This window comes from Vogesella indigofera (assembly GCF_028548395.1).
In the GTDB taxonomy this organism is placed as follows: Bacteria; Pseudomonadota; Gammaproteobacteria; order Burkholderiales; family Chromobacteriaceae; genus Vogesella; species Vogesella indigofera_A.
This window is the reverse complement of sequence record NZ_JAQQLA010000009.1, coordinates 165751-221607: the sequence shown is the minus strand read 5'-3', so window position 1 is coordinate 221607 and position 55857 is coordinate 165751. Positions and strand designations below refer to the sequence as shown.

The following is a 55857-nucleotide window of genomic DNA, read 5'->3' as shown; positions in this document are numbered from 1 at the left end:
ATCGACGCCTACCGCACCGACGTGCTGGCGCCGCAGGAGCGCGGCCTCGGCTCCTCGCTGGGAGTGTTCGGCTACCGGCTGGCGATGATCCTGTCCGGCGGCATCGCCATGGTGTGGGCCGATCCGGTCAGCGGCAGCGGCCTGAACTGGAACGGCATCTACTTGCTGATGGCGGGGCTGATGCTGGTGGCGGCACTGGTGTCGCTACTGCTGGTGCCGGCGGTGCCGGCCGGCAATATCGCGCCGCACAGCAATGCGCGCAACGACCTGAAAGGCTTTGTCGCGGTGCTGCTGGCGGTGGTGATCGGCTACCAGTTCACCACCCGCGTCGGCGCGCCGCTGGCCGACGCCGTGCTGTCGCCGCTGTTCGGCAGCGCGGCGCCGGCTGCGGCCAACCTTGCGCCGGCGGTCAATCCGGACCAGAAAAAATGGGTCGACCTGCTGACGCTGCTGATCGGCATGGGGGTGACCATCCCGCTGGCGTGGTGGGCGGCGCGGCGCGCGCGCTTCGAGACGCTGAACCGCTCGCTGGGCAACTATTTCAGCATGGAGGCGGCCGGCGCCTTTCTGGCGCTGATCATCCTCTATAAGCTGGGCGACGCCTTTGCCGGCGCGCTGACCACCACCTTTCTGCTCAAGGGCGTCGGGTTTGCCCAGGCCGAGATCGGCGTGGTCAACAAGGTGATCGGCATCTGGCTGACCATCGTCGGCGCGCTGGCCGGCGGTGCGCTGATGATGAAGCTGGGGCTGTTCCGCTCGCTGCTGCTGTTCGGCGTGCTGCAGCTCTTGTCCAACCTCGGCTTCTGGCTGGTGGCGGTGTCGGGCAAGGGCGCCTGGGGCGGCTTCTCGCTGCCGCCGTTCGACTGGGGTCTGGTGGCGCTGCACGAGGCCACCGCCGTCGACAACCTGCTGCTGTTCGCGGTCAGCATCGAGAACCTGACCGCCGGCATGGGCACCGCGGCGTTTGTCGCCTTCCTGATGGCGCTGTGCAACCAGAAATTCACCGCCACCCAGTTCGCGCTGCTGTCGGCGTTTTCCGCCATCGGCCGCGTGTGGGTCGGGCCGATGTCCGGGGTGCTGGCCGAAAGTGTCGGCTGGCCGGTGTTCTTCCTGTTCTCGACGGTGATGGCGCTGCCGGGGCTGCTGATGCTGTGCTATCTGCGCGAGCGCATCCAGGCGCTGGACGTACCGCGCGGCGCGCTGCCGGCGGACGATTGAGCCACGCCGCAAACCGATTCAAGGAGTCCGAAACATGAAAGGCAAGACCATGGCACTGGCGCTGCTGCTGGCGGCGGCCACGCTGCAGGCGCAGACGGTGGATCAGCAGCTGCTGGCGGCGCAGATGGCGTACCAGAGCGCCGACAGCCGTCTGGACGGCGCGCGGCGGCAGAAACAGCAGGCGGAGGCGGAGCAAAGGTTGGCCGCACAGCGGCTGGAGCAGGCGCAGCAGCAGCTGGCGCAGGCCAATCTGCAGCTGCAGCACGCCGACAGCCAGCTGCTGGCGGCGGAGAGCGGCCTGCAGCAGGCGCAGCAGGTATTGAAGGACGCCTGGCAGCAGAAGGAAGCGGCGCAGCAGTAAGCGTCGCCGCTGATCCAGGGTGGTGCCGCCTTGCCGTTGTCTGCGTCTGCGTGCGCAGGTAGCCGGCGCGGTGTGCTTGGCCGCGCTGGGGCGGCTCAGTGCGCGCTGGCGCCGAGCAGCTGGCGCAGGCGCTGGCTGTCCTGTTCCGCCTTCCGGCGCAGCGCGTCGATTTCGCCGCTGCGCAATTGCAGCTGGGCGCTGGTGCCATCGAGCAGGCGCTGCTGCACCGCGATCTGGCTGGGCAGCCCCTGCAGCGGCTTGCCGGCCTGCTGCAGCCTGTTTGCCTCGGCCTGCAGGCTGGCCAGATGCTGGCGTTCGTGCTGTTGCTGGCGTTGCAGTTGCAGCAGACCCGGCTGTAGCCGCTGCAGCTCGGCGTCGCGTTGCCGTTCGATGTCGCGCACGCTGTCGTAGCGCTCGCGCAGCATCCGCTCCTGGCGCTGCTGCTCGCGGCGCAGCGCCTGCTGCTGTTTCTGCTGTGCAGCGGCGGCGAGGCGGGCCGCCTGCTGTGCTGCCGACTCGCCCGCTTCCAGCAGCACGCCCTGCGGATTCAGGCGGCTGACGCCGGCGGCCTGTTCCTGCGCCGGCCGGTGATCGCTGTAGTGCACCGCGCCGTGCTGGTCCTGCCACTTGTATAGCCCGCCGGCCGTGGCCGGCACGGTGACGAGACAGCAGAGCAGGATGGCGCGGCGGGCCATGTCAGGCGCTGACGCCGTACTGGGCGCGGTAGGCACGCACCGCTTCCAGATTGTCGGCCAGCTCCGGGCTGCCTTCGAGGAAGCCGAGCAGGTCGTGCAGGTTGGCAATCGCCACCACCGGCAGGTTGAAGTCGCGGGCCACTTCCTGCACCGCCGACAGCTCGCCCGTGCCGCGTTCCATGCGGTCCAGCGCGATGGCGACGCCGGCTGGTTCGGCACCGGCGGCACGGATCAGTTGCACCGATTCACGCACCGAGGTGCCGGCGGAGATCACGTCGTCGATGATCAGTACCTTGCCCTTGAGCGGTGCGCCGACCAGGCTACCGCCCTCGCCGTGGTCCTTGGCTTCCTTGCGGTTGTAGGCGAACGGCACGTTGCGGCCCTGTTCCGCCAGCGCCATCGACGCGGCGGCGGCGAGGATGATGCCCTTGTAGGCCGGCCCGAAAATCATGTCAAACTGCACGCCGCTGCTGCTGATGGATTTTGCATAAAAACGCGACAGCTGCAGTACGCTGTCGCCATCATTGAACAGGCCGGCGTTGAAGAAGTACGGCGAGGTGCGTCCGGCTTTGGTGACGAATGCGCCAAAACGCAATACCTGCTTGCTCAGCGCAAAACGAATAAAATCCTGACGAAAATCGCTCATTCCCATTTACCTCTTTATGATTAACACTTTGACGTGGCTGAAAAATTGCCGGCAAGGATACCACGGGAGACCCCATGCTTCGAATCGTTTCCGCCAACCTTAACGGCATCCGTTCTGCCGACAAGAAGGGTTTTTTTGACTGGCTGGCCGGGCATCACGCCGATTTTGTCTGCGTGCAGGAGCTGAAGGCGCAGGCCGGCGACCTGTCGCCGCGGATGCAGAATCCGGACGGCATGACCGGCTACTTTCATTACGCCGACAAGAAGGGCTACAGCGGCGTCGGCATCTATACACGCCAGCAGCCGGACGCGGTCACCATCGGCCTTGGCGTGGACTGGATCGACGCCGAAGGCCGCTATTTACAGATTGATAGCGGCAACCTGTCGGTGATCTCGCTGTACCTGCCGTCCGGCTCCAGCAGCGACGAGCGCCAGGACGTGAAATTCCGCTTCCTCGACGTGTTCAAGCCGCACCTGGACCAGCTGCGCGCGCAGGGCCGCGACGTGGTGATCTGCGGCGACTGGAACATCGCCCATAACGAGATCGACCTCAAGAACTGGAAGGGCAACGTCAAGAACTCCGGCTTCCTGCCGGAGGAACGCGCGTGGATGACGCAGCTGCTCGGCGACGGCTGGTGCGACGTGTGGCGCCGCCTGTATCCGGACGCGCCGGGCTATAGTTGGTGGAGCAACCGCGGTCAGGCCTACGCCAAGGACGTCGGCTGGCGCATCGATTACCACATCGTGACGCCGTCGCTGATGGCGCAGGCGCGCACGGCCAGCGTCTATAAAGATGAAAAGTTCTCCGACCACGCACCGTTGACGGTGGACTACGACAGGAGTGAGTGATGCTGGACGATGACGACGTGTTCCTGATTACCGTCCCCGGCTGGGGCAACTCCGGCGCCAGTCACTGGCAAAGCTATTGGGAGGTGCTGTATCCGCTGGCGCGGCGGGTGGAGCAGGACGACTGGCTGTACCCGACGCGCGACGCCTGGGTGCAAAGGTTGGCCGCAACGGTGGCGGACTGCGACGGCAAGGTGGTGATCGCCGCGCACAGTCTCGGCTGTCACGCCACGGTGGAGTGGCTGGGGCAGGCCAGCCTGCTGGAGCAGAAAAAGGTGAAGGGCGTGCTGCTGGTGGCGCCGCCGGCGCTGCCGATCACGCCGCAGCGCGCCGCCGCCAGTGGCGAACTGCCGCCGGGGGCGCCGCTGCCCGACTTTGCCGGCTTTGCCGCGCCGCGCGAACTGCGGCTGCCGGTGCCGGCACGCCTGGTGGCCAGCCACGACGACCTGTTCTGCGACTGGACGGAGGCGGAAGCGTTGGCGGCGTGCTGGCAGGTGCCGCTGCTCAGCGCCGGCAACAGCGGCCACATGGGCAGCAACAGCCGCCTTGGCGACTGGAAGGCCGGTCAGCGCCTGATCCAGCAGCTGATCCTAGACTGAGCACGGTCGCGCCTTGCGGCCAAGCTTGCATGGAAAATCCCCGCCGCGGCGGGGATTTTTGTTGTCGTGCTCAGAATCTGTTCAAGGTCTCGCACGCTCACGCGAGACAAGGCGAAAACGGCTGGGGGAGCGACGTTGAGCTAGAGATAAACCAGCATGCCGAAGGCGTTTTCAACGCGGCATCGCCCCATTTTCGATCATGCCGCAGCAGACATTGAACCGCTTCTCAGGCGCCAGTGGCCACCGGTCGCGTCGGATCACTGCACCATTCGCTCCACGAGCCGGCGTACAGCCGCGCGCCGGGGAGGCCGGCGTACTCCAGCGCCAGCTTGTTGTGGCAAGCGGTGACGCCGCTGCCGCAGGACAGGATCACCTGCCCGGCCGGGGTGCCGTCCAGCAGCGCCAGCCATTCGCTGCGCAGCTGCGCGGCCGGCTTGAACAGGCCGTTGCTGCCGAGGTTGTGCATGAAGAAGCGGTTCTTGGCGCCGGGGATGTGGCCGCCGACCGGGTCCAGCATCTCGTTCTCGCCGGCAAAGCGGTCCGGGGCGCGGGCGTCGACCAGCTGGTACTGCGGCGTGCACAGGTTGGCCGCAATCTCGTCAAGCAGCACCACGCTTTCCTGCGGCGTGCCCATGCTGAAACGGGTGGCGTCGCGTTCCGGCGTGCCGGTGTCCAGCTCGCCGCCGGCCTGCTGCCACGCTTGGATGCCGCCATCGAGCACAGCCACCGCCTCGTGGCCCAGCCAGCGCAGCAGCCACCAGGCACGGGCAGCGTACATGCCGCCAGCGTCGTCGTAGGCCACCACCTGGCTGTCGGCGCCGATGCCGAGCGCGCCGAGGCTGACCGCTAGGCGCTGCCCTTCCGGCAGCGGGTGACGGCCGTTGCTGCCGTTCTTGGTGCCGGATAGGTGGTAGTCCAGGTGCAGGTAGTGCGCGCCGGGCAGGTGGCCCTCGTCGTAGGCGGCACGGCCGAAATCGGGGTCATTAAGGCGGAAACGGCAGTCGAGCAGCACGGTGTGGCGGTTGCCCAGCTGTTGCAGTTCGCTGGCGGAAATCAGGGTAGTAAACATCAACGCTCCTCGGTCAGTGGCTGACGGAGCCGCTTCAGAGCCGGTCTGGGCGGCGGGCAAGACCGGCTGGGAAGTGGTTCCTGTTTGAAATCTTAAACGCGGTTCACCTTACCACCCGCCTGCCATGGCGGCAATGCCGCCGCGGCATTCAGCCGGCCTGCAGTGCGTGGCGCAGCTGTGCGGCCAACGTTGGCGTGCCGTGCGCCACGCCGTCGCGCATCGCCGCACCCCACAGCGGATTGGGGAAGTGCTTGTCGTCGGCAAAGCGCGGGATCACGTGCCAGTGCAGGTGCGGCACCATGTTGCCGAAGCTGGCGAGGTTGATCTTGTCCGGATTCAGCACCGTGCGCAATGCCTGCTCGGTGCGCAGCACCCAGTCCAGCACGTGCGCACGGTCGGCGCTGGCAAGGTCAGTCATCTCCTTGACGTGGGCGTGCCAGATCACGCGGCAGAACGCCGGGTAGTCGGCATCGGCGACCAGGATCACGCGCAGCCGGTCGTCGCGGAAGAGGATGTCGCCACCGTCCTGGTGGCACAGTTCGCATTGCATGTGTTGTTCCTTTGGTGTTGCTTGGGCGCCAGTGCGCGGCACGCCGCCACGGGTTAGTTGGGAAGAGTTGCCAGGGGGGAAAAGTCGGCAAAAGACACCGGACTGACTAGATCACCACTGAAAGTTCTTATATTCCCGGGTGCCACCAGCATGACTTCACCCAGTAGCCAGGTTTGCTTTGTGCGGCTCCAGTAAAAGCGCTGCCTGAAGTATTGGTTACCAAGCTTGTGGGCCAGACTGAACCAGCCGGTGCCGATGCTTATTTCCTGAAACGGGTCGGAAAACCAGCCCTTGGGCAGGATGGCATGGTCGTTGCGCGCGGCGAGGGTCAGCTTGTCGTCGTCGCCGCGCAGCAACAGCAGCACCGGGCGTTCCTTGCCCTTGCCGTGCAGCATCAACAGTCCGTCCAACCGGTCGTCATTGTTGAAATCGTTGGCCTGGTAACGCAGCGGCTGGAAGCCGGCGGGGATGAAGGCCGCCACTTCCGGCGGCACGCTTTCTTCTGCCTGGCTGGGCAGGCTGAATGCCAGCAGCAGAGTCAGGGCAGCGAGCAAGGTTGGCCGCAACAGGCTCATACCCACTCCCGTACCGGCAGGAAGTCGCTGTACAGCGCCGCTTCCGCGCTGCCGGCTTCCGGCTGGTAGCCGTATTCCCAGCGCACCAGCGGCGGCATCGACATCAGGATGGATTCGGTGCGGCCGCCGGTCTGCAGCCCGAACAGCGTGCCGCGGTCCCACACCAAGTTGAATTCGACGTAGCGGCCGCGGCGGTAGAGCTGGAACTGGCGCTCGCGCTCGCCCCACGGCGTGTCCTTGCGCCGCGCCACGATCGGCAGGTAGGCGTCGTTGAAGCCGTTGCCCACCGCCTGCATGAAGGCGAAGCTGGTGTCGAAGTCCGGCTGGTTGAGGTCGTCGAAGAACAGGCCGCCGACGCCGCGCGCCTCGTCCCGGTGTTTAAGATAGAAGTACTCGTCGCACCATTTCTTGTACTTCGGATAGCTGTCCTCTCCGAACGGCGCGCACAAGTCGCGTGCCACCGTATGCCAGTGCACCACGTCGTCGACATTGCCGTAATAGGGGGTGAGGTCGAAGCCGCCGCCGAACCACCACACCGGCGCCTCGCCATCTTTCTCGGCGATGAAGAAGCGCACGTTGGCGTGGCTGGTCGGGACGTAGGGATTTTCCGGGTGGATCACCAGCGACACGCCCATCGCTTCGAAGCGGCGGCCGGCCAGCTCCGGGCGGTGCGCGGTGGCGGAGGCCGGCAGCGCCGGGCCGGTGACGTGCGAGAAATTGACGCCGGCCTGCTCGAACACCGCGCCGCAGCTCAGCACGCGGCTGATGCCGCCACCGCCAAGACCGGTGTCGCCACGCTGCCAGCTGTCGGCGACAAAGCGGGCGCCACCGTCGGCGCCTTCCAGCCCGGCGCAGATGCGGTCTTGCAGGTCGAGCAGGAAAGCCTTCACTTGGTTGGCGTGGGGGTGGCTCATCGCAGTATCCTGAATTCATCAACAAGCGCTGATTGTAGCAAAACCACCTGCCGGGGCTGGCAATGATCGATCTTTACCCCTGGGACACGCCCAACGGCAAGCAGGTCGCCATCGCGCGGTCTCCGCGGGTGGCGCGCCACGAGTGGCAGCGTGTTGACCTCGCGCCGCTGCCGCAGAGGCAGCGCTGCTTTGCCGAGGTGCTGCCGGCGCATGGCAGCCAGTTTAGGCATGAATTTAATTCATGAAACGACCGGATAATTCATTTGCCGGCCGTGGTGGCAGTTCTTAAGCTGGGCTGACCATAACAAGTGCCGTGCCGTGTTTCCTGACGGCCAACCCTGCTTGCCCCTTACCGATGAGCGTCCGCCGATCATGAAAAAAATACTTGCCCTGAGCTGTCTGTTTGCCGCCTTTCATCTCCAGGCGCAGCCGCTGCGCATCGCCACCGATGTCAGCTACCCGCCGTTTTCCAAGCAGAACCCGGATGGCAGCATAGTCGGCTTCGATGCCGACATCGCCCGCGCACTGTGCGACAAGATGAAGGCGGAGTGCGAGCTGAGCGCGCACGACTTTGACGGCATCATTCCCGGCCTGCAGGCGAAGAAGTACGAGCTGGCGATTGCCTCGATGAACATCTCGCCGGACCGCGCCAAGGTGGTCAGCTTCAGCGACATGTACTTCAATATTCCGGGGCGGCTGATCGCCAAGGAAGGCACGCCGGTGGCTGGCGACTGGTTCAAGGGCAAGCGCATTGGTGTGTTGCGCGGCGCGATCCAGATGAAGGAGTCGTCGGAGAAGTGGGGCCGCAACGGCGCGCAGATCAAGGGCTACGGCAAGATCACCGACGCCTTCCTCGACCTGAAGGGCGGCCGCCTGGACTACGTCTACGTCGATGCCACCATCGGCGAGGCCGACTTCCTGAAGACGCCGTTCGGCAAGGGTTTTGCCTTCGTCGGCCCGGTGTTCAACGATCCGAAGTACTACATGGGCTCCGGTATCGCCATCCAGAAGGGCAACAAGGAGTTGCTGGCCAAGGTCAACGCCGCGCTGAAGGCGATCCTGGCCGACGGCACCTACCGCAGCATCGAGCGCCGCTACTTCAGCTACGACATCTACCCGCACAAGCACTGAGCCGGTGTTCCGGCCGGCCCCGCCGTGAGCGGGCGGGGCCGGTCGTGCCGTGATTCCCCGTGTGGGCCAAGGTTGGCCGCAGCGCCGGTATTGCTTAACTGGCGTGGCTGGTGGCCAAGCCTGGCCCCGTTGCCTCGTCAGCGATGCTGGCGGCGGTGGCATAAAAAAACCCGCCATGAAGGCGGGCAAATGCACACGAGGACTAATACAGAACAGCAGGAAATCAGAAGCGGTAACCCAGGCCGACTTTCAGCGCGCCGACCGGTGCGGTATCGGTGATGTCTTTGTGACCGATGTTGCCGATGCCTTCATATTCGACACGGGCGGACAGGTTCTTGTCGAAGTTGTAGGCGGCGCCCACGCCCAGTCCCATGCCGAAGCTGCTGTCCTTGCTGCTGGCCAGCGCGGCCGAGCTGCTGTTGAACTTGCTGCGGATGTGGTTGGCGGACACCTTGCCATAGACTTCAAACTGCTGGGTTACCGGGATGATGCCAAGTGCAGCGACACGAAAAGTGTCGTAGTCCAGGCTGCCGGCACCGTTCAGGCCGGTGGCGTCGCCGTGGCGCAGGTAGCTGCCCTCGACCGCGAAGTTGTCGTTGATACGCTGGCCGACACCGATCTCGACCATGCCGGAGGTGGCATCGTCGTCGTTGACCTTGCGGTCGCTAACGCCGGCGCGGTTGGCGGCGCCGTCTTTCAGCGTCCACTGGTTGGCGGAGATGCCGACATTACCGAACACGTAGTTGCCGGTTTCCGCGGCGAAGGCGGTGCTGGCGGCAGCGGCAAACAGGGTAGCGACAAGCAGTTTCTTCATGATGGACTCCGTTTCACGGTGAGTGAGGTTGATTAGTCCATTCTGCGTGCCGCCGCCGCGCAACACTATGGCGCTTGCGTACGCCGACTGTGTGGCGGCTGTGCGTTTATGTGACGCTTTGTGACGGCGCGCCGCCGGCAGGGTGCAGCGGCAGTGTCAGCCCGAAGCGGGCGCCGCCTTGCGGCGACTCTGCAATCCACGCCTTGCCGCCGTGGTGGTGGGCGATCAGGCGCACGAAGGACAGGCCGAGGCCGTAGCCGCCGGTGGCGCGGTCACGCGAGCGGTCTAGGCGCTGGAACGGATCAAAGATGCGCTCGCGCTCCTTTTCCGGGATGCCCGGCCCGTCGTCGTCGACGGTGATTCGCAGCTGGCCGTGTTCGACCGCCACCGTCATGCACACCTGTTGCCGCGCGTACTTGAAGGCGTTCAGCAGCAGGTTGCGGGTGGCGACGTACACCAGGCGACGGTCGAAGGTGGCCTCACCGCGCGCGCAGTCCAGCGTCAGCTGCAGCAAGGTTGGCCGCAACGGCTGCACCAGCTCGATCAGGTCCTCGAACCACTCTTCCAGGTCGATGGTGTCGTACTCCAGCGGCACTTCGCCGCGATCGAGCTTGGAGTAGCTGAGGCTGACGTTGATCAGTTCGTCCAGCTCCTGCATGTCGCGCTCCATGCCGTCACGGTAGCCGCGACGTTCGTCGTCGGATTCCGCCTCGTCCATCATGGTCAGCCCGAAGCGCAGCCGTGCCACCGGCGTGCGCAGCTCGTGGGCGATCGCGTGCGCCAGCGCCTGCCGCGTCTCCATCTGCGTTTCCAGCTTTTCCGCCATGCTGTTGAGCTGGCGCTGCAGCGGCGAGAACAGCGGGCTGCGCGCCGCCGGCGCCCGCGCGCCGAGATCGCCCTCCGCCAGCCGCAGCGAGGTGTCGCGCAGTGCGGCCAGGTCGTGCCAGTGCGGGCGCAGGTTGAGGTAGATCAGCAGCGCCAGCGGCACGCCGAAGAAGGCGAACCACAGCACGAACAGGCCCAGCTCGCTGTGCAGCCAGCCGCCGCCGCTGCCCTGGCTGTCCAGCGGGCCGATCACCAGCAGCTGGCTGGTGCCGGGCAGTGGCGCGTACAGGTTCTGCTGGCTGCTGTCGAGCCAGCTCTGGCCGCTGGCCAGCCGTGCGCGCGCCTCTTCGCCGAGGCTGGCCGGCGGCAGCCTGACCAGCGCCAGCGGATAGGCGAACAGCGGCTGCAGCTCACGCAGGCTGGCGTCGCGCCGCGCCGGCGGCTGGCGCAGCAGCTCGCGCTGGATCAGGCGCACGGTGCCGTCCATCTGCTTCTGCAGCCGTTCGCGCTCGCTGTTGGCGGACAGCACGATCAGCAGCAGTACAAAGCCGAGCAGCAGCACGAACTGCAGCAGCATGGTCTGCGCGAAGTAGCGCGCGAACATGCGCGCCATGCTCAGCGGCGCTCTCACTCCCAGTCGCTCCGCGAGAACAGGTAGCCCTTGCCGCGCACGGTCTTGATGCGGGTCGGTGTTTCCGGGTTGTCGTCCAGCTTCTTGCGCAGGCGCGAGATGCGGGCGTCGATGGAGCGGTCGAGGCCGTCAAAGCCGATGCCGCGCAGCTGGTTCATGATGTCGTCGCGCGACAGGATTTCGCCGGCATGGCTGGCCAACAGCCACAGCAGGTCGAATTCGGCGGTGGTCAGCTCCAGCGACTGCGCGTTGAGTACCGCCTCGCGCGTGCTCTGGCAGATGCTGAAACGGCCGAAGCCGAGCTTGTCCTGATCGCCGTTGTCGTCGCCGCCGTTGTCACTGCGGCGCAGCAGTGCGCGGATGCGCGCCAGCAGGCGGCGCGGCTCCACCGGCTTGGCCAGATAGTCGTCGGCACCCAGCTCCAGGCCGAGTATTTCGTCGATCTCCTCGTCGCGGGCGGTCATCATCAGGATGCGCCCCGGGTAGCGGTGGCGCACCGCGCGGCAGACTTCAAAGCCGTCCTTGCCTGGCAGCATCACGTCGAGGATCACCAGGTCGGGCATGATCTCGATGATGCGTTCGGCGGCGCCGTCGCCGTGGGCATGGTGCTGGATGTCGTAGCCGTTCTTGCGCAGGTAGCTGCTGACGAGGTCGGCCAGGCGCTGATCGTCCTCGATCAGCAACAGACGTTGGTTCATGGCAGATCCTTGTGGGGTGACTGGCCGGTTATACCGCAAATCCGCCAGCAGGCAAAACAGCCCGCGGTGGGCGGGCTGTGCGGTGGTGGCTGCCGGCGCCGGGCTGGCGCGGCGCGCGTGAGAAGCTGTTCACGATCTGCTGCAACGGATCTCACGGAGACGATAAGGCGTTGAAAACGGCTTCGGCATGCGCGTTTATATCTGGATAAACGTCGCTTCCTCGACCGTTTTCGCCTTGTCTCGCGTGAGTGCGCGAGATCGTGAGTAGGTTCTTACAGCCAGAAGTCCTGGCGCACGCGGTGAGCTTCCAGCAGGCGCTGGAACACGCCGGGGTCCTTGGTGTAGGTCATCTCGCCGCTGGCCGGACGGTAGAAGTCGAGCAGGCGCGACACCCAGAAGCGCAGCGCCGCGGCGCGCAGCATCACCGGCCACGCCTTGTGCTCTTCCGCTGTCAGCGGCCGGATGCTCTGGTAGCCGGCGATGATGGCGCGCGCCAGTTCGGCATCGATGTCGCCCTGCGCGTCGCGCGCCCAGTCGTTGAGCGCGATGGCGAGGTCGTACAGCAGCACGTCGTTGCAGGCGTAGTAGAAGTCGATGAAGCCGGCGATTTTGTCGCCATCCATCAGCACGTTGTCCTTGAACAGGTCGGCGTGGATTACCCCCTGCGGCAGGAAATCAAAGCGGTGGCTGTCCTGGAACGCGACTTCGCTGCGCAGGCTGGCAGCGTCCGCGGCCGGCAGCTGCGGATACAGCGAGTTGGCGGTGCGGCTCCACCATTCCGGGCCGCGCGGGTTGCGCATGCGGCGCGGGAAGGTACTGCTGGCCTTGTGCATCTGCGCCAGCATCTCGCCGATGGCGTGGCACTGTGCCGCGTTCGGTTGCTCGATGTCATGGCCGTCGAGACAGCTGACCAGGCACGCCGGCTTGCCGGCCAGCAGCGAGGCAAACTGGTCGTTGTGGTCGGCAATCGGCGCCGGACAGGCAACGCCGTGCCGCGCCAGGTGGCTCTTCAGCTCCAGGAAGTAGGGCAACTCGTCCAGCTGCAGCACTTCGAACAGCGTCAGTACGTAGCGGCCATGGGTGGTGGTGACAAAGTAGTTGGTATTGGTGACACCGGCCACAATGCCTTTCAGCTCGACCAGCTCGCCCAGCGCATAGCGCTGTAGCCACTGTGCCAGCTCTGCGGTCGAGACCGAGGTATAAACCGACATGCCCGCTCCTCAGAAGGTCAGCAGGACCCACTGCGGCACCACCAGGCGCTGCGACGGGTCGATGCGTTTCATCTGGCCGTTACCCTCGTCGTCACGCAGGTAGTACGGTGGCGCGTTTTTCGGCGTCACTTTCAGCAGGTAGAGACGACCGTTGAGGCGGTATTCCTCGATGCTGTTGTCGCCGTCCTGGATGATGCGGACTTCCGGCTCTGCCATGGCATCGGCGGCAATGGTCGGCGGTGGCGGCAGCACCGCGGCGGGGGTATCGGCCAGCGCCGGCAGGGCGATGGCGGCCAGCACGGCCAGAATCAGGCGGGACATGGGGTTTCCTTGGTTGTCGGCGCTGGCTGGCAGCGCCGGTCGGCAAATATTACAGATTGAGCAACTGTTCGCGCTCTTCCGGCAGTGCCTCGAAGCCGCGGGTTTCGTAAAAGGTGAAGATGGTTTCCACGATCTGCTGCGGATCGTCGATCAGCTGCAGCAAGTCGAGGTCTTCGGCGTTGATCAGGCCGTCGCCGATCAGGCGCTGGCGCACCCAGTCGAGCAGGCCGCTCCAGAACTCGCCGCCGCACAGGATGATCGGCATCTTGCGCGTCTTGCCGGTCTGAATCAGCGTCAGCGCCTCGAACATTTCGTCCAGTGTACCAAAGCCGCCGGGCATCACCACATAGGCCAGTGCATGTTTGACGAACATCACCTTGCGGCTGAAGAAGTGGTCGAACTTCAGGCTCAGGTCCTGGTACTCGTTGGGGCGCTGCTCGTGCGGCAGTACGATGTTGAGACCGACCGATGGGCTGTTGCCGTAATAGGCGCCCTTGTTGGCGGCCTCCATGATGCCGGGGCCGCCGCCGGAAATCACCGCAAAGCCGGCGTCGGATAACAGACGGGCAATGTCCTCGGTCAGCTTATAATAGCGATGATCGCGCGGCGTCCGTGCGCTGCCAAAAATACTTACAGCTGGACTGATCTGTTGCAGTTCTTCTGCCGATTCAACAAATTCCGACAGAATTTTCATCACATGCCAGGCTTCGCGTGAGCGGAAACGCTGCATCATCGCGTAGCGGTCGCTGGTTTGCGGTAATTTATCGGACAAGCTCATATCTGCCCCTTTTCTTATGAAAACCTTGTTATTGATTGACGGCTCTTCTTATTTGTACCGAGCCTTCCATGCGATGCCCGACTTGCGCTCACCCACCGGCGATCCGACCGGTGCCATCTACGGCATGGTCAACATGCTGCGCCGGCTGGAGAAGGAGGTGCAGTTCGATTATAGCGCCTGCATTTTCGATGCTAAAGGTAAGACTTTCCGCGACGAGCTGTACCCGGAGTACAAGGCCAACCGTCCGTCGATGCCGAGCGACCTCGCTGCGCAGGTGGTCACCGTGCACGAGGTGGTGCGCGCCAGCGGCTGGCCGCTCTTGATGGTGGACGGGGTGGAGGCCGACGACGTGATCGGCACCCTGGCCCACAGCGCCGAGGCCGCCGGCATGCGGGTGATCGTGTCCACCGGCGACAAGGACATGGCGCAGCTGGTGACGCCGGCGGTGACGCTGGTCAACACCATGACTAACGAGCTGCTGGACGAGGCCGGGGTGAAGGAGAAATTCGGCGTGCCGCCGACCCTGATCATCGACTACCTGACGCTGATCGGCGACAAGGTCGACAACGTGCCCGGCGTCGACAAGTGCGGCCCGAAGACGGCGGTGAAGTGGCTGGAAGAGTACGGCACGCTGGCCGGAGTCATCGCGCAGGCTGACAAGGTCGGCGGCAAGGTCGGCGACAATCTGCGCGCGGCGCTGGACTGGCTGCCCAGGGGGCGCGAACTGATCACCATCAAGTGCGACGTGCCGCTGCAGGCGGAACTGCCGCAGGGCATGGAAAGCCTGCTGCACGGCAGCAAGGACAAGGCGCGGCTGGCGGAGTTGTTTGCCGCCTGCGGCTTCCGCACCTTCCTGCGCGAAGTCAGCGAGCCGGCGGCAGATACCGCCACTGCCAGCCCCGTCGCGGCACGGGCGCAACCGGCGCTGCATCACAGCGGTGACCTGTTCGGCGACGACAGTGCGGTCGTGCCGGACTCCGTTGCCGCCGATGAACCCGCCGCCGCCATCGCGCGTCACTACGACACCATCCTCACTCCGGCCCAGCTGGACGAGTGGCTGGCAAGGTTGACTGCGGCCGAGGTGGTATCGCTGGATACCGAGACCACCAGTCTCGACCAGATGCAGGCGCAGCTGGTCGGCATCAGCTTCTCGGTGGCGGCGGGGCAGGCCGCCTATCTGCCGCTGGCGCACCGCGGACCGGACGCGCCGCAGCAGCTGGACTTCGACGCCACGCTGGCGCGACTCAAGCCGTGGCTGGAAGACGCCGGCAAGAAAAAGCTGGGACAGAACCTGAAGTACGATCGCCACGTGTTTGCCAACCACGGCATCACCCTGCGCGGCGTGGTCGACGACACGCTGCTGGCTTCCTACGTGATCGAAAGCCACGAACGCCACGGCATGGACGAGCTGGCGCGTCGTCACCTGAACGAAACCACGGTCAGCTACGAGGAAATCTGCGGCAAGGGCGCCAAGCAGATCGGCTTTGCCGAGGTGGCGGTGGACGTTGCGGCCAACTACGCGGCCGAAGACGCCGATATCACCCTGCGTCTGGCGCAGCACTTCGCGCCGCTCTTGAGCGGCAAGCTGGCCGAGGTCTACCGCGACATCGAACTGCCGGTGGCGGAGGTGTTGTTCGCGATGGAGCGCAACGGCGTGCTGATCGACCGCGAACAGCTGGCGGCGCAGAGCCACCAGCTGGGCAGCGAGATGCTGCGTCTGGAGCAGGCGGCCTACGCGCAAGCCGGGCAGCCGTTCAACCTCAACTCGCCGAAGCAGCTGCAGGAAATCCTGTTCGGCAAGCTCGGCATCGCCACCAAGGGCGTGCGCAAGACGCCGTCCGGCGGCTTCTCCACCGACGAGGAAGTGTTGGAAAAACTGGCGCTGGATCACCCGCTGCCGAAGCTGATTTTGCAGTACCGTGGCCTCGCCAAGCTGAAGTCGACCTACACCGACAAGCTGCCGACGCTGATTAATCCACAGACCGGCCGCGTGCACACCACTTATGCACAGGCGGTGGCGATCACCGGCCGTCTGGCCAGCTCCGACCCCAACCTGCAGAACATCCCGGTGCGCACCGCCGAGGGCCGCCGCGTGCGCGAGGCGTTCATCGCCGCGCCCGGCCACGTGATCGTCAGCGCCGACTATTCGCAGATCGAGCTGCGCATCATGGCGCACCTGTCCGGCGACGCCGGCATGCTGGCGGCGTTTGCCAGCGGCGAGGACATCCACAAGGCCACCGCCGCCGAGGTGTTCTCCACCCCGCTGGCGGAGGTCAGCACCGAGCAGCGCCGCGCCGCCAAGGCCATCAACTTCGGCCTGATCTACGGCATGGGCGAATTCGGCCTCGCCTCGCAGCTAGATATCAGCCGCGACGCCGCCAAGCTGTATATCGACAGCTACTTCCGCAAGTATCCGGGCGTCGCCGAGTACATGCAGCAGACCCGCGATGCGGCGCGCGAGCAGGGCTATGTCGAGACCGTGTTCGGCCGCCGCCTGTACCTGCCGGAAATCCGCGCCGCCAACCAGGCGCGTCGCGCCGGTGCCGAGCGCGCCGCAATCAACGCGCCGATGCAGGGCACCGCCGCCGACCTGATCAAGCTGGCGATGATCGCGGTGCAGGACTGGCTGCTGGCCGAGCGGCTGCAGTCGAAGCTGATCATGCAGGTGCACGATGAACTGGTGCTGGAAGTGGCCGAAAGCGAACTGGCGTTGGTGCGGGAAAAACTGCCGCAGCTGATGGCCGGTGTCGCCGCGCTGAAGGTGCCGCTGCTGGCGGAAGTCGGCGTCGGCAGCAGCTGGGAGAGTGCGCACTAGGCGCGCACGTCTTCACGGCATGACAAAAGGTTGGCCGCAACGGCGTGCGCTGTTGCGGCCAAGCTTTTTGGCGCGCGGCGCGTGTTCACGATCTCGCGCGCTCTCTCGGGACAAGGCGAAAGGCTGAGCAAGCGGCGTTTCCAGTTATCAACAAGCCTGCCCCGGCGTTTTCAACCCGGTATCACCCTCGTAGCGCTCCGTTGCAGCAGACCGTGAACTGGCGTTTACTGCGACTCGGCGACGCAGACGCGGTTGCGGCCCTTGGCCTTGGCCTGGTACAGCGCCTGGTCGGCGTGGCGGATCAGTTCGCTCAGCTCGCGGCAGGCCGGCGACAGCGAGGCGACACCGATGCTGACCGTGATCGGGATGGTGTGGTCCTGGTGCGCGATCGGCAGTGCGGCGATGGCGTTGCGCAGCCGTTTCGCCACCACCAGCGCCTCGCCGGCCGGGGTGTCGGGCAGGATGGCGGCAAACTCCTCGCCCCCCATGCGGCACACCAGGTCGCTGGCGCGCAGCGTGCTCTTCATGCATTGGGCGAAAGCCTGCAGTACCACGTCGCCGCCCTCGTGGCCGTGGCCGTCGTTGACGCGCTTGAAGTGGTCGATGTCCATCATCAGCAGGCTGAACGGCTTGCCGTGGTAGCGCGCCTCCTTGAAACGCTGCGAGGCGAGATCAAGGAAGTGGCGGCGGTTGGCAAGGCCGGTCAGGCCGTCCTGCGTCGCCAGCCGGTACAGCGCGGTGGAGCGCTGCTCCTGCTGGATGGCGATCGCCATCAGGTGCGAGGTGCGGCGCACGATGTCCAGCGCGTGCGGGTCCGGCGCGCAGGGGCGGTCGTGGTAGATGGCGAAGGTGCCGAGCACCTTGCCGTCCTGCGCCAGGATCGGCTGCGACCAGCAGGCGCCGAGCTGGTTGCTGGCGGCCAGCTCTCGGTAGTCCTGCCACAGCGGATCGCTGGCGATGTCGCTGACGATCACCATCTCGCCGCGCAGTGCGGCGGTGCCGCAGGAGCCGACGCCTTCTCCGATGCGCAGGCCGTCGATCGCCTCTTTGTATTCGCTGGCCAGCGACGGTGCCGCCGCCAGGTACAGCCGCTCGCCGGCCTCGTCCAGCAGCATGATGCTGCACATCGCGCCGCTGAGCTGGTTCTCGATCATCTGGCAGGTCCAGCCCATCACTTCCTGCAGCGGCCGGTCGTTGGCAATCATCTCCAGCAGCCGGTTCTCGTCGGCTTCCCACAGTCGGGTGGCGTGCTGCTCGCTGATGTCGCGGTCGATGCTGAGCAGCGACTGCAGCTGGCCGGCGTCGTCGTACTCCGGCAGCAGCCTGGACTCGAACACGTAGAGCTGCTGCGGCAGGCTCAGCTCGCTGATGAAACGCTGCGGCTTGCCGCTGGCGATCACCTGCTGCGCATTGTGGCGGATGGCATCCTTCAGCTGCACGGGCAGGCGCCGTTCTTCCAGCGTGCGGCCGATGTGCTCCGCCGCCGGCGTCGGCGAGAAGTCGCTCAGCGTGTTGTTGATGAAGCGGCAGCGCAGCTCGAGGTCGTAGCGGGTGATGATGTCCGGCGAGTTGTCGACCAGGGTACGGAAGGCGTGACGGTCCTCGCGCACGCTGATCAGCCAGCCGTCGCGTAGCGGCGTGACCAGCCACTCCAGCAGCAGGCCGTGCGCCGGCAGCGTCAGGCTCTTGTTGTCGGGCTGATCGAGGCGCTGCTGCACCGCTTGCGGCAGCAGCGCGGCGGGCAGCGGGCTGCCGACGGCGGGCAGCGGGCTGCCGTGGCAGGCGATGCTGAAACGCTCGCTGACGAAGACGACCTGTCGCGACAGGTCAAGCAGCAGGTAACCGGCCGGCAGCGCGCTGAGGACGGTTTCGAGAGTGGCTTGGGCGAACACGCGGTGCTCCTGCAAGCCATTGCCGCACGGCGGGCAATGGCAAATCCGGAATAATGTTTGCAGCATAGTACCTGAATGCCATGGCCGGTGATATCCGCTGCAGGGCGTAGTGCCGAGGGCGGGCATCGCCAACCGGCGCCGGCTGGAGTATTCTGCCATGGTCAGCTACAGGAGCATTCCGTGGAGTATTTTCCGATTTTCATGCGCCTTGCCGGCGAGCCGTGCCTGCTGGTCGGCGGCGGCGAGGTCGCGGTGCGCAAGGCGCGCCTGCTGCAATCGGCCGGCGCGCGGCTGACGGTGGTAGCGCCGCAGCTGGTACCCGAGCTGGCCGCGATGGCGGCCGCCGGCGAGGTGTGCCATATCGATGCCTGTTTCCAGCCGGCGCAGGTCGGCGGCCAGCGGCTGGTGGTGGCCGCCACCAACGAGCGCGAGGTCAACCGTCTGGTGTCGCAGACGGCGCAGGCGCTGGGCATTCCGGTCAACGTGGTGGATGACCCCGAGCTGTCCAGCTACATCACGCCGGCGATCGTCGACCGCTCGCCGCTGGTGATCGCGGTATCGACCGGCGGCGGCGTGCCGGTGCTGGCGCGACTGATCCGCGCGCGGCTGGAAAGCCTGATCCCGGCTGGCTTCGGCCGGCTGGCGCAATTCGCCGCGCGCTTCCGCGACCAGGTCAAGGCGCGCTTTGGCAATGTCGAGGAGCGGCGCGCGTTCTGGGAGGCGGTGCTGGAAGGGCCGCTGGCGGAGCAGGTGATGAACGGCGACGAGCGCGCCGCCGAGGCCGACCTGCTGCAAAGGTTGGCCGCAGGCGACAGCACGCCGTCCGGCGCGGTGTACCTGGTCGGTGCCGGCCCCGGCAACCCCGACCTGCTTACCTTCCGCGCCTTGCGGCTGATGCAGCAGGCCGACGTGGTGCTGTACGACAATCTGGTGGCGCCGGAGCTGATGGAGCTGGTGCGCCGCGACGCGGAACGCATCTTCGTCGGTAAGCAGCGCGCCAACCACACCATGCCGCAGGAAGAGATCAACACCCTGCTGGTGCGGCTGGCGCAGCAGGGCAAGCGCGTGCTGCGGCTGAAGGGCGGCGATCCGTTCACCTTCGGCCGTGGCGGCGAGGAAATCGAGCTGCTGGCCGAGCACCGCATCCCGTTCGAGGTGGTGCCCGGCATCACCTCGGCCAGCGGTGCCGCCGCCTACGCCGGTATCCCGCTGACGCACCGCGATCACGCGCAGGCGGTGGTGTTTGTTACAGGTCATAAAAAAGACGGTAGCATTCAGCTAGACTGGCCGGCACTGACGCGCCCGGATCAGACGGTGGTGGTGTACATGGGGCTGGCGATGGCGGCCGAGATCTGTGACGCCTTCATCGCGCACGGCAAGGCGGCGACCACGCCGGCGGCGGTGGTGCAGCGTGCCACCACCGCGCAGCAGCGCACCGTGGTCGGTACGCTGGCCAGCCTGCCGGCCAAGATCGCGCAAAGTGGTATCGCCTCGCCGGCGCTGATCATCGTCGGTGATGTGGTGGCGCTGTCGTCGCGGCTGGGCTGGTTCCGTAGTGTCGAGGAAGTGGCGGTAACTTCCGACACGCAGCAGTGAATCCAGGGCGGTGACGGCGCGGTACCGTCACCACGTAATAACGCGGGCAATACCGGCTCGTCCGGAGCAAGACAATCATGGTAGGTGTACTGATCATTTCGCATGGCGAGCTGGGCTTGTGCCTGGCCGACTGTGCACGGCACGTGCTGGGGCGCGTGCCGGACAATCTGGCCATCCTCGGCGTCGAGAAACAGGACAATCCCGACGCGCGGCTGCTGGACGCGCAGGCATTGATCGACAAGATCGATGACGGTAGCGGCGTGCTGGTGTTAAGCGACATGCTCGGCGGGACGCCTTGCAATATTGCCAGCCGCTTGCGCAAGCGCGGTGTGGTGGAAGTCGTTGCCGGCGTCAACCTGCCGATGCTGGTACGGGCGCTGAGCTACAGCGCGCAGCCGCTGGAGGTGGTGGTCAGCAAGGCGATTACAGGGGGACTGGAAGGCGTGTACTACGTCATTCCCGAGGGAAAAGAATGAAAACACAGCAAATCGAGATCATCAACAAGCTGGGCCTGCACGCGCGCGCCTCCAGCAAGTTCACCCAGACCGCCAGCCGTTTCAAGGCCGAAGTCTGGATCGCGCGCAACGGCCGCCGCGTCAACGGCAAGAGCATCATGGGGGTGATGATGCTGGCGGCAGCGAAAGGCTCGCAAATCGAGCTGGAAACCAATGGCGAGGACGAGGATCTCGCCATGGCGGCCTTGGTCGAACTGATCAACAACCGCTTTGACGAGGCGGAATAACCGCCCGCAACAAGAACAGGTACCGGACAGGGGAGAGGGCGCAACATGAGCATCGTTTTGCACGGGGTACCGATCGGTGGCGGCATCGCCATCGGCCGTGCCCACTTGCTGTCGCAAAGCATGGATGACGTGGTGCATTACAGTATCGATGACCACGAAATCGCGGCAGAACAGCAGCGTTTCGACCAGGCGGTGCGGGCCACGCGCAAGCAGCTGGAAATGCTGTGGGGCAGCATCCCGGAGAACGCCCCGGCCGAGCTGGGGGCGTTCCTGTCACTGCACATCATGCTGCTGTCGGACGTGACCCTGACGCGCGACCCGCGCGAACTGATTGCCAGCCTGCGCTGCAATGCGGAGTGGGCGCTGAAACAGCAGTGCGACACCCTGATCGAGCAGTTCGACGCCATCGAGGAAGACTACCTGCGCGAACGCAAGCACGACGTGCTGCAGGTGGTGGAGCGGGTGTTCAAGAACCTCGGTGGCCACACCACCGAGCTGCAGCTGTCGGAAGGGCTGGACGGCGACGCCATCCTGGTGGCGCATGACCTGTCGCCGGCCGACATGGTCTATTTTAAGGATTCCAATGTCGCCGCCTTCGTCACCGACGTCGGCGGTGCCACCAGTCATACCGCCATTCTCGGCCGCAGCCTCGATCTGCCGTCGGTGATCGCGCTGCACCACGCGCGCGAACTGGTGCGCGAGGACGAGCTGATCATCGTCGACGGCCAGCAGGGCGTGCTGCTGATCAACCCGGAAGCGACGGTGCTGGCCGAGTACCGCCGCCGGCAGCGCGCCTGCGTCGAGGCGCGGCGCAAGCTGTCCAGCATCCGCAACACCGATGCCATCACCGAGGACGGCACCCCGATCGAGCTGCTGGCCAATATCGAGCTGCCGCAGGATGCGGCCAACGTGCTGCAAGCCGGCGCTGTCGGCGTCGGCCTATTCCGCAGCGAATTCCTGTTCCTCGGCCGCGACAACCTGCCGTCGGAGGACGAGCAGTTCGACGCCTACCGCATGGTGGCGGAGCTGACCGGCGGTGCGCCGGTGACGGTGCGCACCATGGACCTCGGTGCCGACAAGAGCCCGCGCTGGCTCAATCACCAGCTGGCGGAAAACCCGGCGCTGGGGCTGACCGGCATCCGCCTGTGCCTGGCCGAGCCGCTGATGTTCCGCGCCCAGCTGCGCGCACTGCTGCGCGCCTCGGCCTTCGGCAAGATCCGCATCCTGTTCCCGATGATCAACAGCCTGGGCGAGCTGAAGCAGTCGCTCACCCAGCTGGAGTACGCCAAGGCCGAGCTGCGCGCCGAAGGCATCGCCTTTGCCGAGGCGGTGGAAGTCGGCGCCATGATCGAGATCCCGTCGGCGGCGCTGGTGGTGGGCAGCTTCATCAAGCATGTCGACTTCCTCTCCATCGGCACCAACGACCTGATCCAGTACACGCTGGCGATCGACCGCAACGACGACACCGTCAGCCACCTGTACGATCCTATCCATCCGGCGGTGCTGAAACTGATCTCCTACACCATCAAGACCGCCAGCAAGGCCGGGGTGCCGGTATCGGTGTGCGGCGAGATGGCCGGCGACGCGCGCCTGACCCGGCTGCTACTGGGCATGGGCCTGCGCCGCTTCTCGATGCACCCGGCCAATCTGCTGGACGTGAAGCAGCAGGTACTGTCCAGCCACCTCGACGAAGTGGGGCCGCACGTCGCGCGCATGCTTCGCAGCGAAGACCCTGATAGAATCGCCGATCTTCTGCAACAACTGAATGCCGGGCCGGACGCCTGATCCGGCTTTTTTCTTTTCTATGCTCAAAGACGCTATCGATCTGTCCGCCGTGCGCCGCGTGCTTGTCATCAAGCTGCGCCACCACGGCGACGTGCTGTTGTCGTCACCGGTGCTGTCGGTGCTGAAGACGCACGCGCCGCATGCCGAGATCGACGCGCTGGTGTATCACGACACCCGCGACATGCTGTCCGGCCATCCGGCGCTGTCGCAGCTGTTCACTATCGACCGGCAGTGGAAGAAACTTGGCCTGCGTGGCCAGCTGGCCGCCGAGTGGCAGCTGCTGGCCGGGCTGAGGGCCAGTCACTACGATCTGGTGATCCAGCTGACCGAACACAAGCGCGGCGCCTGGCTGAGCCGCATGCTGCGGCCGCGCTGGGCGGTGGCGCCGGGCGGCAATTTCGGCAAGTTCTTCGCCAACAGTTTCAGTCATCGTTACCCGGTGATCAGTGGCAATCGCCGCCATACCGTCGAAATCCACCTTGATGCCTTGCGCCGTCTCGGCATCTATCCGGCCGCAGACGAGCGGCGGCTGCAGCTGGTGGCCGGCGAAGCGGCACAGCAGAGCGTGCGCCAGAAGCTGGCGGAGCAGGGTGTCAGCGGCCGTTATCTGGTCATCCATCCGACCTCGCGCTGGCTGTTCAAGACCTGGCCCGCCGCGCGCATGGCGGCGCTGATCGAGCAGTTGCGTGCACAGGGCGAAACGGTGGTGCTGTCGGCGGCACCGGACCCGGCCGAGCTGGCGCTGCTGGCCGACATCACCGGCCGGCTGTCCCGACCGGTCGCCTCGCTGGCCGGACAGCTGAACCTGAAGGAGCTGGCGGCGCTGATCGACGGTGCGCGGGCCTTCATCGGCATGGATTCGGTGCCGATGCACATCGCCGCGGCGATGCAGACGCCGTGCGTGGCGCTGTTCGGCCCCTCCGGCGACATCGAGTGGGGGCCGTGGCAGGTGCCGCACCGCGTACTGACGACCAGCCTGCCGTGCCGCCCGTGCGGCAAGGACGGCTGTGGCGGCGGCAAGCGCAGCGAATGCCTGGAACTGATCACCGAGGCGCAGGCACTGGCCGCTTTCAACAGCCTGATGGCCGAGGTAGGCGCATGACGCGGTTGGTGATCGTGCGGCAGAAATACAATCCGGCCGGCGGCGCCGAGCGCTTTGTCAGCCGCGCGCTGTCGGCGCTGTCGGCGCAGGGCGGGCTGGAAGTGAACCTGATCGCGCGCAAGTGGGAGTCGCTTTCCGGCGTGCGCGCCATTGCGGCCAACCCGTTCTATCTCGGCAGCGTCTGGCGCGACTGGGGTTTTGCCTGCGCCGCGCGCCGGATCTGGCAGCGCGAAGGCTTCGAGCTGGTGCAGTCGCACGAGCGCATCGCCGGCTGCGACATCTACCGCGCCGGTGACGGCGTGCATCGCCACTGGCTGCAACTGCGCCGCCGGGTACTGTCGCGTTGGGGCCGCATCGCGTTGCAACTGAACCCCTACCACCACTACGTACAGTGGATGGAGCGGCGCATGTTCCGACATCCACGCCTGAAAACGGTGATCTGCAACTCGCAGATGGTAAAGCGCGAGATCCAGCACTACTTTGGCTTGCCGGACGCACGTTTTGCCGTGATTTACAATGGCGTCGATACGGCGGCTTTCCATCCGTCGCTGCGCGAACACCGCGCCGCGATGCGTGCGCAGTGGCAGATTCCGTCATCCGCGCCGTTGCTGCTGTACGTCGGCTCCGGTTTCGAGCGCAAGGGCGTGGCGCGGGCATTGCAGGCCATCGTGCCGCACCCCGAGGTGCAGCTGCTGATTGTCGGCAAGGACAAGCACGCCGCGCAGTACCAAAGGTTGGCCGCAACGCTGGGGGTTACCGCACGTGTCCGCTTCTGCGGCGCGCAAAACGACGTCAAGCCGTTTTACGGCATGGCCGACGCCTTCATCCTGCCGACCCTGTACGATCCGTTTCCCAATGTCTGTGTCGAGGCGCTGGCCTGCGGTCTGCCGGTGTTCACCACGCAGCAGTGCGGTGCCGCCGAGCTGATCCGCGACGGCGACAACGGCTGGGTCGCCGACGCGCTGGACGGTGCCACCCTGCGCCTGCAGCTCGGCCAATGGCTGGCCAGCCGTGCCGAGTGGCCAAGGTTGGCCGCGGCGGCGCGGGCCAGTACCGCCGAACTCACGCTGGAGCAGATGGCTGGCCGTCTGCTGGCTTGCTACCAGCGCTTGCTGTGACAGGGCCCGGCTGGCGCCGGGCTGGTTTATAATCGTCTGTTTTATCGTTGGTTTTTCGCATGACAACTCCTTCTGCGGTCAGCAGTTTTGCGCTTTACAAGCGGGTGCTCGGCTACCTGAAGCCTTACTGGAAGGTGTTCATGGTGTCGCTGCTGTCGATGAGCATCGCCGCCGCCACCGAACCGGCGTTTGCCCGGCTGATGAAACCGCTGATCGACGGCGGCTTCGTCAACAAAGACGGCTCGTCGCTGATCTGGGCGCCGCTGGCCATTGTCGGCCTGTTCCTGGTGCGCGGGCTGACCAGCTATATCAACGAATACTCCACCAGCTGGCTGACCGGCCATCTGGTGCAGACGCTGCGCGAGGAGATGTTTGCCAAGCTGGTGCGTCTGCCGGTGAACTACTACGACGACCATCCGTCCGGCCGCCTGCTGTCGCGCATCGCCTTTGACGTCAATCTGGTGACCGAAGCCGGCTTCAACGTGATCACCGTCACCGTCAAGGACGGCATCACCATCATCGGCCTGCTCGGCCTGCTGTTTTATACCGATTGGCAACTGACGCTGATCTGCCTCGCGGTACTGCCGGTGGTGTCGCTGTGTGTGCGGCTGGTCAGCAAGCGTCTGCGCGGCCTGTCGCGGCAGAACCAGCAGAACATCGCGCAGCTGACCCAGGTGCTGGGCGAGACCATCGATTGCCATCGCGTGGTCAAGGTCTACGGCGGCGAAGGCTACGAGGCGCAGCGCTTCCAGTGCACGGCCGAGGCCATCCGCCACAACGGCGTCAAGCAAAGTGCCACCTCGTCGGCCAACACCGGCGTCACCCAGCTGTTCATCGCCTGCGCGCTGGCGGCCATCCTGTATTTCGCCGCGTTGCGTGCCCACAGCGGCAGCTTTACCGCCGGTGACTTCATGTCCTTCCTGACCGCGATGCTGATGCTGTTCGCACCGGTCAAGCGCATCACCAGCATTTCGCAGTCGCTGCAGAAAGGGTTGGCCGCCGCCGAGAGTGTGTTCGGTTTCCTTGACGAGCAGGGCGAGCCGGACAACGGCACCCGCCGCCTGCAGGGTACGCGTGGCGAGCTGGCGTTCGATAACGTGCAGTTCAGCTATCCCGCTGCCGAGCGTCCGGCGCTGCAGGACATCCGTTTTGCCGTCAAGCCGGGTGAAACGGTGGCGCTGGTTGGCTCCAGTGGCAGCGGCAAGACCACGCTGGTCAGCCTGATCCCACGCTTCTACGAGCCATCGGCGGGGCAGATTAAGCTGGATGGTATTCCGCTGACCGACATTGCTCTGGCCAGCCTGCGTCAGCACATCGCGCTGGTCAGCCAGGACGTGGTGCTGTTCAACGACAGCGTGGCGGCCAACATCGCCTATGGCCGCATCGGTGAAGTCAGTCGCGAACAGGTTGTCGACGCCGCCCGCGCCGCCAATGCGCTGGAGTTCATCGAGGCGATGCCGCAGGGCTTTGACACCATCATCGGTGAAAACGGTGTGCGCCTGTCCGGCGGCCAGCGCCAGCGGCTGGCGATTGCCCGTGCGCTGCTGAAAAACGCACCGATCCTGATTCTGGACGAGGCGACCAGCGCGCTGGATACCCAATCCGAGCGCCTGGTGCAGGCCGCGCTGGAGAACCTGATGCAGAACCGCACCACGCTGGTGATTGCCCACCGCCTGTCTACTATCGAGCACGCCGACCGTATCGTGGTCATGCACCAAGGGCGCATTGCCGAGGTTGGCAACCATGTCGAACTGATCGCTCGCGACGGGCTGTATGCCAACCTGCACCGCCTGCAGTTCAAGGAGCCAGCACATGACTAAGCCGGTGCTGACCATCGTGCATACCGAATCGTCGCTGGGCTGGGGCGGGCAGGAGCACCGCACCTTCAAGGAGATGGTCGGCCTGCGTCAGCTGGGCCACCGCATGATCCTGCTGTGCCAGCCCAAGGCCAAGTTCGGCGCGCGCGCGCGCGAAGCCGGTTTCGAGGTGTTCGAGGTGCGCATGCGCAACGGCATCGACCTGCCGGCGGCCTGGAAAATGGCGGCCATCATCCGTCGCGTGCAGGCCGACGTGGTCAATACCCACAGCGGCCGCGACAGCATCCTCGGCGGCCTGGCCGGACTGCTGGCCGGACGCCTGGTGGTGCGTACCCGCCATCTGGCACTGCCGATTACCTCGCGTTTCACCTACACCACGCTGCCGCATCATGTCGTCAGCGTCAGCGAGCACGTGCGCCGCTACCTGATCAGCGAAGGCGTGCCGGAATCACGCGTGTCTACCGTGTACACCGGCATTGACCCGCAGGCGATGCAGCTGGACGGCCCGTCCACGCTGCGGGCCGAGCTGGGCATTGCCGACAGCGCTCGCGTGATCGGTACCGTGGCCATCCTGCGCATGAAAAAGGGCCACCGTTTCATCGTGGAGGCCGCCGACCGCATTCTGGCGGCTCATCCAGACACCCATTTCGTATTTGCCGGCGATGGCGCGCAGATGGACAACCTCAAAGTGCTGATTGCGGCCAAAGGGTTGGCCGCACGCATTCACCTGCTCGGCCTGCGCCGCGATATTGCCAACGTGCTGGCTGGTTGCGACCTGTTTCTGCTGCCGACCGAGCAGGAGGCGCTGGGCACGTCCTACATTGAGGCGATGGCGATGGGCCTGCCGGTGGTGGGTACCAATGTCGACGGCGTGCCGGAAGTGGTACGTGATGGCGACAACGGCCTGCTGATCGCGCCGGGCGATGCCACCAGCCTGGCCGAAGCGGTCAACCGCCTGCTGGGCGACGACGCGCTACGCCGGCGCATGGCCGGGCGCAGCCGCGAGCTGGTGTCATCGGTGTTCCACGTCGACACCATGTGCCGGTCCATGCTGGACCTCTATCGTCGCCTGCTGGCACAACGGGGGCAGGGATGAAACAGGCCAAAGCCATTCCGGTACTGATGTACCACCACGTCAGCCCCAGCCCCGGGCTGGTGACGGTCTCGCCGCAGACCTTCGAGCACAATATGTGCTGGCTGGCGGAAAACGGCTGGACTACTATCGGCTGCGACGACCTGGCCGGCTTTCTGGCCGGCCGGCGGCTGCCGGACAAAAGCGTGCTGGTGACCTTTGACGACGGCTATCTCGACAACTGGGTCTACGCCCATCCGGTGCTGCAGCGTTACGGCCAGCAGGCCACGCTGTTCACCATCACCGGCTGGATCGGCGACGGGGCGGTGCGCGCGCACGATGGCTGCGGCCAACCTTTGCCGGCCACGCCGGATCACAATGGCTGCAAGCGGGCTGTTGACGAGGGCCGCGCTGATGAGGTGATGATGCGCTGGAGCGAGATCGAGGCGGCGCGCGCTGCCGGCACCTTCGAGTTTCACAGTCATACCCACCGCCATGCCCGCTGGGACAAGCTGTGCGCCAGCCGCGAGGACAAGCGCGAACGGCTGGCCGCCGATCTGGCGCAGTCGCGTGCCACGCTGCAGGCGCGGTTGGGCTCGGTCAGCGATCACCTGTGCTGGCCGCAGGGCTATTTTGACGACGACTACCTGGCCGTGGCCGCCGAGGCCGGTTTCCGCCACCTGTACACGGTGGACAAGGCGCTCAACACCCGCGCCACCTCGCCACGACATATCGGGCGCATTGTGACCAAGGACCGCCGCGACGGCTGGTTCGGCCGCCGCCTCGGCCTGTATCGCAGCCCGCTGCTGGGGCGCGCCTATCTGGCGCTGCGGGGCAAATAATGGGTACCCGCATCCGCGAAAACCTGCTGGCGTGGGGGCTGGGCCTGGCCCGCCGCTTCGACCGCCGCGTGCCGGATCCGGCCGAACTGGGGACCGGGGCCATCCAGCGCATCCTGGTGATGTCCTGCACCGCCATCGGCGACACGCTGCTGTCCACGCCGGCCATCCGCAGCCTGCGCCAGCGCTACCCGCAGGCGCGCATCGTGCTGCTGGTCAACGCGCCGTATCACGGCCTGTTTGCCGATAATCCCGACATAGACGACCTGATCGACTACCACGGCGGCTATCGCCGTTTTGTGCGTCTGGCGCTGGCACTGCGCCGCGAGCGGTTCGATCTGGTCGCCATCCTGCACGCCAACGAGCCGCAGGCCACGCCGCTGGCGTATCTGAGCGGTGCCCGCTGGCGTTTCAAACTGCCCAACAACAGCCGTTTCCGCTTTCTGTTGAGCAACCACCAGCAGGTGAGCAACTGGGGTGACTTCACCCACGGCATCGACCAGCGTCTGGCCGTGGCCGCGCTGGCCGGTGCCGACGGCAGCGACAAGCACATGATCCTGCCGGTGGCGACGCAGACCCGCGACACGGTGGCCGGCTGGCTGCAACAGCAATACGGCATCACGCCACAACAGCCGGTGATCGGTTTCCAGGTGGGCGCCTCGACCGCCAGCCGGCGCTGGCGGCCGGAACGCTATGCCGAGCTGGCGCAGCGCCTGCTTGCGGCCAACCCTGCGCTGCGAATCGTGGTGACCGGCTCGCCGCAGGAGCGGGCGCTGGCCGATGCCGTTGCTAGCGCCGTCAACGACACGCGACTGGTGGTGACGGCAGGGCAGCTGCCGCTGACGCGGATGCCGGCACTGGTGCAGCGTTTTGCCTGCCTGGTAACGCCGGATACCGGCATCATGCACATGGCGATTGCGGTGGGCACGCCGATAGTCGGCCTGTTCGCCGCCGCGCACTGGCACGGCTCCGGCCCGACCACCGAGCTGCAGCACCATATCGTGATCCAGAAGCACCGCACCTGCGAACCCTGCCTCGGCAAGCGCTGCAAGTATTCGGCGCCGCCGTGCATGGACAACATTACGGTTGACGAAGTGCTGGCCGCCTGTGAGCGCCAGTTGTCCTTGCAACCGGAGACTCCTCAATGACAACCCGAACCAGAATCCTGTTGCTGGATACCGGCAACGAGTGGGGCGGCGGGACCAACAGCCTGTTCGAGCTGCTCAAGCGCATCGACCGCGAGCGTTTCGACATCACCTGCCTGTTTTACCGTGATTACAGCAAGGGCCAGAGCACGCTGTCGCGCGAGCTGGCCGCCATCGGCATGCCGTTGCGCCTGTTGCCGCAGCGCAAACAGCCGCTGTGGGCCAAGCTGGCCAAGGAGCTGGCCCGTGGCCTGCTGACCTGGCACAAGCCCTGGCGTCAGGCGCTGGTCAAGCGCATCGAGCACGCCTGGCGCATCGCGCCCAATGCGGCGGCGATCGCGCGCCAGCTGCGTGACGAGCGCTTCGACCTGCTGTACATGAATAACCAGCCACGCTCCAATCTGGAGGGCTATCTGGCGGCCGAGCAGACCGGCGTGCCAGTGGTGCAGCACTGCCGCATCGAGCCGCTGATGGATGCCGCCGATGCCGCCATCGTCAACCGCGTGGCCAATAAGGTGATCGGCGTTTCCAACGGTGTGGTCGAGGCATTGCACCGTCACGGCGTGCAGGAGGACAAGTGCGTGGCGGTGCTGAACGGCATCGACCCGGATCAGCCCCTGCCGGACGGCGCGGCGGTGCGGGCATCACTGCTGGCCGGCCACGAGCACGAGATCGTGCTGGGCGCGGTCGGACAACTGGTAGAGCGCAAGGGCTTGCGCTTCTTGCTGCAGGCGACCGCCGAACTGCTGCGGCGCCAGCTGCCGGTGCGTCTGTTGCTGGTCGGCGACGGCCCGCAGCGTGCCGAACTGGAAAGCTTGGCCGCAAGCCTGGGCATCTCCGGGCAGGTGGTGTTTGCCGGCTTCCAGACCCAGCCGCTGACCTATACCGCGGCGATGGACATCTGTGTGCTGGTGTCGCAAAGCGAGGGCCTGCCGCGCGTGTTGCTGGAGGCGATGCTGCTGGGCAAGCCGGTGGTGGCGTCGCGCGTGGTCGGCTCGCAGGAGCTGGTCGCCGACGGTGACAGCGGCTTGCTGGTGCCGTATGGCGACAGCGCGGCGCTGGCCGAAGCGCTGGCCACGCTGGTGGCCGATGCTGGCTTGCGCCAGCGCATGGGGCAGGCCGGTGAAGCGCGGGTGAAGGCGGAGTACACCATCGCCCGCTACGTGGCCGGCACCGAGACCATCCTGGCAGAGGCAGCACGCAAACCATGATCTACGTACTGCTGACCTATCTGCTGGCGCCTTGGTGGTGGCTGGCCAAGCGCCTGCAGCGCCGGGGCAAAGTCGAACGTATCCTGCTGGTGCAGACCGCCAAGATCGGCGACATGCTTTGTGCCACGCCGGTGATCCTGGCGCTGCGCCAGCACTATCCCGATGCGCAGCTGACCGTGTTGCACGCGCCGGTCACCGGCAAGATCATCTCCGGCATGAGCGAAGTCGACCACTGCATTGCCATCCGATCCGACTCGTGGCGCGGCTGGGGGGGTAAATGGCGGCTGGCGCGGCTGATTGCCGCCGGGCGCTACGATCTGGCGGTCAACCTGTCGCCGTCGCTGCCGCTACTGTGCGGGCTGATCTGGGCCGGCGTGCCGCGCACGCTGTCCATCATGCCGACCAAGGTTGGCCGCACGCTGGCAGCGCTGCGCCGCTGCATCGACCTGACCGAACAGCATCGTCCGGGGGAACTGGTGCTGGCCACCAAGCAGCGCCTGCTGCAGCAGCAGGGCATCGCCATGGGCCTGCGCAAGAAAATGGCTATCGCCGCCAGTGGCGAAACCGTGTGTGACCGGCTGGGCATTGCCGGTGATCATTCCGCCATCGGGCTGGCGATTTCCAGTGCCAACAAGCTGAAAGAGCTGGGTGAGGACTTGCTGTCGGCGCTGGTGGCGCGGTTGTTACGGGATTATCAGGGGCAGGTGGTGCTGATCGGCGGGCTGGAGGACGGTTCGTGTGCCGCCGCCGTGCAGACCCGCGTGCAGGGTGGCGAACGTGTCATCAATGCCGCCGGTGCCTTCCAGCTGGACGAGCTGCCGGCGCTGATGCAGCGGCTGCAGCTGTTCATCGGCGTCGATTCCGGATTGACCTATCTGGCGGATACCTTTGACGTACCGATGGTCGTGATTGTCGGGCCGGTTGATTTCCGCGAGCAGCGACCGCTGGGCGCGCGAGTGCAGTTCGTGTCGAAACAGCCGCCCTGCTATCCGTGTGCCTTTGTATTCAATGCCCCTTATGCCTGCAAGACGGGTGACCGAGCCTGTATCCGCACTGTTGCGGTTGGGGACATTCTGGTGGCAGCGAAAGAAGCCCTGAATGACTGATACCCTCCCTTCTTCCTCTCTGGCGCGCTACGGGACGTTGCTGGAGAAACCGCTGTTCTTCCTGATCGCACTATTCTGTTTTGCCTCGGCCTCGACCGCGCTGACCGCCGTCATGAACAGCAGTTTTTATCTGGCAGCCATTTTATGGGCAGGCTGGCTGCTGTGCGTGCGGCCAGCCATGCCGTGGCGGAGCGGGATATTCCGCCTATTTATGTTGCTGCTACTGGTGTTTGTCGTCTCGCTGCTGCTCAATGGCGACTGGCTGGCCAACAACCTCAACGAGTTCAAGAAGGACCACCTGAAGCCGTTGCTGGTATTTCTGATGGCGTGCAGCTTTATTCGCCGTGAGCAGCAGGTGCGCATCATCCTGCTGGGCTTTGCACTGGGCTTTGCCCTGCGCTCACTGTTGTTGCTGGCTTTTTACGGTCTTGATCTGGCTTGGCTGGCACCGTACCGGCGCGGCTATGCGATGGATGCGGTGTTCTATCTGTCATTGACTTCGGTGTTGTTGCTGTTCGGTCAGGACTGGCTGTCGCGTCGCTGGCGCGTGATGCTGGCGGTGATGTGGTGTGTGGAAATGCTGAATCTGGTGTTGCACCAGAGCCGGACACCGTTGCTGACTATCGTTGCCTGTCTGCTATTGCTGTTGCTGCTTAACGGCTCATGGCGTAAGAGCCTGCTATTGCTGCTCGGGTGTGTGATTGCTGCGGTCGGTCTATTTGTCGCGAAGCCGGAGCTGTGGCAGCGCTATGCCTCGACTTTTCGCTCCGCAACCTATCAGCAGGATGGCGCTTTGCTGGAGCGTCAGGGCATCTGGGTTGCGACCGGCTATCTGATCCGCCAGCAGCCGGTATTTGGTTATGGGCCTGGCTGGCGCAAGCTGGCACTGCTGGCACGCGACGAACAGCTGCTGCAGCACCTGCAAGCCGGTACTCACCCGCGCAACCGTTATGGCTACACGTATTTCACCGAGCGGGCATACCAGTATGGCAAGGCCAATCCGCACAATCTGTACTTGCAGGTGGCGCTGGAAACCGGCCTGTGTGGCTTGCTAGTGTACCTGTCATTCCTGTTGACACTTCTGTGGCTGGCGTTTCGTCAAGTCTGGCGGCAGACGATACGTTACCCGGTTGCCAGCAGCCTGCTGGTCATCATTCCTGCCTTCTTGCTGGTGGGTTTTGCCAATGGCATGTGGGCAAACGCGGTGTTGCTGATGATGCTGGCAGGCATGCTGTTGGAGCCGCAGGCAGCACCCCGTTCCGGCTCTTCTTCGGGAAAACTGGCATGAAGATTTTGGTGATACGCCGTGACAATATTGGTGATCTGGTTTGTACCACGCCATTAATAGCCGCCCTGCGTGAAAAATATCCGCAAGCGGCAATCTACGCATTGGTCAACGACTACAACAAGGATGTGCTGGATGGGCACCCGTTGCTGGATGGCCTGTATTTCTATACCAAACTGAAGCACCGCGGGCCAGGGGATTCGGTTGTCCGGGTAGTCTGGCGCAAGCTGATGACGTATCTTGCGCTGCGGCGCGAGCATTTTGATTACGCGATTGTGGCCGGCTCGGGTTATCCCAAAAATGCGGTGCGTCTGGCAAAGGCCGCAAGGCCGAAACATGTGATCAGTTTTGTGTCAGAGGGGACAGACTATGATGACATCGTGGACTATCCGATCCCTTTCACGCGTGACTATGTCTTCTGTCATGAAGTAGAGTGCCTCGCCGAGCTTTTGCGGCCGCTGGGTATCATTAACGCACCGGGCAAGCTGAGTTTGCCTGCTGTCGTGGTACCTGATGTTTTGGCCCGGCGTTTTTCCACAAAGCAGCGTCCGCTTATTGCCCTGCATATCAGCGCTCGCGAGAAGAGCCGGGTTTGGGATGTCGAGCATTTTTGCGAAGTGATTCGTAGCTGCTTGTCGCGGGATGTGGATTTTCTGCTGTTGTGGGCGCCTGGTGCCGCCGATGATCCCCGTCATCCGGGCGATGATGAGAAAGCGCATTACATTCGCAGCCAGTTTCCGGATCACGAGCGCCTGGTGTTCTACCCCACGCGTACCGTCAAGGAGTTGATGGCCGCATTCTCTTGCGCCGATCTGGCAGTGTGCTCGGATGGGGGCGGATTACACCTTGCGGCAGGGACCGGGGCCAGCGTGGTCGGCTTATTTGAACATCTCGATAAAAAGACCAAGCATTGGTATCCGTGGCAGGTACCGCACCGGGTGCTGACCTCTGGTTCTGAGCGAGACTGGCAGGTTGCCCATATTCCGGTAGCGGATGTTGTGCGAGCCATCGATGATTTGCTGCCGCATAGTAGGGTACTACCTGCGGATAGCAACTGATTCGCACCACTTCAAATCGACTCATACACCGTTACGACTGCGGCCAACCTTGTTAAAGGTTGGCCGCAATGTTTTTGGCGCGCCGCCTGCTGTAAACGGGTGTCAGAAGAAACGGTTGACCTCTTCCACCACCTCGTCGTCCAGCGTGCCGGCGGCCTGTGCCAGCGCCAGTCGCGCCTGCAGAAAGTTGTAGCGTGCCTGCGCCAGTGCGCGGATGGCGTCCTGGTAGTCTTTTTCCGCGTTGAGCAGGTCGAGGTTGGTGCGCACGCCGACGTCCTTGCCGAGGCGGGTGGCGTCGAGCTTGCTCTTGGCGGAGACCAGCAGCTGTTCCTGCGCCTTGACCAGCGCCGCGCCGTTGCTGACCCCCAGCCAGCTGCGGCGCACGTTCTGCGCGTTCTGGCGGCGGGTGACTTCCAGGTCCTCGCGTGCCTTGTCGCGGTTGGCCGCGGCTTCGGTCACTTGCGAGTCGATGGCGCCGCCGGCGTACAGCGGCAGCGTCAGGCTGAGGCCGAGACTGCTGCCGCGCGTGGTGTCGCGGCCGCTGGCGACGCTGGCGGCGTCGGTGCTGCGGTTGTGGCTGTAGCCGGCATTGAGGCTGACCGTGGGCAGGTGCTTGCCGCGCGCCTCGTCCAGGTTCTTTTCGGCCAGCGCCAGCTGCTGCTGTTGCAGCTGCAGCGCCAGGCTGTTCTGCTGCGCGCGTTGCGTCCACGCCTCCAGCGTGCCGAGGTCGGCGGCGCTCAGTTGCGGCTTGTCGCGCAGGCGGCGGATGCTTTCCGGGTTGAGGCCGGTCAGCTGCGCCAGCGCGTTGCGCTTGAGGTCGAGGTCGCTGAGGGCGGCGATTTCCTGGGCTGTGGCGGCGTCGTAGCCGGCCTGCGCCTCGTGGGTGTCGGTGATGGTGGCGGTACCGACCTCGAACGCCTTGCGCGCCTGCGCCAGCTGGCGCTCGTAGGCGCTCTTGGTGGCGCGGGTGACGTTCAGCACGTCCTCGGCCAGCAGCGCGTCGAAGTAGGCACGGGCGACGTCGATCACCAGTTGCTGGCCGCTGGCGTCGAACTGCAGCTGCGCCACGGTGCTGGCGATCTTGCCCTTCTGGTAGCCGCTGTAGCTGGCAGTGTCGAACAGCGGCTGCGTCAGCTGCACGCCGAGGCTGTCGCTGCGGTAGTTGCCGGCCGCCGGTTCCAGCGGCTTGGTCTGGGTGCTGGTGGCGCTCAGCCCGATGCTGGGCAGCAGCAGCGCGCGGCCCTGTACCGCCTTTTCGGCACCGGCACGGTTGGCGGCGCTGGCGCTGGCGTAGCCGGCATCGTACTGGCGCGCGGCCTGCAGCGCCTGCAGCAGGTCGAAGGCGTGGGCCGGGGCGGCGAGGGCGCTGCCGAGCAGGGCGCCCAGGCCTAGGGTGCGGATGAGCTTCATAGTGGGAGATCCGGTTGCATCATTAAAGCGGTGAAGCCTCTACCTTACCCAATTCCGGTAACGGCTTCACTCAGGATTGATTAATTTGTTTGCGGGCGCTTGACGCCGAACCACTGCGCGTACAGTGCCGGCAGGAACAGCAGCGTCAGCACGGTGGCCACCAGCAGGCCGCCCATGATCGCCACCGCCATCGGCCCCCAGAAGGTGCTGCGCGACAGCGGGATCATGGCCAGGATCGCCGCCAGCGCGGTGAGCATGATCGGGCGGAAGCGGCGCACGGTGGAGCCGACGATGGCCTCGAAGCGGTCGATGCCCTCGCCGATGTCGGTCTCAATCTGGTCGACCAGGATCACCGAGTTGCGCATGATCATGCCGAACAGCGCGATCACCCCCAGCATCGCGACAAAGCCGAACGGCGCGCCGAACAGGATCAGCGTCAGCGTGACGCCGATCAGGCCCAGCGGGGCGGTCAGCACCACCAGCAGCGTGCGCTGGAAGCTGCCGAGCTGGATCATCAGCAGTGTCAGCACGACAACCAGCATCAGCGGCGTCACCTTGGCGATCGCACCCTGCGAGTTCTGGCTGGCTTCCAGCGAGCCGCCCAGCTCGATGTGATAGCCCAGCGGCAGCGTCTTCTCCAGCTGCTGCAGCTTGGGCCACAGCGCCTTGGAGATATCGGCGGCCTGCACGCCATCGGCGGCATCGGCACGTACCGTCACCGTCGGCAGCCGGTTGCGGCGCCAGATGATGCTTTCCTCCGGCTGGTAGCTGATGCTGCCCAGCTGCGCCACCGGCACGTACTTGCCGCTGGCGGTCTGCACCATCAGGCTGCCCAGTGCCTCCACCTGCTCGCGGCCGGCGTTGTCCAGCCGCGCCACGATGCCGATGCTGCGGTCGCCTTCACGCCACTCGCTGACGGTGCTGCCGCTGATCAGCAACTGCAGCTGGCGGCTGAGCGACTGGCTGGAGACGCCTAGTACGCGTGCCTTGTCCTGGTCGATCTCCACCCGCAGCGCCTTCACCTGCTCGCCCCAGTCGATGTTGACGTGGCGGGCGCCGGGATGGGCGCGCAGCAGCGTTTCAACGTTGGCCGCAATGCTGCGCACTTTGGCGTGGTCCTCGCCCATCACGCGGAACTGCACCGCGTAGCCGACCGGCGGGCCGTTTTCCAGCCGCGTGACGCGGCCGCGCACCATCGGGAAGTCGCGCTCGAACAGCGTTTCCAGCTTGTGCTTGACGTCTTCGCGCACCTTTTCGTCCTGTGTCATCACCATCAGCTGCGCGTAGTTGAGGTGCTGCTGCTGCTGGTCCAGCGGCAGGTAGAAGCGCGGGCTGCCGCCGCCGACGTAGGCGGTGGTGCTGACCACGTGCTTGTCGTCCTTGATCAGCGCCTCCAGCTTGCGCACCTCGGCCTCGGTGGCCTGGTAGCTGGCGCCCTGCGGCAGCCACATGTCCACCATCAGCTCGACGCGGTTGGAGGAGGGGAAGAACTGCTGCTGCACGAACAGCTTGAACGCCACCAGCGACAGGATGAAGGCGGCCGCGGTCAGCGCGATCACCGTCTTGCGGTGGTCGAGGCACCACTCCACCGTGGCGCGGAAGCGCAGGTAGAACGGCTTGTGGTAGACGTCTTCGTGCGCGCTGCCGGCGTGGTGTTCCGGCAGCAGCTTGTAGCCGAGGTAGGGCACGAACACCACCGCCACGATCCACGACAGCAGCAGCGCGATGCTGACCACCGAGAACAGGCTGAACACGTACTCGCCGGCGTTGGAGCGGGCCATGCCCACCGGCAGGAAGGTGGCCGCGGTGAGCAGGGTGCCGGTCAGCATCGGGAAGGCGGTGCTGGTGTAGGCAAAGGTGGCGGCCTGGAACTTGTTCCAGCCCTGTTCCAGCTTCAGCGCCATCATTTCCACCGCGATGATGGCGTCGTCGACCAGCAGGCCCAGCGCGATGATCAGTGAGCCGAGCGAGATGCGCTGCAGATCGATGCCGAGCAGATACATGGCGAGGAAGGTCATCGCCAGCACCAGCGGGATCGACAGCGCCACCACGATACCATTGCGCACGCCCAGGCTGAGGAAGCACACCGCCAGCACGATCACCACCGCCTCGATCAGCACCTTCATGAATTCGCCGACCGCGTTCTTCACCACTTGCGGCTGGTCGGACACCGAATGGATCTGCATGCCGACCGGCAGCTTGTTCTGTACCTCCTGCATCAGCAGCTGCAGGTTGTTACCCAGTTTCAGCACGTCGCCGCCCTGTTTCATGCTAATGGCGAGGCCGAGCGCCGGCTTGCCATCAAAACGCATGCCGAACGACGGCGGGGTGACGAACTGGCGCTCGACGGTGGCGATGTCGCCCAGGCGGAAGCTCTTGCCGCCGGCGCTGAGCGGGGTGTCGGCAATGGCCGCCACCGAGCCGTAGCTGCCGGAGACGCGCACCCAGATGCGGTCGCTGGCGGTGTCGTAATTGCCGGCCGGCGTCATCGCGTTCTGCTCCGCCAGCGCGCTCCAGATGGTGCGCGCGTCCAGCTGCAGCGCCGCCAGTTTTGCATTGGACAGCGTCACGTAGATGCGCTCTTCCTGCTCGCCGATCAGGTCGACCTTGCCGACGTCGGGCAGACGCAGGACCTCCTGGCGCACGTCGTCGACGTAGCGGCGTACTTCCTCGTAACTGAAGCCGTCGCCGGTAAAGGCGTAGATGTTGCCGAAGGTGTCACCGAACTCGTCGTTGAAAAACGGGCCGCGGATGTCGGCGGGCAGGGTGTGCTTGATGTCGCCCAGCTTCTTGCGCACCGTGTACCACAGCTGCTGCACGTTCTTGGGCGGTACGTCCTCGCGGATCGACAGGATCAGCAGCGCCTCACCCGGCTTGGTGTAGCTCTTCACGTACTCCAGCTCGCCCATTTCCTGCAGTTTCTTCTCGATCTTGTCGGTGACCTGCTGCTCGGTCTCCAGCGCGGTGGCGCCGGGCCACAGCACGCGCACCATCATCGCCTTGAAGGTGAATTCCGGATCTTCCTTCTGTCCCAGCTGGGTGTAGGCGAACAGCCCGGCCACCATCAGCACCACCATCAGGTACTGCACCAGCGAGCCGTTGCGCAGCGCCCATTCCGACAGGTTGATTTTTTTCATCATTGCCGTCCCTTATTGCTGCAGCAGGCTGACGCGCTGGCCGTCGCGCAGCAGGTGGACACCGGCGGTGACCACCTTCTCGCCGCCGGCAAGGCCGGACTGCAGCGTCACACCGTGGCTGTCGAGACGGGCGACCTGCACCGCCTTGCGGCCAACCTTGTTGCCGCCGTCGATCAGCCACACGTAGTGCTTGCCGTTCTCGTCGAGAATGGCGCTGTGCGGCAGGCGGATGGCGCGCGGCTGGCCGCTGGCGGCCAGCGCGCTGATGCGCGCGGTCATGCCCAGCCGCACGCTGTCGTCGGTGGCGGCCAGCTGCAGCCGCGCGGCGTAGGTGCGGGTGGCCGGGTCGGCGTCGGCGGCCAGTTCGCGCAGGCTGGCATCCAGCTCGCGGCCGTCGGCCCACAGCGCCACCTTGAAGCCGGAGGCGCGGCGAACCCGTTCCAGCGCGTTTTCCGGCACCTGGAACAGCACCTCGCGCGCGCCGTCGGCGGCGAGGCGGGCGACCACCTGACCGGCGGCGACCACCATGCCCGGCTCGGCACTGATCTCGCTGACCACGCCGTCAGTGTCGGCCAGCAGCGAGGTGTAGCTGCCCTGGTTGCGGCTGGCGGCCAGCGCCGCCTGCGCCTGCTGCAGGCTGGCGCGCGCGCTGCTGACCGCCGCCTGCTGGCGGTCGACCTGCGACTGGCTGATGAAGGACTGGCCCAGCAGGTCGCGGAAGCGCTGCAGGTCGGCCTGCTGCTGCAGCAGGTTGGCCTGTGCCGCCGCCAGCTGCGCCGCCTTGGCCTGGCTGTCGAGTTGGTAATCGCTGGCATCCAGCACCGCCAGCACCTGGCCGCGCCGCACGCGCTCGCCGCTGCTGACGCGCTTCTCCACCACCTTGCCGGCAACGCGGAAGGCGAGACGGCTTTCCTGGCGGGCGCGGACCTCGCCGCTGAATTGCTGGCTGGCGGCAGCGTCGCTGCTGCTGGCGGTGGTGTAGCGTACCGGGCGGATTTCCTCGACCGGTTTGACCTCGTCCTGGCAGGCGGACAGGGTCAGCAGAAGCGCGCTGGCCAGGGCCAGGCGGTGGTAGTGCGGTGCCATCGTGATTTCCTCGTTGTGCTTTATTGTTGTGACTGCCGGTTGACCATCAGGCCGCCCAGCATCAGGTCCATCGACAGTTCCAGGTACTGCAGCGGCGGCATGGCGCGGTGCTGGCTGTCGGTGATCACCTTGCCGAAGGAGCAGCGCCAGGTCATGGTCAGCATCATCGGTGCCACCAGGGTGTCGACCACCGCGTGCGGGTTGATGTCGCGGAACTCGCCGCGAGCGACGCCGCGCTGCAGGATGCGCAGCAGCATGTTGTGGCTGGGCTCGATCACCTCGTGGTGGTAGAAGCGCGCCAGCTCCGGGAAGTTGGTGGCCTCGGCGAACATCAGCTTGCAGATGCCGGCCAGCGGCGATTCGCCGACTTCCATCCACCAGCGCCGCATCATCAGCCGCAGCAGCTCGGCGCTGCTGCCGTCGAACTGCTGCTCCAGCTCGGCAAAGCTGGCCAGCCGCGTCACCAGGTTCTCGCGCAGCACCGCCTTGAAGATGTCTTCCTTGTTCTCGAAGTACAGGTAGGGCGTGCCCTTGGTGACGCCGGCGGCCTTGGCGATGTCTTCCATCTTGGTGGACTTGAAGCCGCGCTCGACAAACAGCGCCAGTGCCGCGTCCAGGATCTCCGCCGGGCGGACTTCCTTGCGGCGGTGCCAGCGGGTGATCGGACAGCAGGATGGTTTGCTCATGGCGGCGTTCTCTGAATACTTGTTCATTAATCTGATGGCCGGACTTTAGTGCAACGGCTCGGTATCGGCAATTAATAAATCGAAATTTATTTGCAAATGGCTTATTGGCGGCGGCGGCCTGTTGCAGCGTTGCCAACAGCCGCCTAATCGCGGCCGGATGTGCACAAACGCCAGCCGAATCGGCCGTGCTTGGGTAGAATGCGGCGCAGCAATAGCTGTTTCTGATACCGACTACCGTGGAGATGCCCCGTGAGCGTAGCCCCCATCGACAAGGCCGCGATTCTGGCCGAAGCGCTGCCATATATCCGCAGCTTCAACAACAAGACCATCGTGGTGAAATACGGTGGCAACGCGATGACCGACGACAAGCTGAAGGAAGACTTCGCCAAGGACATCGTGCTGCTGAAACTGGTCGGCCTCAACCCGGTGGTGGTGCACGGCGGCGGCCCGCAGATCAATGAGTTGCTGGAGCGCGTCGGCAAGGAAGGCCAGTTCATCCAGGGCATGCGCGTCACCGACAGCGAAACCATGGACGTGGTGGAAATGGTGCTCGGCGGCCTGGTGAACAAGGAGATCGTGTCGCTGCTGAACAAGCACGGCGGCAAGGCGGTCGGCATCACCGGCAAGGACGGTCACTTCATCCGTGCCAGCAAGCTGTACCTGCAGTCCGAAGCCGACGAACAGATCGACATCGGCCAGGTCGGCGACATCGAGCACATCGACCCGAGCCTGGTGGCGCTGCTGGACAGCCACGACTTCATCCCTGTGATCGCGCCGATCGGTGTCGGCAAGGACGGCGAGGCCTACAACATCAACGCCGACGTGGTCGCCGGCAAGCTGGCGGAAACGCTGAAGGCGGAAAAGCTGGTGCTGATGACCAACACCCCCGGCGTGCTGGACAAGCAGGGCAACTTGCTCACCGGCCTCACCGCAGCCAAGGTCGACGAGCTGTTTGCCGACGGCACCATCAGCGGCGGCATGCTGCCCAAGATCAGCTCGGCGCTGGACGCGGCCAAGAGCGGCGTCAACTCGGTGCACATCATCGACGGCCGCGTACCGCACGCGCTGCTGCTGGAAATCCTCACCGACGAAGGTGTCGGCACCATGATCAAGGCCGGCTGATTCCGCGCCCGTTCCCTGCCAAAGGCCGCTGTTGCGGCCTTTTTCTTTTGGTCCTGGCCAGCGGCTGTCTATATTGAACGCAATACGGTTCTACTCCGGCATATGCCGGGCGGTCATCAAGGGGGAGGGCGGCATGCAAACAGTGCGACAACTGCTGGAAAACAAGGCAATCAAGGAGCTGATCAGCGTCGGGCCGGAAATGACGGTATTCCAGGCGCTGCAGGTGATGGCGGAGCGCGACGTCGGCGCCATTCTGGTGATGGAGATGGGCGATGTGGTCGGCATTTTCTCCGAGCGCGACTATGCGCGGCGCATCGTGCTGCTGGGGCGCACCTCGGCCGGCACCAAGGTGCGCGACATCATGACCAGCAAGGTGATCTTCGTGAGCCCGGAGCAGAGCATCGGCGAGTGCATGGCATTGATGACCGAGCGCCGCATCCGCCACCTGCCGGTGATGGAGGACAACCGCGTCATCGGCCTGCTGTCGATCGGCGACCTGGTGCACGCCACCATCGCCGAGCAGCAGTTCGTGATTGAGCAGCTGGTGAAGTACATCCGCACCTAAGAACCTGTTCACGATCTGCTGCGCTTCGGCGATACCGCGTTAAAAACGGCTTCGGAATGCTCATTGACCCCATGTCAACTCCGCTTCCTCAGCCGTTTTCGCCTTGTCTCGCTCTAGCTCGCGAAATCGTGAACACGTTCTGAAACAGGCGGCGCCCGCCGCCTCGCAAAGACGACAAAAGGTTGGCCGCAACGTGTGCGGCCAACCTTTTGTGCTTGTCGGGGCAGCTGCCGGCTCAGGGCACGATCTGGCGCGCCAGCTGCATCAGCGCCGGCGCGATCTGTTTGCGCATGGTCTCGGCGTTGAAGGCGAAGGCCGGGCCGCTGGCGTTGAGGCACACCACCGGCATGCCCGGTACCGGCGACGGCAGTGCGACACCGACCGCCATCACGTCGCGCTCGAACTCGCCGAACGACTCGCTGTAGCCGTATTGCGCGTAGTGCTCGCCGCTGGCCTGCAGCCGCGCCGCGACGGCCGGCCAGTCGCCGCCGTAGCGCTGCGCCAGCTCCGGTGCCAGCGCGGCGCGCTCCGCCGGCGACAGGATGGCGTAACAGGCGCGGCCGATGGCGGTGCTGGCCAGCGGCACGCGCGAGCCGACGGTGAGCTGCACCGATACCCGCGCCTGGCTGCGGCAGGTCTCCAGATAGACGATGTCGGTGCCGTCGCGCATGCCGAGGCTGACCGAGATGGTGTGCTGCATCGCAAAGTCGCGCATCAGCGGAGAGGCGACGCGGCGGATGTCGTAGCTGCCGAGCACGGTGGAGCCCAGCGCCAGCACCGCCAGCCCCAGCCGGTAGTAGCCGGTGTCGTGATCCTGGGACAAATAGCCGAGCTTGGTCAGGGTATAGGTCAGCCGCGACACGGTGGATTTCGGCAGGTCGGTCCGCTGCGCCAGCACCTGGTTGGACAGCGCGCCCTCACCGGGCTGGAACGCCGCCAGCACGTGCAGGCCACGGGCCAGCGCCCCGACGAACAGGCGGTCTTTTTCCTCGTCTGCAACAGGGTTTGACGACATCGGCAATCGGCTCTCTTTCTGGGGGAGTGGCAAGAATAGTGCACCGCGTTATATCGACCAAGAAAAAACTTTACAGCGTCTGGCCGAGTTGTTAGTCTATTTTGCATTGTAGAACGTAATTCCGCAATGCGGAATTACTTAAGGAGAGTCCACATGGCTGCAGCATCCAATCGCGCCCCTTTTCAGTGGGATGACGCACTGTTACTGAACGATCAGCTGACTGACGAAGAACGCATGGTGCGCGACAGCGCCTACGCCTACTGCCAGGAGCGCCTGCTGCCGCGGGTGCTGACGGCCAACCGCGAAGAGCGCTTCGACCGCGAGATCATGAGCGAGATGGGTGAACTGGGCCTGCTCGGCTGCACCATCGACACCCACGGCTGTGCCGGTCTGTCGCACGTGGCCTACGGCCTGGTGGCACGTGAAGTGGAGCGCGTCGACTCCGGCTATCGCTCGGCGATGTCGGTTCAGTCCAGCCTGGTGATGCACCCGATCTGGGCCTACGGCACCGACGCGCAAAAAGACAAGTACCTGCCGAAACTGGCGACCGGCGAATGGGTCGGCTGCTTCGGCCTGACCGAGCCGGACGCTGGCTCCGACCCGGCCGGCATGAAGACCCGCGCCCGCAAGGTGGACGGCGGCTACGTGCTCAACGGCAGCAAGATGTGGATCACCAACAGCCCGATCGCCGACGTGTTCGTGGTGTGGGCCAAGGACGACGACGGCGAGATCCGCGGCTTCGTGCTGGAGAAGGGCATGAAGGGCCTGTCGGCGCCGAAGATCGAGGGCAAGTTCTCGCTGCGCGCCTCCATCACCGGCGAAATCGTGATGGACAACGTGGAAGTGGGCGAAGACGCGCTGCTGCCGCACGTCAAAGGCCTGAAAGGCCCGTTCGGCTGCCTCAACAAGGCACGCTACGGTATCGCCTGGGGCGCGATGGGTGCCGCCGAGTTCTGCTGGCACGGTGCCCGCCAGTACACGCTGGACCGCAAGCAGTTCAACCGTCCGCTGGCCGCGACCCAGCTGGTACAGCTGAAGCTGGCGAACATGCAGACCGAGATCAGCCTGGCGCTGCAGGCCGCGCTGCGCGTCGGCCGCCTGATGGACGAAGGCCGTGCCGCGCCGGAAATGATCAGCCTGATCAAGCGCAACAACTGCGGCAAGGCGCTGGACATCGCCCGCGTTGCCCGCGACATGCACGGTGGTAACGGCATTTCCGACGAATTCCACATCATCCGTCACGTGATGAACCTGGAAGCCGTCAACACCTACGAGGGCACGCACGACGTGCACGCCCTGATTCTGGGCCGCGCCCAGACCGGTATTCAGGCGTTTGCCTGATCGCTTGCGGGCGCACCGGGCAAGGGTGTCCCGTGCGCTTGGAGTGTGATGTACCGCCGCCGGCCTCCACCAGCGGCGCGAGTTGGTTCCTGTCTGTCCTTAGGGCTCGGTGCAACCGAGCCATTTTTTTCGCGGCCAAGGTTGGCCGCAAAGGAGAAGCATCATGGCTGGCGCATTGTCGGGTATCAAGGTTCTGGATCTGAGTCGTGTCCTCGCCGGGCCGTGGACCGGGCAGCTGCTGGCCGATCTCGGCGCGGAAGTGATCAAGGTGGAACGTCCCGGCAGCGGTGACGATACCCGCCACTGGTCGCCGCCCAGCCTGGCGGACGGTACCGCCGCCTACTACCTCGCCGCCAACCGCGGCAAGCAGTCGCTGACCGTCGACATCACCCAGCCGGCCGGGCAGCAGATCGTGCGCCAGCTGGCCGCCGAATGCGACGTGCTGCTGGAAAACTACAAGGTCGGTGGCCTGAAGAAGTACGGCCTCGACTACGACAGCCTGCAACAGCTCAACCCGCGGCTGGTGTACTGCTCGATCACCGGCTTTGGCCAGGACGGCCCCTACGCCGAGCTGCCCGGCTACGACTACATCGTGCAGGGCATGTCCGGGCTGATGAGCATCACCGGCCCCGCCGACGGCGAGCCGCACAAGGTCGGCGTTGCGGTCACCGACCTGTTCACCGGCCTGTACGCCGCCAATGCGGTACAGGCGGCGCTACTGTCGCGCCACCACACCGGCGTCGGCCAGTACATCGACATGGCACTGTTCGACTGCGCGCTGGCGATGCTGTCCAACGTCAACATGAACTGGCTGGTCGGCGGCGAAGTGCCGCCGCGGCTGGGCAATGCCCACCCCAATATCGTGCCCTACCAGGTATTCAAGACCGGTGGCGACGGCCATTTCATCCTCGCCTGCGGCAACGACAAGCAGTTCCGCGCGGTGTGCGAGGTGCTGCAACTGCCACAACTGGCCGCCGACGAACGCTTCGCCAGCAACCCGAAGCGGGTACAGCACCGTGCGACGCTGGTGCCGCTGCTGGCCGAGGGCTTCATGGCGCGTGGCCGCGACGAATGGCTGAAACTGCTCGATGCCGCCGGCGTGCCGTGCGGCCCGATCAATACCGTCGCCGAGGCATTTGCCGACCCGCAGATCCGTCATCGCGACATGGCGTTGCAGATGACCGACAGCAAAGGGCAGAACGTGCCCCAGGTGGCCTGCCCGATCAAGATGTCGGCCACCCCGCCGCAGTACCTGACGCCACCCCCGGCGCTGGGCGAACACACCGACGCGTTGCTGCAGCATCTGGGCTACGACGCGGTGGCAATTGCACAACTGCGCGCCGCCGGAACCGTTTAAACGCTTGTTTGATTTTGACGCGCAGCCACTTTCATTGGCATCATTGCGCTTATTGTCCCCTGCCAGCGCAAAGGAGAAGCGGTGGAACGCGAATACATGGAATACGACGTGGTGGTAGTCGGCGGCGGGCCTTCCGGCCTGTCTGCCGCCATCCGTCTCAAGCAGCTGGCTGCCGAAAAAGGTCAGGAACTCAGTGTCTGTCTGCTGGAAAAAGGCTCCGAAATCGGCGCCCACATCCTGTCCGGCGCGGTGCTGGAGCCACGCACGCTGAACGAGCTGATCCCGGACTGGCAGGCAAAGGGCGCACCGCTCAACACCCCGGCCAAGCAGGACAGCTTCCTGCTGCTGACCGAAACCGAGTCGATCAAGCTGCCGACCCCGCCGCAGATGAACAATCACGGCAACTACATCATCAGCCTCGGCAACTTCTGTCGCTGGCTGGGGCAGCAGGCGGAAGAGCTGGGCGTGGAAATCTATCCCGGCTTTGCTGCCGCCGAAGTGCTGTACCACGCCGACGGTTCGGTGAAAGGCGTGGCCACCGGTAACGTCGGCACCGGCAAGAACGGTGACGAGGAGGGCGAACCGGGCATCGAGCTGTGGGCGAAGCAGACCATCTTCGCCGAAGGCTGTCGAGGCTCGCTGACCAAGACGCTGTTCGAACGCTTCCAGCTGCGCACCGGCGCCGATCCGCAAACCTACGGCATCGGCATCAAGGAATTGTGGGAAGTGAAGCCGGAGCTGCACGAAGCCGGCAAGATCACCCACACCGCCGGCTGGCCGATGGACCAGAAAACCTACGGCGGCTCCTTCCTCTACCATCTGGAAAACAATCAGGTGGTGGTCGGCTTCGTGGTCGGTCTCGATTACGAGAACCCGTACCTGTCGCCGTACGAGGAATTCCAGCGCTTCAAGACCCATCCGGCGATCAAGGGCGTGTTCGAAGGCGGTCGCCGCCTGTCCTACGGCGCGCGTGCGATCTCCGAAGGCGGCCTGCAGAGCATTCCGAAACTGACCTTCGCCGGCGGCGTGCTGGTCGGCGATACCGCCGGCTTCCTCAACGTGCCGAAGATCAAGGGCACCCACACCGCGATGAAGTCCGGCATGCTGGCCGCGGAAGCGGTTTTCGCGCTGTTTGCGGCCAACACTGAGGCACAGGGCGCGGAAGCGGTCGGCTACACCGCCGCCTTCAAGCAGAGCTGGCTGCACGACGAGCTGCACAGCGTGCGCAACATCCGCCCGGCGTTCCGCTGGGGGCTGTGGCCGGCGATGATCTACTCGGCGATCGATACCTATCTGTTCCGCGGCAAGGCGCCGTGGACGCTACGCCACAAGCACGCCGACCACGAGTGCCTGAAGCCGAAGGACGAGTGCACGCCGATCGCCTATCCGAAGCCGGATGGCGTACTGACCTTCGACCGCCTGTCGTCGGTGTTCATCTCCAACACCAACCACAGCGAAGACCAGCCGCCGCACCTGCAGTTGAAGGATGCGTCGGTACCGATCCGCATCAACCTGGAAAAGTACGACGCGCCGGAACAGCGCTACTGCCCGGCCGGGGTGTACGAGATCGTCGGCCGCGAAGAAGGCGAACCACGGCTGCAGATCAACGCGCAGAACTGCGTGCACTGCAAGACCTGCGACATCAAGGATCCGACCCAGAACATCAACTGGGTGACACCGGAAGGTGGCGGCGGGCCGAATTACCCGAACATGTAATCCCGCACCACCCGAACACGCCGCCAGCAGACCGCTGGCGGCGTTTTTCATTGCGGCCAAGGTTGGCCGCATCGGCGCGAACTCAGCCGCCGCTGCGCTTCACCGTCCAGCCTTTTTTCTGCAGCTCGGCCATCAGCAGCGCCACGTGCTCGCCCTGGATCTCGATCTGGCCGTCCTTGACCGTGCCGCCGGTGCCGCAGCGCGCCTTCAGCTGCTTGCCCAGCGCCAGCAGTTCGCTGCCGGCCAGCGGCACGCCGCTGATCACCGTCACCCCCTTGCCCTTGCGGCCCTTGGTCTCGTGGCGCACGCGCACGATGCCGTCGCCGGTCGGTGCGGCGGCCGCCTGGCAGACGCAGGCGTCCAGCGGTGCGCGGCAGGCGGGGCACATGCGGCCGTGTTCGGTGGAATACACTAGTCCGCCGCTGGCATGTCTGTTCATGTTGCGTCCTTCGTCCTGTTTGCGAAAAAACTGCATCGACTGGCTTGCTGATGCAGGAATGACGCATTGTATTGCGCTGTCGCGCGCAGCTCAAATGGCGACGCGGCTTGACAGCCGCCGCCGCGCGGGCGCATCATCGTCCGCTATGGCTACTGTTATCCGTTTCGTGTCCCACGCTTATTATTATGGTTACCGCACTTCTCCGGCGGCACCAGGACGCGTCACGGGCTGAATAAGCCTTACCCCCGAATCCCTGAATCAATGCCGCCGCACTCTGGCGGCATTGGCGTTTCTGGGCAGTTCCAATGTTTCCGGTTTGCGGCACCCAACGGAGTCCGAACATGGAAAATACTCGTTCCTGGCAGCTGCCAGCGGCAAAGCACGGCATCAGCAGCGCGCTGTGCATCATCAGCGATGTCGAGCACTGCTCGCATCAGCCCGGCAACCCGGTGGCCCGCCTGCAAGCCCTGCTTGCCGGGCAGTCGCAGCCGGCGGTGCTGGAGTCGCTGTTCCCCGAAGTGCGCAGCCTGGCCTACCTGTCGGCCGGTGGCCGCTCGCCGCAACGCGCCGACTGGCTGGCGGCGCGGGTGCTGGTGTTCGCGCTGCAGCATCTGGAGCTGGCCAGCCACGAACTGGCGCTGATGGACGCGGTAAACCTGCGTTTGCAACAGCTATCGCGTAAACTGGCAGTGGATTGCCCGCTATTGCGCTCATTTGCGCTGTTTTGTGGCGCGCGACCGTGGCGCACCCACGGCCATGGCGAGCCGCTGCTGAGCGTGGCGGCGTCGCCGGTGGCGCAGTCGCTGGCGCTGCGTCGCCAGCTGGCCGCGCATCTGGCGCGCTTGCAACAGGCACTGGCGCAGCTGGCGTGATGCCGGCGTATACAAGCAGCATGGCTAACAAAGCCTGGCGTGACGGCAGTGTCGCCGCGTAACGGTTTTGTTAGCCATGCTCGAACGGGAGAAGAGATGGACGACGGTTATCTGCAACGCGTACCCCGCACCGACGACACACTGAAAACCCTGACCCTAGTGGTGTATGCGCTGCAGGCGCTGAGCCTGTTTGTCGGGGTCACCGCCATCGTCGGCATCATCATCAACTACCTCAAGCGTGATGAAACCGCCGGTACCGAGTGGCAAAGCCACTTTGCCTGGCAAATCCGCACCTTCTGGTGGGCGGTGATCGGTTTTGCCGTTTCCTGGCCGCTGATCCTGCTGCTGGGGCTGGGCTTCGTCACCGGTTTTGCGGTGTGGGTGTGGTACGTGTACCGCATCGTGCGCGGTTTTCTGGCGTTTAACGAGCGCCGCCCGCTGCCGCAGTGAATGCTTGCTGCGCATTGGCCACAGCTTTGGCACAATGCGCGGCTGATTTTTGAATGAACGCGATGAATCCCGAACATCTGCAACTGCTCGTCACCCGCGTGATGCCCTACGGCAAGTACAAGGGCCGCGTGATCGCGGACCTGCCCGGGCACTACCTGAACTGGTTTGCCCGCGAGGGCTTTCCGCCGGGCGAGATCGGTCGCCTGCTGGCGCTGATGCAGGAGCTGGATCACAACGGGCTGTCATCGCTGCTCGACCCACTACGAAAGCGATAATACATGGCCATCCAATGGTTCCCCGGACACATGAACAAAGCCAAGAAAGAGCTGCAAGAGCGTCTTGGCGGAATCGATGTGGTCATTGAAATGCTGGACGCGCGTCTGCCGGCCTCCAGCGCCAACCCGATGATCGCGCAGCTGGCCAAGCGCAAGCCGTCGATCAAGGTACTGAACAAGCAGGATCTGGCCGATCCGGCCGTCACCCAGCAGTGGCTGAACTGGTACCGCAAGCCGGGCACCATCGCCATCGGTCTCGACGCCTCGGAAAAATCGCCGGCGCAAAAGCTGATCGAGGCCTGCATGGACGTAGCGCCCAACCGCGGCACCATCGACAAGCCGTTGCGGGTGGTGATCTGCGGCATTCCCAACGTCGGCAAGTCGACGCTGATCAACAGCATCACCGGCCGTCGCATCGCCAAGACCGGCAACGAGCCGGGCATCACCAAGGGCCAGCAGCGCATCATGCTGTGCGACGAGATCGAGCTGTTCGACACCCCCGGCATGCTGTGGCCAAAAATCACCGTACCGCAGGGCGGCTACAACCTCGCCGCCAGCGGCGCGGTGGGTCGTAACGCGATGGACGAGGAGGAGGTGGCGCTGGAGCTGCTGGCCTACCTGATGCGCTACTACGGCAAGGAGCTGGATGCGCGCTACAACATCGGCGACATCGCCGGCCTGCAGGACTGGCAGGTGATGGAGCAGATCGGCCGCAAACGCGGCGCCATGCTGTCTGGCGGTCGCATCAACATCCAGAAAACCGCCGAAATCATCCTTACCGACTTCCGCGGCGGCGCCATCGGGCGCATGACGCTGGAGCGGCCGGACGAATGGCGTGCGTGGGAAAAGGCGGCCAAGGAAGCCGCGGTACTGCGCGCCGCGGAGAAGGAAGCCGCGCGCCTGGAGCGCGAGGCCCGTGTCGCCAAGGCCGCCAAGCGCCGTTAAGAAATTGCTCACGATCTGCTGCAACTGATCTCACGGGGCGATGCAGCATTAAAAACGGCTTCGGCATGCTGGTTTATATCTGGATAAACGCCACTTCCTCAGCCGTTTTTGCCTTGTCTCGCGTGAGTGCGCGAGATCGTGAACACGTTCTAAAGCGTTGCGGCCAACCTTGGCCGCCAGCGCAAACAAAAAGCCCGCTGCATGTACAGCGGGCTTTTTTTGCGTACCGGGGCAGGGCTCAGCCCAGGCGCTCGCCCGGCTCCTCGAACCACGCCATCACGATCGCCTGCGCCGCCACCTGGTCCAGCACCGGCTTCTGCTTGCGGCCGCGCACGCCGGCCTCCTCCAGCAGGCTCTCGGCGATCACCGAGGTCAGCCGCTCGTCCACCAGCCACACCGGCAGGCGGTAACGGCCGTGCAGGCGCTGCGCGAACTTGCGGCACAGCGCGGTCAGCGCGTGGGCGTTGCCGTCCATGTGCGTCGGCAGACCGACGACAAAGCCGGTCGGCTGCCACTCCTCGATCAGCTTGCCGATGGCGGCAAAGCGCACCTCGTTGCTGTCGCTGCTGATGGTGGCCAGCGGGGTGGCGATGCCCAGTTCCGGTTCGCCCAGCGCCACGCCGATACGCTGCTCGCCGAAGTCGAAGCCCAGCAGCGTGCCCTTATGCATGACCGGCATCCGTGCACAGTAGCGCCGGGTCGAAGCCGAGCAGCTTGATGGCGCTGTCGAAGCGCGCCTCGCTCGGGGTGTCGAAGATCACCCAGTCGGCGGCGGCGACGGTCAGCCACTGGTTGGCGGCGATTTCTTCTTCCAGCTGGCCTTTTTCCCAGCCGGAATAGCCGAGGCTGACCAGCAGCTTGTCCGGGCCCTGCGCCTCCGACACCGCCTGCAGGATGTCCTTGGAGGTGGTCAGCGCCATGTCGTCGGTGATGGTCAGCGTCGATTGCCAGTTGCCGATCGGCATGTGCAGCACGAAGCCGCGGTCCGGCTGCACCGGGCCGCCGAAGTGCACCGGCACGGTATTGGCCTCGTCGTTGGCCAGCGGCAGGTCGATCTGCTCCAGCAGCTGCGCCAGCACCAGGCCGGAGGGCTTGTTGATGATCATGCCCATCGCCCCCTGTTCGCCGTGCTCGCAGATGTAGACGATGCTTTTGGCAAACAGCGGGTCGGTCATGCTGGGCATGGCGATCAGAAAATGATGTGCAAGGGTCAGCGTATCCATGCCTGCATTATGGCAACCATTGTCATGGCCGGCAAAGGACATCGCGCAAAAGCGCCACCGCGGCCGCGCGGCACGGCGGGCGGCCGACAAAGGTTGGCCGCAGCGGCGCGGTTGCTTGCTAAAATGGCAGACTGATTTCTCCTGAGCTGGATACCCCTTGCGCCTCACTCACATCAAACTGGCGGGCTTCAAGTCCTTCGTCGACCCCACCAGCATCGCCGTGCCCGGCCAGCTGGTGGCGGTGATCGGCCCCAACGGTTGCGGCAAGTCCAACGTCATCGACGCCGTGCGCTGGGTGCTGGGCGAGTCGTCCGCCAAGCAGCTGCGCGGCGAGTCGATGCAGGACGTGATCTTCAACGGCTCCTCCACCCGCAAGCCGGTGTCGCGCGCCTCGGTGGAGCTGGTGTTCGACAACGGCGACGGCCAGCTCACCGGGCCGTGGGGACAGTACGCCGAGGTGTCGATCAAGCGCGTGCTGACGCGGCAGGGTGAATCCAGCTACTACATCAACAACCAGCAGGTGCGCCGCCGCGACATCACCGACCTGTTCCTCGGCACCGGCGTCGGCGCGCGCGGCTACGCGGTGATCGAGCAGGGCATGATCTCGCGCATCATCGAGGCCCGCCCCGAGGAGCTGCGCGCCTATCTGGAAGAGGCCGCCGGCGTGTCGCGCTACAAGGAGCGCCGCCGCGAAACCGAAAGCCGCCTCGCCGACACCCGCGACAACCTGACCCGCATCGACGACCTCAAGCTGGAGCTGGAACGCCAGGTCGAGCGCCTCACCGAGCAGGCCGAGGTCGCGGCCAACTATCAGGACATGCGCGGCGCGCTGACCTTCAAGCAGAACCTGCTGGCGCTGGCGCGGCGCGAAGAAGCGGCGCGCAGCGAGGCCGCCGCGCGCAGCGAACTGGCGCGCATCGAAACCGAGGAAACCGCGCTGGAAGCGGCGCACACCCACCTCGACGCCGAGCTGGAAACGGTGCGCGAGACGCACTACGCCGCCAGCGACGCGGTGCACGAGGCGCAGCAGGCGCTGTTCGAGGCCAACGCCACGCTGGCGCGGCTGGAAGAACAGCAGCGCCACCGCCTGCAAAGCCGCGAGCGGCTGGAGCGCGATCTGGCCGGCGCCCGCAACGAACGCCAGCAGCTGGCGGAGCAGAAAGCCCAGGTCGAGTACGAACTGGACGACTGGCTGCCGCGGCGCGAAGAGGCGCAAATGCGCATGGAAGAGGCGCAGATGGGGCTGGAAGACGGCGCCGACGGTCTGCCCGGCGCCGAGGCCGAATTCCGTGTCGCCGACCAGCGCCTGGCGCAGATGACGGCGCAGATCGCCAACCTTACCCGCGAGCGCGATCTGGCGCGGCAGCAGGGCGAGCACCTGCGCCGCAGCATTGAGCAGCTGGCCGCGCGCGAAGACGCGCTGCGCCGCGAGCTGCACGACCTCAACCTGCCCGACAACGGTGTACTGGAAGCGGCTCATGCCGAGGTCGTGCGCGCGCAGGCGGCGCTGGACGCGGTGCGCGCAAGGTTGGCCGCAGACGAGGCCAAGCAGGCCGATCTCGCCAGCGAGCGCGAGCAGCTGGACAAGACGCTGCACGAATTCAATAGCGACGCCGCCCGCGCCGAGGCCGAAGTGGCTGCGCTGGACGCGGTGCTGGCGCGCGAAGCCGCCGGCGAGCAGCTGGCCGGCTGGCTGGCGACGCAGCAGCTGGACGGTGCGCCGGCGCTGTGGCAGAGCCTGCAGGTGGACGAACAGTGGCGCAGCGCGGTGGAAGTGGTGCTCGGCGACAGCCTCGCCGCCCGCGCCGCCGCCTTGCCCGCTGCGCTGCCGCCGGCGCCACTGGCGCTGGTCGATGGCTCCTCGACGACCGCCGTTGCGGCCAACCCTGGCCGCCGGCCGCTGCTGGCCGTGGTCAGCGCTGGCGCGCCGTTTGCCGCCGCATTGGCCGACTGGCTGGCCGGCGTCTACTGCGCCGATACGCTGGACGCCGCCATCGCTCAACGTGGCGAACTGGCCGCCGGCGAATGCTGGATCACCCCCGACGGTCACCGCGTCAGCGCGGTCAGCGTGCGCTTCAACGCGGCGCACAGCGGCGACGGCATGATGGCGCGCAAGGCGGCACGCGACGCGGCGGCGGAACGGCTGGCCGCGGTGCAGCCGCAGATCGACAGCGCCCAGCGCCGTCGCGACAGCGTGGCGTCCATGCTGGGCATGCTGGCCGAGGCGGTGCGCGCGCAGAAGGGCGCGGTATCGCGGCTGGAGGCGGAGCTGAACGCGGCGACGCTGGAACACGTGAAGCTGGACCAGGCGGCGCGGCAGGGCGCCGCGCGGCTGGCAGCCATCCACGCCGAACAGCAGCGCCTGCGCGAGGAACGCGACACGGCGCAGGACACCATTCTTGAAGCGGAGCTGCTGGCCGAAGAAAACGCGATGCAGCTGGAAGAGTTGGCCGAACAGCTGGAAGACGCGCGTCTGGCGCGCCTGAATGCCGAGACCGGACTGGAGCTGGCGCGCAACAAGACCCGCGACGCCGAGCGCATGCTGCACGAGATCAAGCTGGCGCAGCATACCGCCGAGCAGAAGGTGGCCGAGCTGGCGCGCCGTGCGCGCGAACTGGAAGACCGCGACCAGCAGCTGGCCGAGCGCCTGGAAACGCTGGCGATGGAAGCGGAAACGGTGGAAGAGGCGGCGCCGGACGAGGTGTTGCAAGAAGCGCTGCTGCTGCGCGAAACGCGCGAACAAACGTTGGCCGCAACGCGCGACCAGCTCAGCGCGCTGACCGAGACCCTGCGCCAGCACACGCAAAAGCAGCAGGAAATCAGTGCCGCCTTGCCGGCGCTGCGCGAGGCGCGTTCCGACTGGCTGCTGAAGCACCAGGAAGCGCGGCTGAACGTCGAGCGTTTCGACGAGGAACTGAAAACCGCCGAGGCCGACGAAGCGGCGCTGTTGCCGCACCTGACCGAGGCGGTGAAGCCCAATGCGCTGGCGGCAGAAATCGCCCGCCTGGCGCGCGCCATCGACGGCCTCGGCGCGGTCAACCTCGCCGCGCTGCAGGAGCTGGAAGAGGCGCAGAAGCGCGGCGCTTACCTCGCCAGCCAGACCGACGACCTGCTGCAGGCGATGGCGACGCTGGAAGAGGCGATTGCCAAAATCGACGGTGAAACCCGCGACATGCTGCAGACCACCTACGACGCGGTCAATGCCAAGATGAGCGAGTTCTTCCCCACGCTGTTCGGCGGCGGGCGCGCCGAGCTGGTGCTGACTGGCGACGACCTGCTGTCGGCCGGCATCCAGATCATCGCGCAACCGCCGGGCAAGAAGAACAGCACCATCCACCTGTTGTCCGGCGGCGAGAAGGCGCTGACCGCGATGAGTCTGGTGTTCTCGCTGTTTTCGCTCAACCCGGCGCCGTTCTGCCTGCTGGACGAGGTCGATGCGCCGCTGGACGACGCCAATACCAGCCGCTTCTGCGACCTGGTGAAGCAGATGGCCGCGCACACGCAGTTCCTCTACATCAGCCACAACCGGCTGACCATGGAAATGGCGGAACAGCTGGTGGGGGTGACCATGCAGGAGCAAGGCTGCAGCCGCATCGTGGCGGTGGACATCGTCGAAGCGCTGAAAATGCGCGAAACGGCCTGAGCGATGCGCGCGGCGCTGCTGCTGTCGCTGGCCCTGCACGCGCTGCTGCTGGCTGCGTTTGCCTGGCAGTTCCGCCCGCTGCCGGCGCTGACGCCACCGTTGCAGGTGCTG

53 protein-coding genes (2 of these 53 cut by a window edge) are annotated in these 55857 nt (G+C 65.4%); 32 read left to right on the top strand and 21 right to left on the bottom strand.

Features of this window, described 5'->3' with window-relative positions:
- Positions 1-1218 carry the 3' portion of an AmpG family muropeptide MFS transporter gene (locus tag PQU89_RS14655; protein ID WP_272766462.1) on the top strand. The gene continues 375 nt to the left of window position 1, outside the view, so the window shows 1218 of its 1593 coding nt (coding positions 376-1593); the start codon falls outside the window, past its left edge; its stop codon occupies positions 1216-1218.
- A 34-nt stretch (positions 1219-1252) separates the two neighbouring features.
- Positions 1253-1579 carry a hypothetical protein gene (locus PQU89_RS14650; RefSeq protein WP_047967933.1) on the top strand — a complete coding sequence of 109 codons (327 nt, stop codon included), beginning with the start codon at positions 1253-1255 and terminating at the stop codon, positions 1577-1579.
- 95 nt (positions 1580-1674) lie between these two features.
- On the opposite strand, the gene PQU89_RS14645 is transcribed toward PQU89_RS14650, so the two are convergent.
- Both PQU89_RS14645 and pyrE read right to left on the bottom strand, forming a co-directional pair.
- Positions 1675-2274: a DUF4124 domain-containing protein gene (locus tag PQU89_RS14645; RefSeq protein WP_272766461.1), complete on the bottom strand. Its 600-nt coding sequence runs from the start codon at positions 2272-2274 to the stop codon at positions 1675-1677.
- Between the two features lies 1 nt (position 2275).
- Complete coding sequence (gene pyrE, locus PQU89_RS14640) at positions 2276-2920, bottom strand: orotate phosphoribosyltransferase (RefSeq protein ID WP_272757948.1); 645 nt, start codon at positions 2918-2920, stop codon at positions 2276-2278.
- Between the two features lie 74 nt (positions 2921-2994).
- Between pyrE and PQU89_RS14635 the strand changes: the two genes are divergently transcribed.
- Positions 2995-3768, top strand: coding sequence for an exodeoxyribonuclease III (locus PQU89_RS14635; RefSeq protein WP_272766460.1), 774 nt, complete (start codon positions 2995-2997; stop codon positions 3766-3768).
- Complete coding sequence (locus PQU89_RS14630) at positions 3768-4364, top strand: RBBP9/YdeN family alpha/beta hydrolase (protein WP_272766459.1); 597 nt, start codon at positions 3768-3770, stop codon at positions 4362-4364. The genes PQU89_RS14635 and PQU89_RS14630 overlap by 1 nt, the downstream gene beginning before the upstream one ends.
- 226 nt (positions 4365-4590) lie before the next feature.
- Here the strand turns inward: PQU89_RS14630 and PQU89_RS14625 are convergent, their stop codons facing one another.
- The 4 genes from PQU89_RS14625 to hemF all read right to left on the bottom strand — a co-directional run bounded on the left by PQU89_RS14625 (position 4591) and on the right by hemF (position 7472).
- The gene (locus tag PQU89_RS14625) at positions 4591-5433 is read right to left on the bottom strand and encodes a sulfurtransferase (protein ID WP_272766458.1); all 843 of its coding nucleotides are present in this window, start codon (positions 5431-5433) and stop codon (positions 4591-4593) included.
- A gap of 148 nt (positions 5434-5581) precedes the next feature.
- Positions 5582-5983 carry an HIT family protein gene (locus PQU89_RS14620; protein WP_272766457.1) on the bottom strand — a complete coding sequence of 134 codons (402 nt, stop codon included), beginning with the start codon at positions 5981-5983 and terminating at the stop codon, positions 5582-5584.
- A 53-nt stretch (positions 5984-6036) separates the two neighbouring features.
- Positions 6037-6558, bottom strand: a complete 522-nt coding sequence (locus PQU89_RS14615; protein ID WP_272766456.1) for a hypothetical protein — start codon at positions 6556-6558, stop codon at positions 6037-6039.
- Complete coding sequence (gene hemF / locus PQU89_RS14610) at positions 6555-7472, bottom strand: oxygen-dependent coproporphyrinogen oxidase (protein ID WP_272766455.1); 918 nt, start codon at positions 7470-7472, stop codon at positions 6555-6557. The genes PQU89_RS14615 and hemF overlap by 4 nt, the downstream gene beginning before the upstream one ends.
- A gap of 62 nt (positions 7473-7534) precedes the next feature.
- On the opposite strand from hemF, the gene PQU89_RS14605 reads away from it, so the two are divergent.
- Both PQU89_RS14605 and PQU89_RS14600 read left to right on the top strand, forming a co-directional pair.
- On the top strand, positions 7535-7717 hold the full coding sequence (locus tag PQU89_RS14605; RefSeq protein ID WP_272766454.1) for a thioredoxin domain-containing protein: 183 nt from the start codon (positions 7535-7537) through the stop codon (positions 7715-7717).
- Positions 7718-7844: 127 nt separating this feature from the next.
- On the top strand, positions 7845-8603 hold the full coding sequence (locus PQU89_RS14600; RefSeq protein WP_272766453.1) for a transporter substrate-binding domain-containing protein: 759 nt from the start codon (positions 7845-7847) through the stop codon (positions 8601-8603).
- A 223-nt stretch (positions 8604-8826) separates the two neighbouring features.
- On the opposite strand, the gene PQU89_RS14595 is transcribed toward PQU89_RS14600, so the two are convergent.
- The 6 genes from PQU89_RS14595 to PQU89_RS14570 all read right to left on the bottom strand — a co-directional run bounded on the left by PQU89_RS14595 (position 8827) and on the right by PQU89_RS14570 (position 13881).
- Positions 8827-9417 carry a porin family protein gene (locus tag PQU89_RS14595; protein WP_272766452.1) on the bottom strand — a complete coding sequence of 197 codons (591 nt, stop codon included), beginning with the start codon at positions 9415-9417 and terminating at the stop codon, positions 8827-8829.
- A gap of 106 nt (positions 9418-9523) precedes the next feature.
- On the bottom strand, positions 9524-10873 hold the full coding sequence (locus tag PQU89_RS14590; RefSeq protein WP_272766451.1) for an ATP-binding protein: 1350 nt from the start codon (positions 10871-10873) through the stop codon (positions 9524-9526).
- Positions 10870-11571 carry a winged helix-turn-helix domain-containing protein gene (locus PQU89_RS14585; RefSeq protein ID WP_272766450.1) on the bottom strand — a complete coding sequence of 234 codons (702 nt, stop codon included), beginning with the start codon at positions 11569-11571 and terminating at the stop codon, positions 10870-10872. Before PQU89_RS14585 ends, PQU89_RS14590 begins: the two co-directional genes overlap by 4 nt.
- 272 nt (positions 11572-11843) lie before the next feature.
- Complete coding sequence (gene thrB / locus PQU89_RS14580; RefSeq protein ID WP_272766449.1) at positions 11844-12782, bottom strand: homoserine kinase; 939 nt, start codon at positions 12780-12782, stop codon at positions 11844-11846.
- Between the two features lie 9 nt (positions 12783-12791).
- The gene (locus PQU89_RS14575) at positions 12792-13103 is read right to left on the bottom strand and encodes a DUF2782 domain-containing protein (RefSeq protein WP_120809321.1); all 312 of its coding nucleotides are present in this window, start codon (positions 13101-13103) and stop codon (positions 12792-12794) included.
- Positions 13104-13152: 49 nt separating this feature from the next.
- Positions 13153-13881 carry an LOG family protein gene (locus tag PQU89_RS14570; RefSeq protein ID WP_272766448.1) on the bottom strand — a complete coding sequence of 243 codons (729 nt, stop codon included), beginning with the start codon at positions 13879-13881 and terminating at the stop codon, positions 13153-13155.
- A gap of 16 nt (positions 13882-13897) precedes the next feature.
- Between PQU89_RS14570 and polA the strand changes: the two genes are divergently transcribed.
- A complete protein-coding gene (polA, locus tag PQU89_RS14565; RefSeq protein ID WP_272766447.1) occupies positions 13898-16696 on the top strand; it encodes a DNA polymerase I in 2799 nt (932 codons plus the stop codon).
- A 224-nt stretch (positions 16697-16920) separates the two neighbouring features.
- Here the strand turns inward: polA and PQU89_RS14560 are convergent, their stop codons facing one another.
- Positions 16921-18588: a sensor domain-containing diguanylate cyclase gene (locus PQU89_RS14560; protein WP_272766446.1), complete on the bottom strand. Its 1668-nt coding sequence runs from the start codon at positions 18586-18588 to the stop codon at positions 16921-16923.
- Between the two features lie 180 nt (positions 18589-18768).
- On the opposite strand from PQU89_RS14560, the gene cysG reads away from it, so the two are divergent.
- The 14 genes from cysG to PQU89_RS14490 all read left to right on the top strand — a co-directional run bounded on the left by cysG (position 18769) and on the right by PQU89_RS14490 (position 34464).
- The gene (gene cysG / locus PQU89_RS14555) at positions 18769-20184 is read left to right on the top strand and encodes a siroheme synthase CysG (protein WP_272766445.1); all 1416 of its coding nucleotides are present in this window, start codon (positions 18769-18771) and stop codon (positions 20182-20184) included.
- Positions 20185-20261: 77 nt separating this feature from the next.
- Complete coding sequence (locus PQU89_RS14550) at positions 20262-20660, top strand: PTS sugar transporter subunit IIA (protein ID WP_272757966.1); 399 nt, start codon at positions 20262-20264, stop codon at positions 20658-20660.
- A complete protein-coding gene (locus tag PQU89_RS14545; protein ID WP_047967915.1) occupies positions 20657-20926 on the top strand; it encodes an HPr family phosphocarrier protein in 270 nt (89 codons plus the stop codon). The genes PQU89_RS14550 and PQU89_RS14545 overlap by 4 nt, the downstream gene beginning before the upstream one ends.
- Positions 20927-20971: 45 nt before the next feature.
- Complete coding sequence (ptsP, locus tag PQU89_RS14540; RefSeq protein ID WP_272766444.1) at positions 20972-22711, top strand: phosphoenolpyruvate--protein phosphotransferase; 1740 nt, start codon at positions 20972-20974, stop codon at positions 22709-22711.
- Positions 22712-22730: 19 nt separating this feature from the next.
- Positions 22731-23813 (top strand): putative lipopolysaccharide heptosyltransferase III, encoded by a 1083-nt coding sequence (rfaQ, locus tag PQU89_RS14535; protein ID WP_272766443.1) that lies wholly within the window; start codon positions 22731-22733, stop codon positions 23811-23813.
- Positions 23810-24931 carry a glycosyltransferase family 4 protein gene (locus tag PQU89_RS14530; protein WP_272766442.1) on the top strand — a complete coding sequence of 374 codons (1122 nt, stop codon included), beginning with the start codon at positions 23810-23812 and terminating at the stop codon, positions 24929-24931. The genes rfaQ and PQU89_RS14530 overlap by 4 nt, the downstream gene beginning before the upstream one ends.
- A gap of 59 nt (positions 24932-24990) precedes the next feature.
- A complete protein-coding gene (gene msbA, locus PQU89_RS14525) occupies positions 24991-26751 on the top strand; it encodes a lipid A export permease/ATP-binding protein MsbA (RefSeq protein ID WP_272766441.1) in 1761 nt (586 codons plus the stop codon).
- Positions 26744-27844 carry a glycosyltransferase family 4 protein gene (locus PQU89_RS14520; RefSeq protein WP_272766440.1) on the top strand — a complete coding sequence of 367 codons (1101 nt, stop codon included), beginning with the start codon at positions 26744-26746 and terminating at the stop codon, positions 27842-27844. The genes msbA and PQU89_RS14520 overlap by 8 nt, the downstream gene beginning before the upstream one ends.
- Positions 27841-28662 carry a polysaccharide deacetylase family protein gene (locus PQU89_RS14515; protein ID WP_272766439.1) on the top strand — a complete coding sequence of 274 codons (822 nt, stop codon included), beginning with the start codon at positions 27841-27843 and terminating at the stop codon, positions 28660-28662. Before PQU89_RS14520 ends, PQU89_RS14515 begins: the two co-directional genes overlap by 4 nt.
- The gene (locus PQU89_RS14510; RefSeq protein WP_272766438.1) at positions 28662-29807 is read left to right on the top strand and encodes a glycosyltransferase family 9 protein; all 1146 of its coding nucleotides are present in this window, start codon (positions 28662-28664) and stop codon (positions 29805-29807) included. Before PQU89_RS14515 ends, PQU89_RS14510 begins: the two co-directional genes overlap by 1 nt.
- Positions 29804-31015 carry a glycosyltransferase gene (locus tag PQU89_RS14505; protein ID WP_272766437.1) on the top strand — a complete coding sequence of 404 codons (1212 nt, stop codon included), beginning with the start codon at positions 29804-29806 and terminating at the stop codon, positions 31013-31015. Before PQU89_RS14510 ends, PQU89_RS14505 begins: the two co-directional genes overlap by 4 nt.
- Entirely contained in the window at positions 31012-32121 is a 1110-nt protein-coding gene (locus PQU89_RS14500; protein ID WP_272766436.1) for a glycosyltransferase family 9 protein, read from the top strand. The genes PQU89_RS14505 and PQU89_RS14500 overlap by 4 nt, the downstream gene beginning before the upstream one ends.
- Positions 32114-33409: an O-antigen ligase family protein gene (locus PQU89_RS14495; RefSeq protein ID WP_272766435.1), complete on the top strand. Its 1296-nt coding sequence runs from the start codon at positions 32114-32116 to the stop codon at positions 33407-33409. Before PQU89_RS14500 ends, PQU89_RS14495 begins: the two co-directional genes overlap by 8 nt.
- The gene (locus tag PQU89_RS14490; RefSeq protein ID WP_272766434.1) at positions 33406-34464 is read left to right on the top strand and encodes a glycosyltransferase family 9 protein; all 1059 of its coding nucleotides are present in this window, start codon (positions 33406-33408) and stop codon (positions 34462-34464) included. Before PQU89_RS14495 ends, PQU89_RS14490 begins: the two co-directional genes overlap by 4 nt.
- A gap of 102 nt (positions 34465-34566) precedes the next feature.
- Here PQU89_RS14490 and PQU89_RS14485 read toward each other — a convergent pair whose 3' ends face one another.
- The 4 genes from PQU89_RS14485 to PQU89_RS14470 form a co-directional block, all read right to left on the bottom strand.
- A complete protein-coding gene (locus tag PQU89_RS14485) occupies positions 34567-35874 on the bottom strand; it encodes a TolC family outer membrane protein (protein WP_272766433.1) in 1308 nt (435 codons plus the stop codon).
- An 80-nt stretch (positions 35875-35954) separates the two neighbouring features.
- Complete coding sequence (locus PQU89_RS14480) at positions 35955-39014, bottom strand: efflux RND transporter permease subunit (RefSeq protein WP_272766432.1); 3060 nt, start codon at positions 39012-39014, stop codon at positions 35955-35957.
- 9 nt (positions 39015-39023) lie between these two features.
- Positions 39024-40097, bottom strand: coding sequence for an efflux RND transporter periplasmic adaptor subunit (locus PQU89_RS14475; protein WP_272766431.1), 1074 nt, complete (start codon positions 40095-40097; stop codon positions 39024-39026).
- Positions 40098-40117: 20 nt separating this feature from the next.
- Positions 40118-40783 (bottom strand): TetR/AcrR family transcriptional regulator, encoded by a 666-nt coding sequence (locus PQU89_RS14470; protein WP_272766430.1) that lies wholly within the window; start codon positions 40781-40783, stop codon positions 40118-40120.
- A 249-nt stretch (positions 40784-41032) separates the two neighbouring features.
- On the opposite strand from PQU89_RS14470, the gene argB reads away from it, so the two are divergent.
- Both argB and PQU89_RS14460 read left to right on the top strand, forming a co-directional pair.
- A complete protein-coding gene (gene argB / locus PQU89_RS14465; protein ID WP_272766429.1) occupies positions 41033-41905 on the top strand; it encodes an acetylglutamate kinase in 873 nt (290 codons plus the stop codon).
- 133 nt (positions 41906-42038) lie between these two features.
- On the top strand, positions 42039-42470 hold the full coding sequence (locus PQU89_RS14460; RefSeq protein WP_047968419.1) for a CBS domain-containing protein: 432 nt from the start codon (positions 42039-42041) through the stop codon (positions 42468-42470).
- Between the two features lie 235 nt (positions 42471-42705).
- Here PQU89_RS14460 and PQU89_RS14455 read toward each other — a convergent pair whose 3' ends face one another.
- Positions 42706-43485 (bottom strand): IclR family transcriptional regulator, encoded by a 780-nt coding sequence (locus PQU89_RS14455; protein ID WP_272766428.1) that lies wholly within the window; start codon positions 43483-43485, stop codon positions 42706-42708.
- A gap of 153 nt (positions 43486-43638) precedes the next feature.
- Between PQU89_RS14455 and PQU89_RS14450 the strand changes: the two genes are divergently transcribed.
- From PQU89_RS14450 to PQU89_RS14440, 3 genes are all read left to right on the top strand, one after another.
- A complete protein-coding gene (locus tag PQU89_RS14450) occupies positions 43639-44826 on the top strand; it encodes an acyl-CoA dehydrogenase (protein WP_272766427.1) in 1188 nt (395 codons plus the stop codon).
- A 163-nt stretch (positions 44827-44989) separates the two neighbouring features.
- A complete protein-coding gene (locus PQU89_RS14445; protein WP_272766426.1) occupies positions 44990-46183 on the top strand; it encodes a CaiB/BaiF CoA transferase family protein in 1194 nt (397 codons plus the stop codon).
- Between the two features lie 96 nt (positions 46184-46279).
- Complete coding sequence (locus tag PQU89_RS14440; protein ID WP_272766491.1) at positions 46280-47899, top strand: electron transfer flavoprotein-ubiquinone oxidoreductase; 1620 nt, start codon at positions 46280-46282, stop codon at positions 47897-47899.
- 82 nt (positions 47900-47981) lie between these two features.
- Here PQU89_RS14440 and PQU89_RS14435 read toward each other — a convergent pair whose 3' ends face one another.
- Positions 47982-48338, bottom strand: a complete 357-nt coding sequence (locus tag PQU89_RS14435) for a translation initiation factor Sui1 (RefSeq protein WP_272766425.1) — start codon at positions 48336-48338, stop codon at positions 47982-47984.
- 341 nt (positions 48339-48679) lie between these two features.
- Here PQU89_RS14435 and PQU89_RS14430 point away from each other — a divergent pair, with 341 nt between their 5' ends.
- The 4 genes from PQU89_RS14430 (at position 48680) to ylqF (ending at position 50880) form a co-directional block, all read left to right on the top strand.
- The gene (locus PQU89_RS14430; RefSeq protein WP_272757988.1) at positions 48680-49210 is read left to right on the top strand and encodes a hypothetical protein; all 531 of its coding nucleotides are present in this window, start codon (positions 48680-48682) and stop codon (positions 49208-49210) included.
- Positions 49211-49306: 96 nt separating this feature from the next.
- Positions 49307-49660: a DUF4870 family protein gene (locus PQU89_RS14425; RefSeq protein WP_272766424.1), complete on the top strand. Its 354-nt coding sequence runs from the start codon at positions 49307-49309 to the stop codon at positions 49658-49660.
- 62 nt (positions 49661-49722) lie between these two features.
- Positions 49723-49935 carry a DUF3820 family protein gene (locus PQU89_RS14420; RefSeq protein WP_047968423.1) on the top strand — a complete coding sequence of 71 codons (213 nt, stop codon included), beginning with the start codon at positions 49723-49725 and terminating at the stop codon, positions 49933-49935.
- Between the two features lie 3 nt (positions 49936-49938).
- Positions 49939-50880 (top strand): ribosome biogenesis GTPase YlqF, encoded by a 942-nt coding sequence (ylqF, locus tag PQU89_RS14415; protein ID WP_272766423.1) that lies wholly within the window; start codon positions 49939-49941, stop codon positions 50878-50880.
- Between the two features lie 238 nt (positions 50881-51118).
- On the opposite strand, the gene ruvX is transcribed toward ylqF, so the two are convergent.
- Positions 51119-51559, bottom strand: a complete 441-nt coding sequence (gene ruvX, locus PQU89_RS14410) for a Holliday junction resolvase RuvX (RefSeq protein WP_272766422.1) — start codon at positions 51557-51559, stop codon at positions 51119-51121.
- Positions 51543-52103, bottom strand: a complete 561-nt coding sequence (locus PQU89_RS14405) for a YqgE/AlgH family protein (protein WP_272757991.1) — start codon at positions 52101-52103, stop codon at positions 51543-51545. The genes ruvX and PQU89_RS14405 overlap by 17 nt, the downstream gene beginning before the upstream one ends.
- Before the next feature lie 157 nt (positions 52104-52260).
- On the opposite strand from PQU89_RS14405, the gene smc reads away from it, so the two are divergent.
- Together smc and PQU89_RS14395 are read left to right on the top strand one after the other, a co-directional pair.
- On the top strand, positions 52261-55746 hold the full coding sequence (smc, locus tag PQU89_RS14400; protein ID WP_272766421.1) for a chromosome segregation protein SMC: 3486 nt from the start codon (positions 52261-52263) through the stop codon (positions 55744-55746).
- Positions 55747-55749: 3 nt separating this feature from the next.
- Positions 55750-55857: the start of an energy transducer TonB gene (locus PQU89_RS14395; protein WP_272766420.1), read on the top strand. It continues 606 nt past the right edge of the window; 108 of the gene's 714 nt are visible here — the first part of the coding sequence; its start codon is at positions 55750-55752; its stop codon lies off the right edge, out of view.

What these genes read in the sequence shown, in the direction of transcription:
- PQU89_RS14650 (WP_047967933.1), top strand. Translation starts at nt 1,253, where the DNA reads ATGAAAGGCAAGACCATGGCACTGGCGCTGCTGCTGGCGGCGGCCACG.
- PQU89_RS14645 (WP_272766461.1), bottom strand. Translation starts at nt 2,274, where the DNA reads ATGGCCCGCCGCGCCATCCTGCTCTGCTGTCTCGTCACCGTGCCGGCC.
- pyrE (WP_272757948.1), bottom strand. Translation starts at nt 2,920, where the DNA reads ATGAGCGATTTTCGTCAGGATTTTATTCGTTTTGCGCTGAGCAAGCAG.
- PQU89_RS14635 (WP_272766460.1), top strand. Translation starts at nt 2,995, where the DNA reads ATGCTTCGAATCGTTTCCGCCAACCTTAACGGCATCCGTTCTGCCGAC.
- PQU89_RS14630 (WP_272766459.1), top strand. Translation starts at nt 3,768, where the DNA reads ATGCTGGACGATGACGACGTGTTCCTGATTACCGTCCCCGGCTGGGGC.
- PQU89_RS14625 (WP_272766458.1), bottom strand. Translation starts at nt 5,433, where the DNA reads ATGTTTACTACCCTGATTTCCGCCAGCGAACTGCAACAGCTGGGCAAC.
- PQU89_RS14620 (WP_272766457.1), bottom strand. Translation starts at nt 5,983, where the DNA reads ATGCAATGCGAACTGTGCCACCAGGACGGTGGCGACATCCTCTTCCGC.
- PQU89_RS14615 (WP_272766456.1), bottom strand. Translation starts at nt 6,558, where the DNA reads ATGAGCCTGTTGCGGCCAACCTTGCTCGCTGCCCTGACTCTGCTGCTG.
- hemF (WP_272766455.1), bottom strand. Translation starts at nt 7,472, where the DNA reads ATGAGCCACCCCCACGCCAACCAAGTGAAGGCTTTCCTGCTCGACCTG.
- PQU89_RS14605 (WP_272766454.1), top strand. Translation starts at nt 7,535, where the DNA reads ATGATCGATCTTTACCCCTGGGACACGCCCAACGGCAAGCAGGTCGCC.
- PQU89_RS14600 (WP_272766453.1), top strand. Translation starts at nt 7,845, where the DNA reads ATGAAAAAAATACTTGCCCTGAGCTGTCTGTTTGCCGCCTTTCATCTC.
- PQU89_RS14595 (WP_272766452.1), bottom strand. Translation starts at nt 9,417, where the DNA reads ATGAAGAAACTGCTTGTCGCTACCCTGTTTGCCGCTGCCGCCAGCACC.
- PQU89_RS14585 (WP_272766450.1), bottom strand. Translation starts at nt 11,571, where the DNA reads ATGAACCAACGTCTGTTGCTGATCGAGGACGATCAGCGCCTGGCCGAC.
- thrB (WP_272766449.1), bottom strand. Translation starts at nt 12,782, where the DNA reads ATGTCGGTTTATACCTCGGTCTCGACCGCAGAGCTGGCACAGTGGCTA.
- PQU89_RS14575 (WP_120809321.1), bottom strand. Translation starts at nt 13,103, where the DNA reads ATGTCCCGCCTGATTCTGGCCGTGCTGGCCGCCATCGCCCTGCCGGCG.
- PQU89_RS14570 (WP_272766448.1), bottom strand. Translation starts at nt 13,881, where the DNA reads ATGAGCTTGTCCGATAAATTACCGCAAACCAGCGACCGCTACGCGATG.
- polA (WP_272766447.1), top strand. Translation starts at nt 13,898, where the DNA reads ATGAAAACCTTGTTATTGATTGACGGCTCTTCTTATTTGTACCGAGCC.
- PQU89_RS14550 (WP_272757966.1), top strand. Translation starts at nt 20,262, where the DNA reads ATGGTAGGTGTACTGATCATTTCGCATGGCGAGCTGGGCTTGTGCCTG.
- PQU89_RS14545 (WP_047967915.1), top strand. Translation starts at nt 20,657, where the DNA reads ATGAAAACACAGCAAATCGAGATCATCAACAAGCTGGGCCTGCACGCG.
- ptsP (WP_272766444.1), top strand. Translation starts at nt 20,972, where the DNA reads ATGAGCATCGTTTTGCACGGGGTACCGATCGGTGGCGGCATCGCCATC.
- rfaQ (WP_272766443.1), top strand. Translation starts at nt 22,731, where the DNA reads ATGCTCAAAGACGCTATCGATCTGTCCGCCGTGCGCCGCGTGCTTGTC.
- PQU89_RS14530 (WP_272766442.1), top strand. Translation starts at nt 23,810, where the DNA reads ATGACGCGGTTGGTGATCGTGCGGCAGAAATACAATCCGGCCGGCGGC.
- msbA (WP_272766441.1), top strand. Translation starts at nt 24,991, where the DNA reads ATGACAACTCCTTCTGCGGTCAGCAGTTTTGCGCTTTACAAGCGGGTG.
- PQU89_RS14520 (WP_272766440.1), top strand. Translation starts at nt 26,744, where the DNA reads ATGACTAAGCCGGTGCTGACCATCGTGCATACCGAATCGTCGCTGGGC.
- PQU89_RS14515 (WP_272766439.1), top strand. Translation starts at nt 27,841, where the DNA reads ATGAAACAGGCCAAAGCCATTCCGGTACTGATGTACCACCACGTCAGC.
- PQU89_RS14510 (WP_272766438.1), top strand. Translation starts at nt 28,662, where the DNA reads ATGGGTACCCGCATCCGCGAAAACCTGCTGGCGTGGGGGCTGGGCCTG.
- PQU89_RS14505 (WP_272766437.1), top strand. Translation starts at nt 29,804, where the DNA reads ATGACAACCCGAACCAGAATCCTGTTGCTGGATACCGGCAACGAGTGG.
- PQU89_RS14500 (WP_272766436.1), top strand. Translation starts at nt 31,012, where the DNA reads ATGATCTACGTACTGCTGACCTATCTGCTGGCGCCTTGGTGGTGGCTG.
- PQU89_RS14495 (WP_272766435.1), top strand. Translation starts at nt 32,114, where the DNA reads ATGACTGATACCCTCCCTTCTTCCTCTCTGGCGCGCTACGGGACGTTG.
- PQU89_RS14490 (WP_272766434.1), top strand. Translation starts at nt 33,406, where the DNA reads ATGAAGATTTTGGTGATACGCCGTGACAATATTGGTGATCTGGTTTGT.
- PQU89_RS14485 (WP_272766433.1), bottom strand. Translation starts at nt 35,874, where the DNA reads ATGAAGCTCATCCGCACCCTAGGCCTGGGCGCCCTGCTCGGCAGCGCC.
- PQU89_RS14480 (WP_272766432.1), bottom strand. Translation starts at nt 39,014, where the DNA reads ATGATGAAAAAAATCAACCTGTCGGAATGGGCGCTGCGCAACGGCTCG.
- PQU89_RS14475 (WP_272766431.1), bottom strand. Translation starts at nt 40,097, where the DNA reads ATGGCACCGCACTACCACCGCCTGGCCCTGGCCAGCGCGCTTCTGCTG.
- PQU89_RS14470 (WP_272766430.1), bottom strand. Translation starts at nt 40,783, where the DNA reads ATGAGCAAACCATCCTGCTGTCCGATCACCCGCTGGCACCGCCGCAAG.
- PQU89_RS14460 (WP_047968419.1), top strand. Translation starts at nt 42,039, where the DNA reads ATGCAAACAGTGCGACAACTGCTGGAAAACAAGGCAATCAAGGAGCTG.
- PQU89_RS14455 (WP_272766428.1), bottom strand. Translation starts at nt 43,485, where the DNA reads ATGTCGTCAAACCCTGTTGCAGACGAGGAAAAAGACCGCCTGTTCGTC.
- PQU89_RS14450 (WP_272766427.1), top strand. Translation starts at nt 43,639, where the DNA reads ATGGCTGCAGCATCCAATCGCGCCCCTTTTCAGTGGGATGACGCACTG.
- PQU89_RS14445 (WP_272766426.1), top strand. Translation starts at nt 44,990, where the DNA reads ATGGCTGGCGCATTGTCGGGTATCAAGGTTCTGGATCTGAGTCGTGTC.
- PQU89_RS14440 (WP_272766491.1), top strand. Translation starts at nt 46,280, where the DNA reads ATGGAATACGACGTGGTGGTAGTCGGCGGCGGGCCTTCCGGCCTGTCT.
- PQU89_RS14435 (WP_272766425.1), bottom strand. Translation starts at nt 48,338, where the DNA reads ATGAACAGACATGCCAGCGGCGGACTAGTGTATTCCACCGAACACGGC.
- PQU89_RS14430 (WP_272757988.1), top strand. Translation starts at nt 48,680, where the DNA reads ATGGAAAATACTCGTTCCTGGCAGCTGCCAGCGGCAAAGCACGGCATC.
- PQU89_RS14425 (WP_272766424.1), top strand. Translation starts at nt 49,307, where the DNA reads ATGGACGACGGTTATCTGCAACGCGTACCCCGCACCGACGACACACTG.
- PQU89_RS14420 (WP_047968423.1), top strand. Translation starts at nt 49,723, where the DNA reads ATGAATCCCGAACATCTGCAACTGCTCGTCACCCGCGTGATGCCCTAC.
- ylqF (WP_272766423.1), top strand. Translation starts at nt 49,939, where the DNA reads ATGGCCATCCAATGGTTCCCCGGACACATGAACAAAGCCAAGAAAGAG.
- ruvX (WP_272766422.1), bottom strand. Translation starts at nt 51,559, where the DNA reads ATGCCGGTCATGCATAAGGGCACGCTGCTGGGCTTCGACTTCGGCGAG.
- PQU89_RS14405 (WP_272757991.1), bottom strand. Translation starts at nt 52,103, where the DNA reads ATGGATACGCTGACCCTTGCACATCATTTTCTGATCGCCATGCCCAGC.